The following is a 55,426-nucleotide window of genomic DNA, read 5'->3' as shown; positions in this document are numbered from 1 at the left end:
GCCGCCGCAGTTTGACGGCGCTAAAGCGGAGCAGGCCTGGGAATCGTAACCATTTTTTACGCCGACACAAAGGCAGGCGAAAGCGCCTGCCTTCTTTTTTGTCATTCTCGTTTGAAATCAGGCGGTCGGTAAGAAATAGCAGGGGCAAAAGGTAAGAATAGTAAGGATGAATTATTTCTTTTTCTTATGAGTTGGCAGTTGCGCGGAGCGCCGATCTTTGACGTAGGAGACCAGGCTGTAGACCGCGACTCCCAGCAAAACCACCGCGACGATAAAGAGCAGGATACCTGACATAGATTAACCTAATGTTATGTTTAACATGGAGAAAAAATACCGTGATATCGGGATAATAGCATCGGGATATTTCTTAAAGATGACCCGATGAGTCGGACGAGAATAGACAGCCAGCCGAGCAATGAAATTATTATTTACATGAATAAATGTGAAGAGTAAAGCTCGACGGTGATGAAAAAATGAACGGAGTAACACTCGTTTAAGCGAATTTACAGACCACGGCCCGGCAGGCTGCTACCCTTGGCCCGCTTAAATAGGGGGCGAGAGTAATCAATGGTGAATAAGCATATCGTCGGGCTGGCTGGGCTGCTGCTGATGGCGACGTCAGCAAGCAGCCTGGCCGATTCCGGCCATCAATCTATCCATGAACGCGTTGTCGAACGGATTTTAAAACCCTGCGAAGGAAAAAAAGCCGGAGATAAAGTGGTCATCGTTGACCATCACGGCGGCGAGCATGAGGCTATCTGCACTCTGGCGGCAGTACCGCTGCCGCAGTAATCCTGTTCACTGATTTTGCGACCCTCGGTCATCGCGGAAAGCGTATTTCTTTCCGTACTTTGCGAGCCATTGCCCGGAAAAATGTCATAAATTTGTCACAATCAAGGCGATGATAATCACTGACTGAGGATGAAGGGATGAGAAAAAGTCTACTCGCCGCCGCTGTGGCCGGCGCTGTTTTACTGTCCGCTGGCGTTCAGGCGCAGGAACCGGCCGCACCGGAAGGGTACCAGCTTCAGCAGGTGCTGATCATGAGCCGCCATAACCTGCGCGCGCCGTTGGCGAACAACGGCAGCGTGCTGGAGCAATCCACGCCAAAGTCCTGGCCAGAGTGGGATGTCCCCGGTGGACAGCTGACCACCAAGGGCGGAGTGCTGGAAGTCTACATGGGGCACTATATGCGCGAATGGCTGGCGCAGCAGGGAGTGGTGACCAGCGGCGAATGCCCGCCGGAGAACGCGGTCTACGCCTATGCCAATAGCCTGCAGCGTACCGTCGCCACCGCGCAGTTCTTTATCACCGGCGCGTTCCCCGGCTGCGGCGTGACCGTACATCATCAGGAAAAAATGGGCACCATGGACCCGACGTTTAATCCGGTGATCACCGATGATTCCGCCGCCTTCAGCGAAAAGGCCGTACAGGCGATGGAGAAAGAGCGGCAGGGGATGCAGCTGAGCGAAAGCTATAAGCTGCTGGAGGAGATGACAGACTACCGTAACTCCCCGTCCTGCAAAGAGAAGCAGCAGTGCTCGCTGAGCGACGCGAAAGATACCTTTAGCGCCAAATATCAGCAGGAGCCGGGCGTTTCCGGGCCGCTTAAAGTCGGCAACTCGCTGGTTGACGCCTTTACGCTGCAATATTATGAAGGTTTCCCGAAAGACCAGGTGGCGTGGGGTGAAATTAACAGCGATAAGCAGTGGCAGGTGCTGTCGAAGCTGAAAAACGGCTATCAGGACAGTCTGTTTACTTCGCCAGAAGTGGCGCGCAACGTGGCCAAACCGCTGGTGAAATATATTGATAACGTTCTGGTAGGGGACGCGGCGAAGTCGGCGAAAGTGACGCTGCTGGTGGGGCACGACTCTAATATCGCCTCGCTGCTGACGGCGCTGGATTTTAAACCTTATCAGCTGCACAACCAGTACGAACGTACGCCCATCGGCGGCAAGCTGGTGTTCCAGCGCTGGCATGATAAGAGCGGCAATCGTGATTTGATGAAGATCGAGTATCTGTACCAAAGCACCGAGCAGTTGCGTAATGCCGATGCGCTGACCCTGCAATCGCCGCCGCAGCGGGTAACGCTGGCGCTGAACGGTTGTCCTGTGGATGACAACGGCTTCTGCCCAATGGATACCTTTAAAAAGGCGATGGCCGAGGCGACAAAGTAGCAGAGCATAAAAAACCCGGAGCAATCCGGGTCTTGCTGCCGATGTTTAGCCGGGTGTTGTCGCCTGGACTGGCGCAACGCGCCGCCTCCGGGAAGCTCATGCAATAACTCCCGGAGGCGGTACTGCGTACCTGTCCGGGCTACACGTTCTTGCGTTCGATGGTTTGTTCGCCCCAGAACAGCGAGTCTTTGTCCGTTTTGGCGAAGGCGCGGGGCAGGACTTCATCGCTGCCTTCTTCCCAGATTTTCTCCGCCAGCTTTTCATCATAATTGGCGAGTTCAAAAATTGCCTCGGCAATTTCAGGAGACGTATTGCGCAGACTTGCCCATTCACCCACGCGGTGGGCCTTTGCTTCTTGATTCGGCATGCTTTTCCTCCTGCTGAAGATTAACCGTGTAATTTAACTGCCAGACCTGCAACGTGTTGACCCTGATAGCGGGCAATGGCCAATTCTTCTTCACTTGGCTGACGCGATCCGTCGCCGCCGGCAATGGTGGTGGCGCCGTAAGGCGTGCCGCCGCGAACCTGCGAGACATCAAACAGCTCCTGAGCGCCGTAGCCAATCGGCACAATGATCATCCCGTGGTGGGCAAGGGTGGTCCAGGTGGAGGTGATGGTCTGTTCCTGACCGCCGCCGGTACCGGTTGAGCTGAATACGCTGGCCAGTTTGCCGTACAGCGCGCCGGATGCCCACAGACCGCCAGTTTGATCGAGGAAGGTGCGCATCTGCCCGGACATGTTGCCGAAGCGGGTAGGGGTACCAAAGATGATGGCATCGTACTCAGCCAGCTCCTGCGGTGTGGCAACGGGGGCGTTTTGTGTTTTCCCGCCTGCTTTGGCAAAAACCTCTGCCTGCATGGTTTCCGGCACGCGCTTCACGACCACTTCCACGCCATCGACTTTGTTAGCCCCTTCGGCGACGGCATGCGCCATGGTCTCGATGTGTCCGTACATTGAATAATAAAGCACCAGAATCTTAGCCATTTGCATCACTCCTCGGTTGCGTTATGCGCCAGCCAGACGACTGGCTACCTTTAAAGATAAGATCTCTGGCGAAGAGTGCAAATGTAACAATCATTTGTTTGATTTATAACAAAAATGCAAAAAATAGCGGCTGTTGCAAAAAGATACATCTTTGGCGGCGCTATTTTAGGCTGTCATAAGAGTTGCTTAGCGCAGAATGTGCGCCATAGCGGCGGTTGTTATCAGAAATCTATTTCAGGATATGACTATCTCCCTACAGCCGCTTCTGCATTCGCTAACCTTAACAGTACGCGATCGGAAAATGGGATCGCGGAGGCTAAGGCCTTTTGTTTCACCTAATGCAGCATGATGTCTAACCTAAATGGAGGTCAGTAATGGCAAACCATCGTGGCGGTACCGGCAACTTTGCTGAAGACCGTGAAAGAGCATCAGAAGCAGGTCGTAAAGGTGGCCAGCATAGCGGGGGGAACTTTAAAAACGATCCTCAGCGCGCTTCCGAAGCTGGTAAAAAAGGGGGAAAAAACAGTCACGGCAGCCGCGATAGCTAGCGCCGTCCTGATTGTCTGCCGATAGGGGTTAATCTCCAGAGCAAACCCCATCGCCCTCGCCGCCGACGTGTAGTCGGCGGTTTTTTTTATCCCGATGCATGCAGATGCCGCTAAGCGGAAGTAGCCCCCGGCCTGCGGCTAATGCCTTAGCCGGGCTACGGGTTGGCGCTGTTTTGTCGCCCCGGTAAGCGCAGCGCGACCGGGGATTGCCCGGTACGGGTCTGCTGGCGTTGCACGCTTTCATACCGGGGTGACGTTGGTTTGCCCGGCCTCACGCGGACGGCGGTTAAGTAGAGCGTGGAGCAGAATCGCGCCGAAGGTGGCCGTGCCGATCCCGCCGAGGGTAAAGCCACCGAGCGAAAGCGCAAAATCGCCCGCCCCCAGCACCAGCGTCACTGCCACCATAATCAGATTCGCATTCTGGCTCAGATCCACCCGATTCTGTACCCAAATTCGCGCGCCCGCGACGGCAATCAGGCCAAACACCACGATCGATGCGCCGCCGATCACCGGTCCCGGAATGGTATGGATCAGCGCGCCGAATTTCGGTGAAAACCCAAGCAGCATCGCAATCAGCGCCGCCGCGACGAACACCAGCGTCGAGTACACTTTGGTGACCGCCATCACGCCGATATTCTCCGCATAGGTGGTCACGCCGCTGCCGCCAACCGAGCCGGAGAGCATCGTTGCCAGCCCGTCGCCGACGAACGCGCGGCCCATATACGGGTCCATATTGCGCCCGGTCATCCCGGCAACCGCCTTCAGGTGGCCGAGATTTTCCGCCACCAGAATTACCGCCACCGGAGCGATCAGCATCATTGCCTGGCCGTCAAAGGTCGGGGCGGTCAGCTGCGGCAAACCGAACCACGCCGCCTGCGCAAGCAGGCTAAAATCCAGCGGCTTGCCCAGCCCGAGGCCGTTGGCCAGCAGCGCGTAGAGGGCGCAGGCGATAATCAGCCCGACGAGGATCAGCAGCCGCTGCAGCATCCCGCGGGTAAACACTGCCACCAGGCCGATGCAGAGCACGGTCAGCACCGCCATCCAGCCGTCGAACGGCGTCGCTGATAGGCTGCGAACCGCAATGGGGGCCAGATTAAGACCAATCGCCATCACCACCGCGCCGGTGACCACTGGCGGCATCAGCCGCTCAATCCAGCGGGTACCGAGTTTCATCACTACCAGACCAATCAGGGTATACACCAGTCCGCAGAGGATAATTCCGCCCAACGCGACGCTAAGGTGCGGGTTAAGCCCCTGGCCGTTGAAGCCGGTGACGGCGATGACCACGCCGACAAAGGCGGCGCTGGAACCAAGGTAGCTCGGCACGCGCCCGCCGGTGACCAAAAAGAACAGCAGGGTGCCGACGCCGGACATCAGGATCGACAGATTAGGATCTAACCCCATCAGGATTGGCATCAGAACGGTTGCGCCAAACATCGCCACCGCGTGCTGAACGCCCATCACCACAGTTTGCCCGACCGACAGCCGTTCATCGGGGGCCACGACGCCGGACGCGGCGGAGGGGGAGGTTAACTGCCAGCGAGGAAAATCGAAGAGAGCCATGATGAGATCCTGGGTTTAGGGTTAACAGGCTGGACGCATCAGCGTGTGGTAGCCGCGATCGAACCACATCAGTCCACGCGGTTCCGGATGGCGAACAATCGCCGCCACTTCGCAAAACAGAATGTCGTGCGTCCCGACGCTGACGATCTGGCTGATGCGGCAGTCGAAGCTGACCAGCGCTGCCTCCAGACGCGGGCAGCCGGTCGCGCCGGTTTGCCAGTCGGCGGCGGCGAAGCGCTCCGCCATCGGCGTTTTACCGCCGAAAAGGTTCGAGAGTCCTTCCTGACCGGCCGCCAGGGTATTAACGCACAGCGCCTGATGCTGGCTGAAGATCGGCCATACTGAGGCTGAACGATTCAGGCAGACCAGCAGCGTGGGCGGCGCGTCGGTGACGCTGCAAACCGCGCTGGCGGTAAATCCTGCGCGGCCTGCGGGACCATCGGTGGTGATAATGTTCACCGCCGCCCCGACGTGGGCCATGGCGTCGCGAAAGCTTTGTTTATCGGCAAGAGACATGCGGGCTCCTTATACCAGCTGGCAGGCATCATCAAAGGACAGACGCGGCAGGCGCGCGTACAGTTTACCGGGATCGCCGTAGCCGATATTAATCAGCAGGTTGCTTTTCCAGGCGCCGTCGGCAAAAAACGCCGCATCGACTTTTTCGCGGTCAAAACCCGACATCGGACCGGTATCCAGGCCCAGCGCGCGGCAGGCGAAAATCAGGTATGCCGCCTGCAATGAGCTGTTGCGAAAGGCGGTCTCCTCCGCCATTTGCGAACTGGAGGTAAACCAGCTGCGGGCGTCGCCGTGGGGGAACAGCTCTGGCAGCCGGTCATAGAACGCGCGGTCCCAGGCGACAATAGCGGTGACCGGCGCCTGCAGGGTCTTCGCGATGTTGCCGCTCGACAGGGCCGGGCGCAGCTTCTCTTTACCTTCCGGGGTGCGGACGAAAACGAAGCGCGCCGGGGAGCAGTTGGCGGAGGTCGGCCCCATTTTCAGCAAGTCGTAGAGTTCGCGCAGCTGCGCGTCGCTGACCGGCTTATCCAGCCAGCCGTTGTGGGTTCGGGCCTCGGTGAACAGCGCGGCGCAGGCGGCCGGGCTAATAGCTTCGCTCATAGGTTCTCCTGGGGTACGGGCAGCATCGCGGCCAGCCCGTCGCATAAAATAGGGTTAAAGGTGGCGCTATCGGTGACGTTGCAGGCGTGGCCGCCCCAGGCCATTTCCACCAGCTGGCTGTCGGGGATTGCCGCCTGCAGCAGGCGGGAGCAGGAGGCCGGGACCAGCAGATCGTCAGCGGCGCTGATAACCAGCGTCGGGCAGACGATGGCTGCCGCCCGGCGCGAAAAGTCGGCCTGCTTGAGGGCATTCAGCCTTTTCAGCAGATTCTCTTTGCCCTGGAAATGGCTGATGGCGAGCGCGTCTTCGGCCTCCAGACGCGGCAGGCGAGAAGCCATCCACTCCGCCGGATAGAGGAACAGCGGCTGCGCTTCTACCCACGCCTGCGCGCCACCCGCGTGCAGCAGGCGCTCGCGGACCAGGAAGCAGCGGCGGGTATGCGGGGAGAGCGTCAGCCAGCCGTTCACCAGTACCAGGGCGCTTATCGCTTCGGGATGGTCCAGCGCGAGCTGCAGGCCAATCAGCGCCCCCAGGGCGTGGCCGATCAGCGCAAAGCGCCCAATACCCGCCTCCAGCAGCGCCGCGTAGAGCTCCTGCGCCATCTGCGCCATGCTATAGCTGGCGGGCAACGGGCCGCCGTTTTCGCCGGTGCCGTTGTGGTCATAGCTCACCAGCTGGTAGTGCGCTTCCAGCGCCGAACGCTGCGGCAGCCAGTAGCCGCCCGCGCCGCCGAGCCCGGCGCTCAGAACCACCACCGGCGCGCCGGGATAAGGCGCCGGGGAGATATTCAGCTTCATCATGCCGGTTTCCCGATATGGGCGACGGTGGCGATCTCCACCAGCGCTTCGGGCTTCACCAGCCCGCACTGAATGCAGAAACGCGCCGGTTTGTCGCCGGGGAAGAACTCCGCGTAGACTTCGTTAATCGCGGCGTAGTTTTTCCAGTCGGTGATAAAGATGCTGTTGAAGGTCACATCCGCCATACTGCCCCCCGCCGTCTCGATAACGCTCCTGATGGTTTCCAGCACGTGGCGGGTTTGCGCCTTTGGGTCGCCGATGTAAACCACGTTATTTTGCTTATCGAACGGCAGGGTGCCGGAGACGTAAACCACGCCGTCGGCCAGCGTGCCGGGAACAAACGGTGCGATAGGCGCGGAGGTGCCTGGCGGAATAATCACCTGTTTAGGCATAACGTTTCTCCTCGGTAAATGCGTGCGGCGCGGCGGGCTCAAGGGCATTACAGAAGCTGGCGACATCGCTGACCCAGCCAAAGAAGGTTTCGATATTAAACAGCGCCGCCTGCTGGGCAAACGCCGGACCGGCCTGGTGCGTAGCGTCCTCCAGCACGATGCCGAAATATTCGAGGAAAAAGCCGTCGCGCAGGGTTGATTCCACGCAGACGTTGGTGGCGATGCCGGTAAACACCAGATGGCGGATGCCGCGGCTGCGCAGGATGCTGTCGAGCGCGGTATTAAAGAAGCCGCTGTAGCGCGGTTTCGGCAGCACGATATCGCCGGGCTGCGGCTTAAGCTGATCGACCAGCTGATAGTCCCAGCCGCCTTTCGCCAGCAGCTTGCCCTGCAGCTCCGGGTTCTGGCGCATGGTTTTCAGCGCGTTGGATTTATGAAAATTGGGCGAACCGGGGCCGCCGGCCTCCACGTACTGGTCATCCCAGCCGTTCTGAAACCAGATAACCAGCATCCCGGCGGCGCGCGCGGCGGCCACGGCGAGGTTGATATTGTCGATAACCGGTCGGGTGGTGGAAACATCAAAGCCGGCGAGGTCGAGATAGCCGCCCTGGCTGGCGTAGGCGTTCTGCATATCGACGACGATCAGCGCGCTTTGCAGCGGCGCGAAGGTCAGGGATTCCGGGCGAGCGGGCAGGGTAATCATCAGGCAACCTCTTGAGTCATGGTGGCAATATGGTCGCGGCAGCGCATCAGCGGCTGAATGCGCTGTCCAAAGGCTTCGATACCGATAAGGAAATCATCAAACGTCAGCAGCACGCCGTCGGTGCCGGGAACCGCCGCCACCTCGTCGAGCATTCGGGCGACATTGGCGTAGGAGCCCACAAGAGTGCCCATGTTGATATTGACCGCCGAGGTGGGATCGGCCATCTGGCGCACATTGGTGTCGCTGCCGGAACGGGTGTCTTTCTGGCTCTGTTCGGTCAGCCACGCCAGCGCCTCGTCATCCGCGCCGGCTTTGTAATGCTCCCATTTGGCCCGGGCTGCCTCGTCGGTTTCGTCGGCAATCACCATAAACAGGACGTAGGAGCCGACGTCGCGGCCGGTTTTTTCCGCCGCCTGCATCATCCGGGCGGCGGTGGGGGCAAAGGCGGCAGGGGTGTTCACGCCTTTACCGAAGCAGAAGTTATAGTCAGCGTGTTGGGCGGAGAACGCCATACCGGCATCGCTTTGCCCGGCGCAGATGACCTTCATCGGCTGCGACGGCTGCGGGCTGACCCGGCAGTCATTCATGGTGAAGTAGTCGCCTTTGAAGTCGCTGCGCCCGGTTCCCCACAGGTCGCGCAGGACCTGGACATATTCGGTGAGGTAGTCATAGCGGCTGGCAAAATAGTCATCGCCCGGCCAGATGCCCATCTGCTCGTACTCCGGCTTTTGCCAGCCGGTGACCAGATTGACGCCAAAGCGGCCGCCGGAGATAGAGTCAATGGTTGAGGCCATGCGAGCGACGATCGCCGGGGGCAAGGTCAGGGTGGCGGCGGTGGCGTAGATCTGGATGCGTGAAGTCACGGCGGCCAGTCCGGCCATCAGGGTGAAAGACTCCAGATTATGATCCCAGAATTCGGTTTTGCCGCCGAAGCCGCGCAGTTTGATCATCGATAGCGCGAAATCGAAGCCGTAGTGTTCGGCTTTTTGCACGATAGCCTTATTGAGCTCAAACGTCGGCATGTACTGGGGAGCATGGGTGGAAATCAGCCAGCCGTTATTACCAATCGGAACGAAGACACCAATTTTCATACCTACCTCTCTGCATGTCGTTGAACAAGAAGGCGCGGCGCTGCATCCTGCATCTCCCTCAATCACCTCGCCTGAAAGATAAAGCAAAGGCGATGCCAGTTTTACAAAGGCTAATGTTATTAATGTGTTGCGTTATGGTTGCTGAAAATGGCAGCAATAAAAGTGGACTGAATGGTCAAAATCGGTGCACGAAAAAGCCGCAGTCGTGCGCAATCGGGGTGCACAGAGTCGTGCCGGCGCTGGGCTTTTGCTATGCTGATGGCGGGAAATGAAGGAGATAATGCATGGCACAGGGCGGCGTGAAAAAGATCGGCAAACGTTCACAGGCGGTGAGCGCAAAAAAAGAGGCTATTCTGGCCGCCGCGCTGGACGCGTTCTCGCAGTATGGCATTCACGGCACGCGGCTTGAGCAGGTTGCCGAGCTGGCCGGGGTGTCGAAAACCAATTTGCTCTATTACTACCCCTCGAAAGAAGCACTGTATATCGCGGTGCTGCAGCAGATCCTGGCTATCTGGCTGGCGCCGCTCAAGGCGTTTCGTGAAGACATCAGTCCGCTGGTGGCCATCGGCGAATATATTCGCCTTAAGCTGGAGGTTTCCCGCGATCACCCGCAGGCGTCAAAGCTGTTTTGTCTGGAGATGCTGCAAGGTGCGCCGCTGCTGATGGGCGAGCTGACCGGCGATCTGAAAGCGTTGGTAGATGAGAAGTCGGCGATTATTTCCGGCTGGGTTGAGAGCGGCAGGCTGGCGCCCGTCGACCCGCAGCATCTGATCTTTATGATCTGGGCGACTACGCAGCATTACGCCGATTTCGCCACTCAGGTTGAGGCGGTAACCGGCGCGACGCTGCGCGATGAGGCGTTTTTTCAGCAAACCGTCGATAACGTCCAGCGGATGATTATCGAAGGGATTCGGGTGCGTTAATTGGCGGGCGGCAGCGGGCAGCTCTGATCGCCATCCTCGCACTGCAGCAGCGAAGCGAGATACGACTCGCGCTCGACGGTTTTATCGGACATGCACTGGTTGATCAGCATCGGCTGTACGCTGCCGCCTTCTGCGCCGGAGGCGAGGAATTGACAGTCGGCGTCGCGCAGGGCAATCCACGTCAGCTGCGCTTTTTTCAGCAGTTCCTGCTGTTTTTCAGAGGCGCGCTTCAGCGCTTCCTGATACGTTTCATTTAATTTTTTGTCGTCAGCCTGGTACTGCTCGGCGGTGCACTGGTTCATTTCCGTTTGATTGCTGGCGTTGCTACATTCGTCCGCCAGCGCATGGGTGCTTGCCAGCAGCGCGGCAAAAGCGAGTAAAGTGCGTTTCATTGGTCAACTCCCATAAAAAAAGCTCCCGTCCGGGAGCCTTAATTAACCACAGCCTGCGTCTGGTGTCATTAGCTGACGTTGTGCCGTCTGCTTTCCCGGGGGCGGCGCGGAGCGCCTTGCCCGGGCGACCGGTCTACAGCCGTCTGCGATCCGGTAGGCCGGACAGATGCGCAGCATCGCCGCCGGGAAACGGTTTAGCCAATCGTCATCAGGCTGGCGTTGCCGCCGGCTGCGGCGGTATTGACGCTGAGCGAACGTTCAATATAGAGCCGCTCCAGCAGCAGATTGCTCTCGCCGCGGGCGAAGCCCTGCACCGAAACAATCGCGCCATCGCGCGCCGCTACCTGTTCACACAGCTCACGCAGCTGATCGGAATCGCCGTGGTAGATAACCGCATCGAAAGGCTCGCTCGCCAGGGTTTCCGCTTTGGCAAAGTGGATCCGTTCGCTGACTTCGCGCGGCAGCTTTTTCGCCAGCTCGCGCTGCAGAGGCGCGTCAGGCCACAGCACTTCGCACCCCACGGCGGTCACGCCCGCCAGTTGGGTGAGCGCGTCCTGCTCGTTATCGGCGACGCACAGCACGCGGTCGCGCGGCATAAAGGTCAGGGTGTTGCGCTCACCGGTTGGGCCCGGAAGCAGACGCTGGGTACCGGCCTGCGCCTGTTCGCTGAACTGTTGGCACAGGGCCTGCAGTTCCGGGCGGTCTTTAGCCCACTGCTGTAACGCGAGCAGCGGTTTCTCCAGCAGCGTTTTCAACTGCGCGTCCAGCGGGTACTCCGCATCCTGGCGGGCGAGGGTGATCCCGACTGCGTTCTGCGGCCGGCTGGAGAGCAGTCGGTACAGATACAGCGGGCCGCCGGCTTTTGGACCCGTACCCGACAGGCCCTCGCCGCCGAACGGCTGCACGCCGACCACGGCGCCAACCATATTACGGTTGACGTACAGGTTGCCGACGTTGGCGTTGCCGGTGACCTGCGCGATGGTTTCGTCGATACGGGTATGCACGCCCAGGGTCAGGCCATAACCCGAGGCGTTGATCTGCTCAACCAGCCCGTCCAGCTCGTTGCGGTTATAGCGCACCACGTGGAGCACCGGGCCGAAGACCTCTTTTTTCAGCTCGTCGAAGCTGTCGAGTTCGATCAGCGTCGGTGGAACGAAAGTACCGCTGGTCCACTCGCGCGAATCTTCACTGGTTTCGCGCACCGCCTGGAAGACTTTGCGCCCTTTGGCGCGCAGCGTCTGAATATGGCGCTCAATGTTCTCTTTGGCTTCGGCGTCAATAACCGGCCCGATATCGGTGGTCAGGCGGCCCGGATTGCCCATCCGGCACTCGGCCATCGCGCCGCGCAGCATCGTCAGCGTATGGTCGGCGACATCATCCTGCAGGCAGAGCACGCGCAGCGCAGAGCAGCGCTGTCCCGCGCTGTCGAACGCCGAGGCAAGAACGTCGATCACCACCTGTTCGGTCAGGGCGGAAGAGTCAACGATCATCGCGTTCATGCCGCCGGTTTCGGCGATGAGCGGCGTCGGGCGACCCTGAGCATCCAGGCGGCTGGCGATATTGCGCTGCAGTAGGGTGGCGACTTCGGTTGAGCCGGTGAACATCACGCCGCGAACGCGCTCGTCGGAAGTCAGCGCCGCACCGACGGTTTCTCCGCGGCCCGGCAGCAGTTGAATAACCCCCGGCGGTACGCCCGCTTCCAGCAGGATAGCGACGCCCTGAGCGGCGATCAGCGGCGTCTGTTCCGCGGGTTTCGCCAGAACGGTGTTGCCGGCCGCCAGCGCGGCGGCAATTTGGCCGGTAAAGATTGCCAGCGGGAAGTTCCACGGGCTGATACACACTACCGGGCCGAGCGGACGATGGGTTTCGTTATCAAAATCCGCGCGCACCTGGCCTGCGTAATAGTGCAGGAAATCCACCGCTTCACGCACTTCGGCAATGGCATTGCTGAAGGTTTTTCCCGCCTCGCGCACCAGGATACCCATCAGCGTTGGCATCTGGCCTTCCATCAGTACCGCAGCGCGTTCGAGGATCGCCGCGCGCTCCTGCGGCGGGGTGGCGAACCAGATCGGCGCGTTGTTGACCGCGCTGGTCAGCGCCAGCTGAACTTCAGCCTCGCTGGCTTCGCGCACGTGGCCGACGATATCTTTTGGCTCCGCCGGGTTGATGACTGGCTGCATTTCGCCTTCGGCAACCGGCTGTTCCAGCATCGGCAGCGCCTGCCATTTATGCAGCGCGCTGTTTAAGAGCGAGGAAGAGAGGGAGGCCAGGCGATGCTCGTTGGCCAGATCCAGACCGGCTGAGTTACTGCGCCCCTTGCCGTAGAGATCGCGCGGCAGCGGGATTTTCGGATGCGGCAGGCCAACCTGACCTTCCTGCTGGGCCAGTTTTTCCACGGCGGCGACCGGGTCAGCAACCAGCTCATCCAGCGGCAGGGTGCTGTCGGCGATGCGGTTCACGAACGAGGTGTTAGCGCCGTTTTCCAGCAGGCGACGCACAAGGTAGGCCAGCAGCGTTTCGTGGGTGCCCACCGGCGCATAAATACGGCAGGGACGGTTGAGTTTGCCATCGGCGACTTTGCCGGTCACCTGCTCATACAGCGGTTCGCCCATGCCGTGCAGGCACTGGAACTCATACTGACCGGGGTAGTAGTTTTGTCCGGCGAGCTGATAAATCGCTGCCAGGGTGTGGGCGTTATGCGTTGCGAACTGCGGATAGATCAGGTTCGGCACCGCCAGCAGCTTTTTCGCGCAGGCCAGATAGGAGACATCGGTATAAACCTTGCGGGTATAGACCGGATAGCCTTCGAGCCCGTCCATCTGCGCGCGTTTGATTTCGCTATCCCAGTAGGCGCCTTTTACCAGACGAATCATCAGGCGGCGACGGCTGCGGGTAGCCAGGTCGATCAGGTAGTCAATGACAAACGGGCAGCGTTTCTGATAGGCCTGGATCACAAAGCCAATCCCGTTCCAGCCCGCCAGCTCCGGCTCAAAGCAGAGTTTTTCCAGCAGATCGAGTGAGATCTCCAGGCGATCGGCCTCTTCGGCGTCAATGTTGATACCGATATCGTACTGGCGCGCCAGCAGGGTTAGCGATTTCAGGCGCGGGTAAAGCTCATCCATCGCGCGATCGTACTGGGCGCGGCTATAGCGCGGATGCAGCGCGGAGAGTTTAATCGAAATGCCCGGCCCTTCATAAATACCCCGGCCGTTCGAGGCTTTGCCTATGGCATGAATAGCCTGCTGATAGGAAACCATATAGGCCTGGGCATCGTCGGCGGTCAGCGCTGCTTCGCCCAGCATATCGTAGGAGTAGCGGAAGCCTTTGTCTTCCAGTTTGCGGGCATTGGCCAGCGCTTCGGCGATGGTTTCGCCGGTGACGAACTGCTCGCCCATCAGGCGCATCGCCATATCGACGCCTTTACGAATCAGCGGTTCGCCGCTCTTGCCGATAATACGGTTCAGCGAACGCGACAGGCTGGTTTCGTTATGGGTCGAGACCAGCTTGCCGGTAAACAGTAGCCCCCAGGTGGCGGCATTGACGAACAGCGAGGGGCTGCGGCCGATATGCGATTGCCAGTTGCCGTTGCTGATTTTGTCGCGGATCAGGGCATCGCGGGTGGCTTTGTCGGGAATGCGCAGCAGCGCCTCCGCCAGGCACATCAGGGCCACGCCTTCCTGCGACGAGAGCGAGAACTCCTGCAGCAGGCTCTGCACCATTCCTGCGCGGCCGCTGGCGGTTTTCTGGTTGCGCAGCTTCTCCGCCAGCTGATATGCCAGCTTGTGGGCCTGCTCGCCGAGATTCTGCGGCAGGCGAGCCTGCTCCAGCAGCATCGGCACGGCGTCGGTTTCGGCCCAACGCCAGGCGGCGGTAATTGACGCGCGGGAGACGGACTGCGGCAGGATCTGCTCAGCGAATTCGAGGAACGGCTGCCAGGGCTCATCGCCCGGACTGCCCGTTTCATCGCTTTCGTTAGCCGCGCCGGAAAGTAACGCCGGTAGCTCAGGTAGCGTCTCGTCGTTTTCCAGCTTTTCCAGATAATTGAAAATGGCCTGCTTAATCAGCCAGTGCGGCGTACGGTCAATACGGCTCGCCGCGGATTTAATACGTTCGCGCGTCGCGTCGTCAAGTTTTACACCCATGGTGGTGGTGCCCATGTCAGGAACTCCTGTTATTGGTCATTCGCTTTATCCTTCAACCCGCCTCTTTATTGGCTGCATTAGCGCGCTACGGCCACACGGTTAACGATGTCGCCGGATGCTGATAAATTTGCCGCCCGGACGCCGAGTGATTGATTTGGCGAAGTTCGCTTCTGTGCAGTGATGAGGTTGCGTAGAAATATCTACCATGTTGCAACTTTGTGCAACCTTGTTAATTGAGAATTGTGCTGCAGGCCTGAAATTGCCGTAATTGTTAAATTGAATGGCGTTAATAGCAGCTATTCATTCCCTTTATATTTGGGGTTTTATCTGCGTGACTTAACACTTTTACGTGGTGCAACCGATAAAAACGTGAGAGAGTGCAACCTATTACAAAATGAAGTTTGGTCCCCGATGCATTTAGTGTAAATGCTGTGTTAAATCATTTGTGAAAAAACAAAGCTTCCGTCAGGATACGGTCGCCCAATACAACCAATAGGCCATTGCCCCGTTCCGGTAGTGGATAAAACGACAAATCTGGACGCTGTCGACAAAAAATTCTGGAGATTTTTACATGGCTATTAGCACACCCATGTTGGTGACTTTTATTGTTTATATTTTTGGCATGGTACTCATCGGTTTTATTGCCTGGCGTTCGACAAAGAACTTTGATGATTATATTCTCGGCGGCCGCAGCCTTGGCCCATTCGTCACCGCGCTCTCCGCCGGCGCTTCAGATATGAGCGGTTGGCTGCTGATGGGGCTGCCCGGCGCAATATTTATCTCCGGGATTTCCGAAAGCTGGATTGCCATTGGCCTGACGCTAGGCGCATGGATTAACTGGAAGCTGGTGGCGGGGCGTTTGCGGGTACACACCGAGGTGAATAATAACGCGCTGACGCTGCCGGATTATTTCACCGGCCGTTTTGAAGATAAAAGCCGGGTGCTGCGAATTATCTCGGCGCTGGTGATTCTGTTATTTTTCACCATCTATTGCGCATCCGGTATTGTGGCCGGAGCGCGTCTGTTTGAAAGCACCTTTGGCATGAGCTACGAAACCGCGCTGTGGGCCGGTGCGGCGGCAACCATTATTTATACCTTCGTCGGCGGTTTTCTTGCGGTGAGCTGGACCGATACCGTCCAGGCCAGCCTGATGATATTTGCCCTGATCCTGACGCCGGTCATGGTGATTATTTCGGTCGGCGGCTTTGGCGAATCGCTGGAAGTTATCAAGCAAAAGAGCATTGAGAACGTTGATATGCTGAAAGGGCTGAACTTCGTGGCGATTATTTCGCTGATGGGCTGGGGGCTGGGCTATTTTGGCCAGCCGCATATCCTGGCGCGCTTTATGGCGGCGGACTCGCACCATAGCATCGTACACGCCCGTCGTATCAGCATGACCTGGATGATCCTCTGCCTGGCGGGGGCCGTAGCCGTTGGCTTCTTCGGCATCGCTTACTTCAACAACAACCCGGGCGTGGCGGGCGCAGTTAATCAGAACGCTGAACGCGTCTTTATCGAACTGGCGCAGATTCTGTTCAACCCGTGGATTGCCGGGATTCTGCTGTCGGCGATCCTGGCGGCGGTCATGTCGACCCTGAGCTGCCAGCTGCTGGTTTGCTCAAGCGCCATCACCGAAGATCTGTATAAAGCGTTTTTGCGTAAAAATGCCGGTCAGCAGGAGCTGGTATGGGTTGGCCGCTTTATGGTGCTGGCCGTGGCGCTGGTCTCCATTGCCCTTGCAGCGAACCCGGAGAACCGCGTGCTGGGGCTGGTGAGCTACGCCTGGGCCGGCTTCGGCGCTGCGTTTGGTCCGGTGGTGCTGTTCTCGGTGATGTGGTCGCGAATGACGCGTAACGGCGCGCTGGCCGGGATGATCATCGGCGCCGTCACGGTGATTGTCTGGAAACAGTTCGCCTGGCTGGGCCTGTATGAAATTATCCCGGGCTTTATTTTCGGTAGCATCGGAATTGTGGTCTTCAGCCTGCTGGGTAAAGCGCCTTCCGCAGAGATGCAAAAACGCTTTGCCGAAGCGGACGCCCATTACCACTCCGCGCCGCCGGTGCGCGCGACCGCCGAGTAATGCTCTGTCGCATCATCAAGCCCGTATCATGCGGGCTTTATTGTTTGTGCCTCTTGCTAATCGATTGAAAATACGCTGATATCTGAGCATAAATATCAATGAGGGTAGCAAGATGAGTGTCAAACAGGGTGCGATGGCGTTAGTACTGGCAGGGATTTTAAGCGGCTGCGTAGCGCCCGCCGCGAAGATGGCCCCGGCGGCGGATGCTGATGCCTGCCCGGCGGATAACGCCATGGTGCAAACCACGCTTTATTTTGGCTTAAGCCGTCCGGCCGGGAAGGACATTACCGCCCAGGAGTGGCAGCAGTTCGTTGATCGCGACGTGACGACGCGCTTTCGCGATGGCCTGACGGTCTTTGACGCGCGCGGTCAGTGGCTCGGCAATGACGGAACCGTGGCGCGCGAGCAGAGCAAGGCGCTGATGCTGATCCATGGCAAAGATGCGAAGAGCGAAGAGGGGATTGAGGCGCTGCGCAATACCTATAAATCGCGCTTTGCACAGGAGTCGGTCATGCGCGTTGACCAGCCGGTCTGCGTGCACTTTTAATTTGCATCTGATGAAAGACCCGGGTTGCGGCTAACGCCTTACCCGGGCTACGCAACCTCAGCTCGTACGAGCTGGTAGCCCGGGCAAGGCGCTTTGCGCCGCCCCCGGGATCACAGGCAATAACTGCGGTTACAGTACCAGACCAGCAAAGCTGGCAGAGAGCAGGCTGACCAGCGTTGCGCCATACACCAGCCGCAGGCCAAAGCGGGAAACGATATTCCCCTGCTGCTCGTTCAGACCCTTAATCGCCCCGGCGATGATGCCGATAGAAGCGAAGTTGGCGAAGGAGACCAGGAACACTGATAAGATACCCAGCCCGCGCGGCGTCATGCTGGCAGCGATTTTTTGTAGCTCAATCATGGCGACAAATTCATTGGCCACCAGCTTAGTCGCCATAATACTGCCGGCGTTCAGCGCATCGCTTAGCGGGATACCAATCAGCCACGCCAGCGGATAGAAGACATAGCCGAGTATCTGCTGGAAGCTCAGGCCAAACAGGGTGGCGAAGAGCGCGTTAATGGCGCTAATTAAGGCGATAAAGCCAATCAGCATCGCCAGAATAATCATGGCGACTTTGAATCCGGCCAGAATATATTCACCGAGCATTTCAAAGAAGCTCTGCGATTCATGAAGCTTCTCAAGCTTGATCTCTTCCTCGCTGCCTGGTCGCGTCGGATTAATGATCGACAGCACAATAAAAGTGCTGAACATATTCAGGATCAGCGCGGCAACGACATATTTCGCGTCGAGCATACTCATATAAGCGCCGACAATGGACAGCGAAACCGTCGACATTGCAGTGGCCGACATGGTGAACAGGCGGCGCGAAGAGAGGTCGCCGAGCACGCCCTTATAGGCAATAAAGTTCTCTGATTGCCCGAGGATCAGCGAACTGACCGCGTTGAAAGATTCCAGCTTACCCATACCGTTAACTTTCGATAGCAGGGTACCAATCAGGTGAATAAAAATCGGCAGAATACGCCAGTGCTGAAGAATACCGATGAGCGCGGAGATAAAGACAATGGGGCACAGCACGCCAAGGAAAATAAACGCCAGCCCTTTTTCACTCATGCCGCCAAATACAAAGTTGGTGCCTTCGGCGGCAAAGCCGAGCAGTGATTCAAAAAAGGATGCGATATTTTTCACTAGCCACAGGCCGCTTTCGGCGTGGAGAAAAAAGAAAGCCAGCGCAACTTCAATAATAATTAACTGGATAATATAGCGAATGCGGATTTTTTTACGGTCGTAACTGGCAAGCCAGGCGAGCGCGAGGATAACCGCCAGCGCCAGCAGGAAGTGCAGGAATTGAGTCATGTTGTTCATTTCGCAGTAAATAAGGCCGCCATTTAGCCACAGCTCTTCGGCCGGGTAAATATCCGGCGCAAAAAATCCCCTTATCCTGCAGGGATGGCTTAAGGCAGAGAAATAATTCCGTAGCTCATTATTTGTTAGCGATTAATTTACAAATCGTCATCATTCCCTACACATTTCACTTGTGTTTCTGATTATTGTAATGATAATCACTATCAGAAATATTTACCTAACTTTGCATCAATTGACTGCGGTTCACATTTAAGGGTTTTGGTATGTTTGTCCCATTTCTCATCATGTTACGTGAAGGCCTCGAGGCCGCGCTGATTGTCAGCCTGATTGCCAGCTATCTGAAACGCACCCAGCGCGGGAACTGGATTAGCGTTATGTGGATTGGCGTTTTCCTGGCGGCGGCGCTGTGCCTGGGACTGGGGATCTTTATCAACGAAACGACCGGCGAATTCCCGCAACGCGAGCAGGAGTTATTCGAAGGCATCGTGGCGGTGGTGGCGGTGTGTATTCTGACCTGGATGGTCTTCTGGATGCGCAAAGTGTCGCGCAACGTCAAACAGCAGCTTGAACAGGCGGTTGATAATGCGCTTCAGCGCGGCAACCACCACGGCTGGGCGCTGGTGATGATGGTGTTTTTCGCCGTCGCTCGCGAAGGTCTGGAGTCCGTATTCTTCCTGCTGGCGGCGTTCCAGCAGGATGTGGGTATCTGGCCGCCCATCGGAGCGATGCTTGGGCTGGGAATGGCAATCGTTTTAGGATTCCTGATCTACTGGGGCGGTATCCGCATGAATCTCGGCGTCTTTTTCAAATGGACCAGCCTGTTTATTTTGCTGGTTGCCGCAGGTCTGGCGGCCGGGGCTATTCGCGCTTTCCATGAAGCCGGATTGTGGAACCATTTTCAGGACGTCGCCTTCGATCTCAGCAACGTGATTTCGACGCATACGCTCTTCGGGACGCTGCTGGAGGGGATTTTCGGCTATCAGGAAACGCCGACTATCAGCGAAGTGGCGGTCTACTTTATCTATTTGGTTCCGGCGCTGGTGCTGTTCGCGCTGCCGTCGGGCAATAACACCACCGCATCCCGAGCCGCGTAGTCGGGCATCGCGAATTCAAATAGTTACAACATACTTATCGAAAGGGATGGTCATCATGATGAATCATTTTCGTCGCACTGCGCTGCAGCTTACCGTTGCCGCGCTATTCAGCTCTGCATTTTACGCCCAGGCGGCCGATATTCCGCAGGTAAAAGTTACCGTTACTGACAAACAGTGCGAGCCAATGAACGTCACCGTCAAAGCGGGTAAAACTCAGTTCATCATTCAGAACCACAGCCAGAAAGCGCTGGAATGGGAGATCCTGAAAGGCGTGATGGTGGTTGAAGAGCGCGAGAATATCGCCCCCGGCTTTACGCAAAAGCTGACGGCAAACCTGCAGCCGGGTGAATATGATATGACCTGCGGCCTGCTGACTAACCCGAAAGGCAAACTGACGGTGACCGGAGAGGCGATCCAGGGTGCCGCGAAAGCCGATGCGCTGCTTAGCCTCGGCGAAGCGATTACCGCCTATAAAGCCTGGGTTAGCGCCGAGACTGCGCAACTGGTGAGCAGCACCAAAGCCTTTACCGATGCGGTGAAAGCAGGCGATATCGAGAAAGCAAAAGCGCTGTATGCGCCAACGCGTCAGCACTATGAACGTATCGAGCCGATCGCTGAGCTGTTCTCTGACCTTGATGGCAGCATTGACGCCCGCGAGGATGACTACGAGAAAAAAGCCGAAGATCCAAAATTCACCGGTTTCCACCGGCTGGAAAAAGCGCTGTTTGGCGATAACAGCGTCAAAGGCATGGATAAATACGCCGATCAACTACACGCTGACGTTATTGAGCTGCAAAAACGCATCAGCGAGCTGGCGTTCCCGCCGTCAAAAGTGGTTGGCGGCGCAGCCGGTTTGATTGAAGAAGTGGCGGCCAGCAAAATCAGCGGTGAAGAAGATCGCTACAGCCATACCGACCTGTGGGACTTCCAGGCCAACATTGACGGCGCGCAGAAAATCGTCGACCTGCTGCGTCCTCAACTACAAAAAGAGAACAGCACGCTGCTGGCAAAAGTGGATGCCAACTTCAAGAAAGTTGACGCCATCCTCGGTAAATACCGCACCAAAGAGGGTTTTGAGACCTATGACAAGCTGACGGATGCCGATCGTAACGCGCTGAAAGGCCCGATCACCACCCTTGCGGAAGATCTGGCCCAACTGCGCGGGATCCTCGGTCTGGATTAAGTCGATGGCAGAGCAAAAATACCCTATCAATGAACCGTCGCGTCGGCGGTTACTCAAAGGGATCGGCGCGCTTGGCGGCGCGCTGGCCTTGACCGGTGGCTGCCCGGTGGCGCATGCGGCAAAAGAGAAAAGCTCACCGGGTACGGTCTCCCCCGATGCGCGCATGGAAGCGCAGCCGTTTCATGGTTTGCACCAGGCCGGCGTGCTGACGCCGCAGCAGGCATCGATGATGATCGTCGCATTTGATGTCCTCGCCGGTGATAAAGGGGATCTGGAAAGGCTGTTTCGTCTGCTGACCCAGCGGATCGCCTTTCTGACTAAGGGCGGGCCCGCGCCGGAGACGCCGAACCCGCGGCTGCCGCCGATGGATTCGGGCATTCTTGGGCCGTGGATCGCCCCGGATAACCTGACGATAACCGTTTCGGTGGGGCATTCGCTGTTTGACGAACGCTTCGGTCTGGCCAGCCATGCGCCGAAGAAGCTGCAAAAAATGACCCGTTTTCCTAACGACTCGCTGGATGCGGCGCTCTGTCACGGCGATCTGTTGCTGCAAATTTGCGCCAATACTCAGGATACGGTGATTCACGCGCTGCGGGATGTGATTAAACACACGCCGGATTTACTCAGCGTGCGCTGGAAGCGGGAGGGATTCATCTCCGATAGCGCCGCGCGCAGCAAGGGTAAAGAGACGCCGGTGAATCTGCTGGGCTTTAAAGACGGCACCGCGAATCCATTGAGTTCGGATACTGCGTTAATGGACAAGGTGGTGTGGGTAACCGCCGATCAGGGGGAACCGGCATGGGCGACGGGCGGTAGCTACCAGGCGGCGCGGATTATTCAGTTCCACGTTGAGTTTTGGGACCGCACGCCGCTGAAAGAGCAGCAGACCATTTTTGGCCGCGACAAACTGACCGGAGCGCCGCTGGGGATGGAGCACGAGCATGATGTGCCCGATTACCGTAACGATCCTGACGGCGAAATCATTGCGCTCGACAGTCATATTCGGCTGGCCAACCCGCGCACTCCGGAAACGGCCTCCAGTCTGATGATGCGTCGGGGATACAGTTATTCGCTGGGGGTCACGAATTCCGGCCAGCTGGATATGGGACTGCTGTTTGTCTGCTATCAGCACGATCTGGAAAAAGGCTTCCTGACAGTGCAAAAGCGGCTGAACGGAGAAGCCCTGGAAGAGTACGTGAAGCCGATTGGCGGCGGATACTTTTTTGTTCTGCCGGGGGGCGTTGACCCTCAACATTATCTCGGTCAATCGTTAGTCGAAGCCTGACGTACCTGCCCTCCGGGGCAGGGCGTTTTCTGCTGTTTTTCCATTCATTTTTTGTATTTCCTGCCTTGTTTCATTTTTCTGTAATCTTATAGTCGGAAACTCTCCCGAGCCGCCATGAGAATTATTTGTTGTCTGTATGTGAAAAATAAGTTGCGCTTAGAATTATTTCTGATGTACTTATTACAGACGCGGTAGTTCTCGGCAGCAGTATCGTTTCATTATGGAGATCGCGAATGCCCGATTGCTGTAACGGAAAACGTCAAACCCGATACCGTACTCATCAGCACGGAAGCCCCACTTCCGGCCGCGATTTTCTCCCCGCCAAATCATCCCCCTCTATCACAGAAAATCTGAACCCAGGCAAGGTTATCGGTGCGCGTAGCCGTGACCCTCTGCCAATTCGTCAGGCAAGCAATGGCTTACAAGGAAGCCAAACCTCAATCGTTAGTGCGCATAATCGCGTCGAACGTGGCGCGTGTGATGTAAACCAACAACGCAAGGTGCTATCCATGGGAAGACAAAAAGCAGTGACCAGAGCTCGTCGTGAGGCCAAACGTGTGCTGAGACAGGATTCGCGAAGCCATAAGCAGCGCGAAGAAGAATCGGTCACATCGCTTGTGCAAATGAGTGGCGTAGAAGCCATTGGCATGGCGCGGGATAGCCGCGATCTATCGCCAATTGAAGCGCGCAATGAGGCTCAGGCGCATTATTTGAACGCCATCGACAATAAACAGCTGATCTTTGCCACGGGCGAGGCCGGGTGCGGTAAGACCTGGATTAGCGCGGCGAAAGCTGCTGAAGCCCTGATTCATAAAGATGTGGACAGAATTATTGTTACCCGTCCCGTTCTGCAGGCCGACGAAGACCTCGGCTTCTTACCGGGAGATATCGCCGAGAAGTTTGCTCCCTATTTCCGCCCGGTTTATGACGTGCTGGTGAGGAGGCTGGGGGCTTCCTTTATGCAATACTGCCTGCGCCCGGAAATCGGCAAGGTGGAAATCGCGCCGTTCGCCTATATGCGCGGACGTACATTTGAAAATGCGGTGGTGATTCTGGACGAGGCCCAGAACGTGACCGCGGCGCAAATGAAGATGTTTTTGACCCGCCTCGGGGAGAACGTGACGGTTATCGTCAACGGTGACATCACCCAGTGCGATTTACCTTCAGGCGTGCGGTCGGGTCTGGCCGATGCGCTGGCGCGTTTTGAGGAAGATGAAATGGTGGGGATCGTGCGCTTTACGACGGACGATTGCGTGCGTTCAATGCTTTGCCAGCGCGCGTTGAAAGCCTACTACTGATAGTTTCTTAGTCTGCAAAGCCCGGGAAACCGGGCTTTGTTTTTGCTTAATTACAGCAAGGCCTGCAGTGAAGGGCTAGTCATCGTGGCTTCAAAGGGAATGATATCGGCCTTCGCCACGCCAGATTGCTGAAATGGGTCCAGGCTTAACCGATTTTGCAGCGCAGCCATATCATCGCCTTTAGCCAGAATCACGCCACCGGACCTGGGGATTTTACGCCCCGACGCGAGAAATATTCCCTCAGCATACCCTTGCTTAAGCCATTCCACGTGTGCTGCAAGCTGGGCATCTACTTCTTCAAGCGGTTTAACGTAAGTCAGAACAACAACGGCAATAGTGCTCATATTCCTTCCTGGATAGTGAGTGGTAACGCTTCGGCAGTTTATCATTAGCGTGGATAGTATTTCAGGCTCTTTTATCATCTTTAGCAGGAGTGCGCTATGAATGAAAATAACAGCGGTTTGCTAAACTATATTGAATTGCTAAAGTCGCATGAAGCGGCTTTAAAAAGGAAATTACTCGCCGGCGATAAAAGTAAATCTGACCGGTGGCTATTTATCGGGTTAGTGGGGATGGTTCTGGTTTCCTTTGGCGCAATGGGCGGGTATATGCTGATCAAGCCCTCAGGCCGCTGGCTTATTGATTTGTCGATCGTACTCATAGCACTTTCCTATGTAGTGCTGATTCTCATGCCAATCATTAAAATCTACCAGCAGCGAAACACGATAAAATACTTCTTCACCATGCCGCTCAGCGCCAGCGTAGAACAAAATATTAAAAAAGAGGCCTTAACCGACGAGCGTTTTCTTGCGGATTTTGTACGCTTAGGCAAGCCTACCCTGGAGTTGGGGCTGCTCGAGATAAAGCACGAACGTGAGTTTCTGAGTAAAAGAATCAATCTTATTGTCGGCCCCGTCGATAAACTTGGTATTCTGCCAGGGATAATCTCTATGGTTATTACGTTAGCAAAACCTGTAGCAGGCCATGATTGGGTTATGGGGCTGGCATATGGCTATATCGGTCTGGTCGTTCTCTCTTTGTCGTTTATAAATTTATTGGTGAAGTACGACCGCGTCATATCGTTAACCGAGGTTGCTCTTTCGCGCTGCGATGAAGTGAAGGGCGATGTGCAGGGGTGAGGGCGGTCATAAAATGGCGGTGAATGATATGTTGTGCGAAGGATGGCCGCGCCGTGACTCTATTTCGGCCCGTCGGGGCTTCTCATCCCCCCCGGTGGCGTGCAATAGACGAAAAAAAAGCCCGTACTTACGTACGAGCTCTTCTTAAAATATGGCGGTGAGGGGGGGATTCGAACCCCCGATACGTTGCCGTATACACACTTTCCAGGCGTGCTCCTTCAGCCACTCGGACACCTCACCATATTGTTTTGCTGCTCACCTTGGGTGGGCAACGGGGCGCTACTATAGGGAGTTGCGCTAAAACGGTCAAGCAGTATTTATTCTTTTGCTATCGTTCGGTTAAGCATTGAACACTGCCCCGTCGTAGCGCGGCGGGGCAGGCGTTTTAACGCTGTGAATCAAGCTGTTCGTTATTCTTCACCACGTCCTGCGCTTTGGCATAGCTCTCGATCAGCAGCTGGTATGCCGGGAAGACTTTAGTATAAACCTCAGCCCATTCTGCGGCGTCCGGTCGATTCCATGTGCGCTGCAGTTCGGAAGCGACCGCGGCGGTATCCATCGGCACGACGCCCGCCTGAACGACCCGGGCGAGAGTGATCTCCTGCGCCATCTTGCTATAGGTGCCGGAGGCATCGATGACGGCAAAAACTCTATAGCCGTCGGCGACGGCGGCAATTGCCGGGAACGCCATGCAAACGCTGGTAATCGTCCCGGCAATAATCAATGTTTTACGGCCGGTGGCCTTTACCGCGGCCACAAATTCCGGATTATCCCAGGCGTTGATCTCCCCCTTACGCGCAATATAGTGCGCATGGGGCGCATTCTCATGGATCTCAGGGATTAGCGGCCCGTTCGGTCCCTGCGGCACCGATGCCGTGGTGATCACCGGAATACCGGCTAACGAGGCCATTTTTGCCAGCGCGGCGGCGCGCGCCCGTAGCTCCGGCATCGGCATATCGCCTACGGTCTGGAAGAGACCGCTCTGGTGGTCGATCAGCAGCATGGCGGTATCATTGACATCAATAACAGGACGAGAATCATTAAAGTTAGCTGGGGTAGACATATTCTTCACCTCATTCAGTATCAGATTTGGCCGAAGCGGCCGCTATTAAAATCACGAACCGCTTCTGCGATTTGCGCTTTGGTATTCATCACAAACGGGCCGTAGCCCACGATCGGCTCCTGCAGCGGCTCGCCGGCCATCAGCAGCACTTTGGCGTGACTATTGGCCGCGAGGTGGAACGTTTCACCTTTTTGGCTGAGCACCACCAGCTGACCTTCGCGGGCGTTACCCTCGCCGTTCACCACGATTTCACCTTCCAGCACCACCAGCGCCGTGCTCCAGCCAGCGGGCTGATGCAGGGTTACCTCATGACTCTGGTTTAGCTGCAGGTCCCATACGTTAAGCGGCGAAAAGGTATGCGCCGATCCGACAACATCCTGATAGCGCCCGGCAATCACCCGCATGCGGCCAGCGTTATCCGGCAGCTCGGCGTCAGGGATGGCATCCGCCGTGATGCTTTGATAGCCGGGATGCGTCATCTTGTCTTTAGCCGGAAGATTGACCCACAGCTGAATCATTTTCAGCTCGCCGCCGGAGCGGGTAAATTCCGCCGAGTGGAACTCTTCGTGCAGGATCCCGGCGCCTGCGGTCATCCACTGCACATCGCCCGGTCCAATGACGCCGCCTCTGCCTGTTGAGTCTCGATGTTCAACTTCGCCGGAGTACACCACGGTGACGGTTTCAAATCCGCGATGCGGATGTTCGCCGACGCCGCGTTTCTCGGACCCTGCCGGGAAGTGATGAGGGCCTGCATAGTCAAGTAGCAGGAAGGGGCTTAGCTGTTCGCCGTGCGTCTGATAAGAGAACATTGAGCGAACCGGGAAACCATCGCCTACCCAATGCTGCGCAGGCGCGGTGTAGATTCCGGTAATCTGTTTCATGGCTTTCTCCAGTGCATCTGTTTCTGATGTGAATAAGCTTATATTCACCACTAATACTCCGGTAGATAGCAAAAACGGCCTATACTGTTCCAAAAATGGAACGATGGAGGAAGAATGCAGGATCTCAACGATTTAGCCTGGTTTGTGCAGGTGGTGGATCACGGAGGATTCGCGGCGGCGGGCAGAGCGCTCGATCAGCCTAAATCCAAACTGAGCCGGCGAATCGCCCAGTTAGAAGAACGCCTCGGCGTACGTTTGATTCAACGTACAACCCGTCAGTTTGCGGTAACGGAGGTGGGGCACACCTTCTATCAGCACTGCAAGGCGATGCTGATAGAGGCGGAAGCGGCAGAGCAGGCGGTAGAGACCCTGCGTTCCGAGCCCCGCGGAAGCGTCAAGCTGACCTGTCCGGTGACGCTATTGCATGCGCACGTCGGGCCTATGTTGGCGCGGTTTATGGTGCGCTATCCGGGAGTTAATCTGCAGCTGGAAGCCACAAACCGACGAGTTGATGTCGTTGGAGAGGGCGTTGACATCGCGATCCGCGTACGCCCAAGGCCGATAGAGGATAGCGATCTGGTAATGCGCGTTCTCGCCGATCGTGGTCACCGCCTGGTCGCCAGTCCACAGTTAGTAGAGCAAAAGGGGCAGCCTGTGGCGCCGTCAGAATTAAGCGATTGGCCGGGTTTGAGCCTGGGCGCAGGCAAACATCAGCATAAGTGGCAGTTGACCGGCCCGGAGGGCGCACGGGCGGAAGTCTACTTTACACCCCGGCTGGTCACCACGGATATGTTGGCGCTGCGCGAAGCGGCAATCGCCGGCGTTGGGGTGGTACAGCTTCCTTTATTAATGGTGCGCGATCAGCTGGCGGCTGGCGAGCTGGTGGTTGTCCTCGATGAGTGGCAGCCGCGCAGGGAGGTGATCCATGCGGTGTTTGCCTCACGGCGCGGGTTGCTCCCCTCGGTCAGGGCGCTGGTTGATTTCCTGAGAGAAGAGTATCAGCGGATGGAGGAGGATTAGCATTTGCCTGAATCCACAAGGCGCAGGCTGTCGAACAGAGTCTGAAGCCGCAGAAGGGGGGCCCGGAGGCGGCGCGATGCGCCTGTCCGGGCTACCGGGCGGTGGCGTGCAATAGGCGAAAAAAAAGCCCGTACCTGCGTACGAGCTCTTCTTAAAATATGGCGGTGAGGGGGGATTGACTCGCTGCGCTCGCCGTTACTCGGCTCGTCCCTGGGCCTCGCCCCTGCGGGGCCAGCGTAAACGCTGTTCAAAATTGCTCCCGGCAATTTTGTCGGGGCAGACTCCTCGCAGGCTCGTCATCTGTCCAACTGGCTGACGCCAGTTGTCGACCCCGGTCGGGGCTTCTCATCCCCCCCGGTGGCGTGCAATAGGCAAAAAAAAGCCCGTACCTGCGTACGAGCTCTTCTTAAAATATGGCGGTGAGGGGGGGATTCGAACCCCCGATACGTTGCCGTATACACACTTTCCAGGCGTGCTCCTTCAGCCACTCGGACACCTCACCATATTGTCTTTCCCGTTATTGTCGGGAACGGGCGCTAATTTAGGGAAATACGTATCGCCCGTCAATCAACTTTTTAAAAAAATCGTGCGTTTAGCCAAACTTCAAGCAACTTGCTCCTTAAACGCGCGAGAATCGTTTTTTTTGTCACCATTCTCTTTTTCACACGCTCCCCGAACGAAATTTGCTATGCTGGCAAACCAATAGAAAACAACGAGTAAAACGCGGCGCTAACCTAACCTGCCTGTAGCGTCGGCTATCAGGAGCCTTTATGGATATCATTTTTTATCACCCGACCTTTGACACCCCTTTCTGGATTGCGGAACTGGAAAAACAGCTCCCCGGCGCGCGAGTTCGCGAGTGGAAATCCGGCGATGAACAACCCGCTGACTATGCGCTGGTCTGGCATCCGCCGGTAGAAATGCTGCAAGGCCGCGATTTAAAAGCCGTCTTTGCCCTTGGCGCCGGCGTCGACTCCATCCTGAGCAAACTGCGTGAGCATCCGGAAATGCTGCCGTTGTCGACGCCACTATTCCGTCTGGAAGACACCGGCATGGGGTTACAAATGCAAGAGTATGCGGTGAGCCAGGTGCTGCACTGGTTCCGTCGTTTTGATGACTATCAGGCTTTAAAGCAAGAAGCGCGCTGGCAGCCGCTGGAGGAGTATCAGCGCGAAGACTTTCCCATCGGGATTATGGGGGCGGGCGTACTTGGCGCAAAGGTCGCCGAAGCTCTGCAGTACTGGGGATTCCCGCTACGCATCTGGAGCCGCAGCCGCAAATCCTGGCCGCAGGTCACCAGCTTTGCCGGGGAAAAGGAGCTGAACGCCTTCCTGAACGGAACACGAGTGCTGATTAACCTGTTGCCCAACACGGCGGAAACCGTGGGAATTATTAACAGCTCGCGCCTGGCGCAGCTGCCGGATAATAGCTATGTGCTGAATCTGGCCCGCGGAGTACATGTGGTTGAAGACGATCTGCTGGACGCGCTGAATAGCGGTAAATTGAAAGGCGCGATGCTGGATGTTTTCAGCCGTGAACCGCTGCCCGAAGCGAGCCCGCTGTGGCGCCATCCGCGCGTGGCAATGACGCCCCACGTGGCGGCCGTAACCCGGCCTCTGGAAGCCATTGCTTTTATCGCCAAAACCATCGGTCAAATGGAACGGGGTGAAACGGTCAGCGGGAAGGTCGATCGCCAGCTGGGATACTAAGCGTCAGCCCCGCCTGCGCGGGGTTTTTGCTGCTCTCAGGCGCAGATTCCTGCTATTCTTGCCACAAACAGAGAAGGAGATTGTGATGTATCCTGTTGACCTGCACATGCATACCGTCGCCAGCACCCACGCTTACAGTACCCTGCACGACTACATTGCGGAAGCCAAGCGCAAGGGGATCAAACTCTTTGCCATTACCGATCACGGGCCAGATATGGCCGATGCGCCGCACCACTGGCATTTTATCAATATGCGTATCTGGCCGCGTCTGGTGGATGGCGTTGGTATTCTGCGCGGTATTGAAGCCAACATTAAAAATACCCAGGGCGAAATAGACTGTACCGGCCCGATGCTCAGTTCGCTGGACCTGATTATTGCTGGCTTTCACGAGCCGGTGTTTCCTCCGCAGGATAAAGCCACGAATACTGAGGCCATGATCGCCACCATCGCGAGCGGTACGGTGCATATCATCAGTCATCCGGGGAACCCGAAATTTCCCGTTGATATTCCGGCTATTGCCGCCGCCGCGGCGAAGCACCATGTGGCGCTGGAAATCAATAACTCATCTTTTGTCTCGTCACGCATTGGCAGTGAAGATAATTGCCGTGCCGTCGCGGCGGCCGTACGGGATGCCGGCGGTTGGGTGGCGTTGGGCTCAGATTCTCACACGGCATTCACGCTCGGTGATTTTACTGAATGCCGTAAAATCCTTGATGCCGTAGATTTTCCGCAAGAGCGGATTCTAAACGTGACGCCCCGGCGTCTGCTTAATTTTCTTGAATCGCGTGGGATGCCAGCGATTGCGGAATTTGCTGAACTTTAATTTGAATAACTGGAATAACTGAATGAACGAGTTTTCAATCCTCTGCCGCGTGCTGGGCTCTCTCTATTACCGTCAGCCGCAGGATCCGCTGCTGGTTCCGCTATTTACCCTTATTCGCGAAGGGAAGCTGGCGGCAAGCTGGCCGCTGGAGCAGGATGAACTGCTGGAGCGCCTGCAAAAGAGCTGCGATATGCAGGCTCTGGCTGCTGACTACAACGCGCTGTTTGTCGGTGAAGAGTGCAGCGTAGCGCCATTTCGTCGCGCATGGGTAGAGGGCGCTACGGAAGCTGAAGTTCGAGCTTTCCTCAGCGCGCATGGCGTTCCCACGGGTGAGGGCGCGGCGGATCACTTAGGCTCCTTACTGCTGGCCGCATCCTGGCTGGAAGATCACGCGGCAGAGGATGAAAGCGAAGTTCTGGAAACGCTGTTTGCTGAGTATATTCTCCCCTGGTGCGGCGCATTCCTTGGCAAGGTTGAAGCGCATGCGACTACGCCGTTCTGGCGCACGATGGCTCCGCTAACTCGTGAAGCGCTTTCAGCCATGTGGGATGAACTCCAGGAGGAAGGTGAACAATAAATTGTGATTTAAATCACAATTAAAATGCAACGAGTGATTTCTTAATTCATTTAGTGTGTTCCATATCTCATTTGGCCGGCGCGTTTCTGCTATGATACGCGCCATGAACATACTCTTCGCAATCGCATTAACGACGGGCTTACTCTCTGCAATTTGGGGATGGGTAGCGGTCGCACTGGGTCTGCTGAGCTGGGCGGGATTTCTCGGGTGTACGGCTTACTTTGCCTGTCCGCAAGGTGGGTTAAAAGGGCTGGTTATTTCCACCTGTACGGTAATGAGCGGCGTAGTGTGGGCGCTGGTGATTATTCACGGCAGCGCGCTGGCGCCTCAGCTGGAAATAGTGAGCTATATCATGACCGGTATCGTGGCGTTTATGATGTGCATTCAGGCGCGCCAGCTATTACTCTCTTTTGTGCCGGGCACCTTTATCGGCGCCTGTGCGACCTTTGCCGCCAGCGGCGACTGGCGTTTGGTTTTACCTTCACTGGCGCTGGGGCTGGTCTTTGGCTACGCCATGAAAAATAGCGGCCTGTGGCTGGCGACGCGGGCGGAAAAGAATAAATCCCTGGCTAACGAAAGTCGTTAACCGCGCTTCGCTCATACTGCTTCTCAACCTTCCCTGTATTCATCTGTTAAAAGAGCCCTACGGGCTCTTTTGCTGTTTTTGGCAGAATATCGTCCATAGCCTTCTCCTTTCTTAGTTTATTTTCCTCTATAAATCAGCACGATAAACTGTACTGATAGTCAGTGAATCGATTTTGTAATCATATTTATATAAATGCTGGTTATTTGTTTTTAAAATGTTAATACAATTGGGCTGAGGTAAAAAAATGTAACTCGATGCGCTCATGGATGGCTGTGCTTTTTTTAATAGCTAGACCAACAAGCAGAGGGGTTTTACAATGGAAACAATTAGATACATATCACTTGCGGCCCTGTTTTTTTTACCCACGAGTTTCAGCCCGGCGATTGCCGAACAGACAGTCGCCGGTGTTATTCATTTCTATGGAAGAGTTGTGGAAGCGCCCTGTCAGCTCAATGCTATCAAGAATCAGGTGGTGATGGATTGTCCGAGGGCGGAAACGGTGCGGATCTCTGCCCGTCAGCTGGAGAAAGGGGATGTTCACAATGAAAATATCCGTTCCGCGCAGTTGAGATATATTAACCCACAACGGACTCTCGCTATTCTGGACGTTGATTATCGCTAACCTCCGGCGCCCCCAGGCTTTCGTCCCGGGGGCGATCGTGCCATATTATCCTCGTTTATCTATTTCAAGACGCATGCCGACAGGAGGAGAAATGGCTGTTCAACCTGAGGTAATTCTCGGCGACATTACCACGCTGGCGGTCGACGTTATCGTCAATGCAGCAAACCCTTCGCTGTTAGGCGGAGGAGGCGTAGACGGCGCAATCCACCGCGCAGCAGGCCCGGACCTGCTGGCTGCCTGCAAAGTTGTGCGCCAGCAGCAAGGGGAGTGTCCGCCGGGCCATGCGGTGATAACGACGGCAGGAAACCTGCCCGCCAGCGCGGTCATTCATGCCGTGGGGCCGATCTGGCACGGTGGTGACAGGCAGGAGGCGGAATTACTGGCGGACGCCTATAAAAATAGCCTGCAGCTGGCCTCGGCAAACAATTACCGCTCTATTGCTTTTCCCGCTATCAGCACCGGCGTTTACGGCTACCCTAAACAAGCTGCCGCCGAGATAGCCATTAATACGGTGAATGCATTTCTTACTCGCTACCATCCTCTGGAACGCGTTTGTTTCGTCTGCTTTGATGCCGAAACCGCCAGTATCTATAACCGATTACTGGAGGAGAGTCGGGCACAACTCGGTCGCCATAATAAGTTATGATAGCTTCCTCCGATCGCGGGGATCCATCATGACAGGAGATTTATCGGTGGCTGAAGGGAAGGTTCTACAAAAACAACGGCTTCGCCGGACGGAAATTGTGGTCGCGGCGCAAAAATGCTTTGCTGAAAAGGGCCTGCACGGCGCCTCAGTGGCAGATATCGCGCGGCGGGCTGGTCTGAGCGTCGGCCAGCTTTATCGTGTTTTTGCCAGTAAAGAAGAGATTATCGAAGTCATCGTCAGCGAGATAGTGAACGCCAGAGTTGGCGAGATGGTTGCCGGGAATCATGATTTGGCCCGCATGGCGTCGGTTTTAGCCGGCGCGATCCCGGCGAGCGAGAGTACGAAAAATGATAATTATCTGCTAATGGAGATTAACGCCGAAGCCTCCCGAAATCCGCGCCTGCGAGAAATCATGAACCAGGCCGATCGACGCCTGAAGGAAGAAGGAGGAAAACTTACCCGGCACTACCACCCCGAAATGACCGCTGAACAAATTAGCGTCGCCTGCGAATTTATCGCGATATTAACCGAAGGGGCGGCGTATCGCTGCGACCTGGCGACTGCCCCGACGGTGGATAAAGCGGCGATGGAAATGCTTTATCGCGATGTCTTTAACCTGGTGTTCACGCGAAAATAGCGCTGCTGTGCTCGTATAGCGCAGCAGCATAATTTTTAACCGGCAGAAGTCTGCGGCTTCGCCGTTTTTTGCTGGAATTTTCCGGAAAAAAGAAAGCGCAACAGCGGTATTCGCAGGTGGATTTCATACAGGACCAGCGCAATACCCACCACAAATACCAGTCCGGTAATAAATCCCAGCGTATTGGACTTAATTATCGGCGTGATCCACGCCCCGTAGAGCAGAGTCAATGGATGGTGCACTAAATAGATAAACAGCGATGCGTTGACGAAATAGGTTACCCGCGCGGACTGGAAATTTAGCAGACGGTGGCCAAGCGAAAAGACCACGTTGACCATCCATAGCCCCAGCACCATGGTAATGACGGATTCTGTTTCATACATCCAGCCATCGCCGGAACCGTACTGCTGATTCAGACGATAGGCGATAAAACCCAGTAGCGCTGCGGTATAGCACCAGGGGGAGGGCGTAGTGAACATGAGCTTCAGGCGTGAATTGATAAACGTCTGCGCGCCGAGAATAAAGAAAGGCAGATAAAACAGCGTCTGCATAACGACGAAATTGAACAGACCGTTGCTGAGAATGGGCGGGTAAAGAATAAAAAGGGTGCGGCGAATGACCGCATACAGCACGCCCAGGGCAAGAAAAATCATCGATAGCTGACCTAATGTGACGGTGTCACCGAAGGTTGGCGCAGCGGCAGAACGCTGGCGCGTCAGCCATCTAAACATCACTACGCCCAACGAGGTCAGGACCACCAGGACGAGCAGAAACCACAGGTGGGAAATCAGCTCCCAGGCAAGGGTATTGAATTTGTCATAGCCTGAAAGCGTGTGCCAGTTTTCCGCTTTTCCGTTAACGTACTGCAGCATAATAAACTGCGGCAACGTCAAAAGAGGGATGGCAGTTAACATGGGAATGCCTACCCGCTCAACGCGAACTTTCCACCATTTCTTCAGCGGATAGCGTAGAAAAAGCATGTAGGAAAAATAGCCGGAAATAACAAAGAAGACCTGCATGCGAAAGGCATGGATGAAGTCGTTGAACAACGTCAACCACCACGACGGCTCTGCGCTGTTGACGTGCCAGCTGTGGCTGGAGTAAATAAGCGAGATGTGAAAAGGGATCCCCAACAGCATCAGCCAGGCGCGGATGCTATCGAAAAAATATTCACGCTGTACCGGAGTATTATTCATACAATATCACTACATTCTCAGACAAATCGTCTTATCACTCAACGTGATAACGTTTAAATTCTCTGCAACCCTACATGAACTCTGGTTATCTGTCTCCAGGATAAGCACGCAAAGTGCAATCGGGGCAGTGAACTGCGTATTCCCTGTGCCGCCAGGCCGAACAATGCAGGGATTATGTTGTCGGAATGCCTGAGTTTCCATTAAAATAGATCGGATCGATTTAAGCACACAAAGGGGGAAGTGCTTACTTATATGAAACATAAACCACAGATGATGAAAATGCGTTGGTTAAGCGCAGCCGTAATGTTGTCCCTGTGTACTTCATCTGCATGGGCATTCAGCATTGATGACGTCGCAAAAGAGGCACAAACGTTAGCCGGCAAAGGCTTTGAAGCGCCTAAAAGTAACCTGCCCTCTGCCTTCCGCGATATGAAGTATGCGGACTATCAGCAAATTCAGTTTAATCACGACAAAGCTTATTGGAATAATCTGAAAAGCCCATTCAAGCTCGAGTTTTATCACCAGGGGATGTATTTCGATACGCCGGTCACCATTAATGAAGTGACGGCAACCAGCGTACGTAAAATTAAATATAGCCCGGACTATTTTAATTTTGGCAACGTCCAGCACGACAAAGACACGGTTAAAGACCTCGGCTTTGCGGGCTTCAAAGTCCTGTATCCGATCAACAGCAAAGACAAGAATGATGAAATCGTCAGCATGCTCGGAGCCAGCTATTTCCGCGTGCTTGGCCAGGGTCAGGTATACGGTCTTTCCGCTCGTGGGCTGGCGATTGATACCGCGCTGCCTTCCGGCGAAGAGTTCCCGCGTTTTCGTGAGTTCTGGATTGAGCGTCCAAAAGCGACCGATAAACGCCTGACGATTTACGCCCTGCTTGATTCCCCGCGCGCAACCGGCGCCTACCGTTTCGTGATTATGCCCGGCCGCGACACCGTGGTGGACGTGCAGTCTAAGGTCTATCTGCGCGACAAAGTCGGCAAGCTCGGCGTGGCGCCGTTGACCAGTATGTTCCTGTTTGGGCCACATCAGCCGTCGCCGACCACGAACTATCGTCCGGCGCTGCATGACTCCAACGGCCTGTCCATCCTGGCCGGCAACGGCGAGTGGATCTGGCGTCCGCTGAATAATCCAAAACATCTTGCCGTCAGCAGCTATGCGATGGAAAACCCGCAGGGCTTTGGCCTGCTGCAGCGTGGTCGCCAGTTCTCCCGTTTTGAAGATCTCGATGACCGCTACGATCTGCGCCCCAGCGCATGGATTACGCCGAAAGGTGATTGGGGTAAGGGCAAAATCGAACTGGTCGAAATCCCGACCAATGATGAAACCAACGATAACATCGTCACCTACTGGACGCCCGATCAGCTGCCCGAACCCGGCAAAGAGATGAATTTCAAATACACCATCACTTTTAGCCGCGATGAAGACAAGCTGCACGCGCCGGATAACGCTTACGTTATGCAGACCCGCCGTTCTACCGGCGACGTCAAGCAATCGAACCTGATTCGCCAGCCTGATGGCACCATTGCCTTTATTGTCGATTTCACCGGCGCCGAGATGAAAAAGCTGCCCGCAGATACGCCAGTGACTGCCCAGGCCAGCATCGGCGATAACGCTGAAATCGTTGAAAACACCGTGCGTTATAACCCAGTGACTAAAGGCTGGCGTATGATCCTGCGCGTCAAAGTGAAAGATCCTAAGAAAACCACGGATATGCGCGCTGCGCTGGTCAATACCGACCAGACGCTGAGCGAAACCTGGAGCTATCAGCTGCCTGCCAATGAATAAGATAACGAAGTACATCGATGCATTGCCGCTGTCGGATGCAGAAAAGCGCGCGTTACCTGACGCGAGTCTGCAGGCCGTACATCAAGCACTGGACGCTGAACATCACGTTTATAAACGGGAAGATGACTCCCCGCTGGGGTCGGTGAAAGCCCGACTGGAGCATAGCTGGCCAGATTCACTGGCCGGTAATCAGCTGGTGAAGGATGATGAAGGGCGCACGCAGCTGAACGCCATGCCGAAAGCAAAACGTTCCTCTATGTTCCCGGACCCATGGCGTACTAACCCGGTCGGGCGCTTCTGGGATCGTCTGCGCGGACGCGATGTGACTCCGCGCTATCTCTCTCGCCTCAGTCAGGAGGAACAGGCGAGCGAGCAGAAATGGCGTACCGTCGGCTCTATTCGTCGCTATATTCTTCTGCTGCTCACCCTGGCGCAGACCGTCGTGGCAACCTGGTACATGAAAACCATTTTGCCTTACCAGGGCTGGGCGCTGATTAACCCGGCGGACATGGTGGGACAGAACCTGTGGATCTCCTTTATGCAGCTACTGCCGTATGTGCTGCAGTCCGGGATCCTGATTCTTTTCGCCGTGCTTTTTTGTTGGGTTTCTGCGGGTTTCTGGACTGCGCTGATGGGCTTCCTGCAGCTACTTATCGGCCGCGATAAGTACAGTATCTCCGCGTCAACGGTCGGGAATGAGCCGTTAAATCCGGAGCATCGCACCGCGCTTATCATGCCTATCTGTAACGAAGACGTTGACCGCGTATTCGCGGGCCTGCGCGCGACCTGGGAGTCGGTAAAAGCCAGCGGTAATGCCGAGCACTTTGATGTCTATATCCTGAGCGATAGCTACAACCCGGACATCTGCGTGGCGGAGCAAAAAGCGTGGATGGAGCTGATTGCCGAAGTGCAGGGCGAAGGGCAGATCTTCTACCGTCGCCGCCGTCGCCGCGTGAAGCGTAAAAGCGGTAACATTGATGACTTCTGCCGTCGGTGGGGGAGCCAGTACAGCTATATGGTGGTGCTGGATGCCGACTCCGTAATGAGCGGTGAATGTCTGAGCGGCCTGGTGCGCCTGATGGAAGCGAACCCGAATGCCGGGATCATTCAGTCTTCACCCCGCGCGTCGGGTATGGATACGCTTTATGCGCGCTGCCAGCAGTTTGCTACCCGCGTCTACGGCCCGCTGTTTACCGCCGGTTTGCACTTCTGGCAGTTGGGGGAATCCCACTACTGGGGTCACAACGCGATTATCCGGGTGAAACCGTTTATTGAGCACTGCGCGCTGGCGCCGCTGCCGGGCGAGGGCAACTTCGCCGGGTCAATTCTGTCGCACGACTTCGTGGAAGCGGCGCTGATGCGTCGCGCCGGGTGGGGCGTATGGATTGCTTACGATCTTCCCGGCTCTTATGAAGAGCTGCCGCCAAACCTGCTGGACGAGCTGAAGCGCGATCGCCGCTGGTGTCAGGGTAACCTGATGAACTTCCGCCTGTTCCTGGTTAAAGGGATGCATCCGGTTCACCGTGCAGTGTTCCTGACCGGCGTGATGTCATACCTGTCGGCACCGCTGTGGTTTATGTTCCTTGCGCTCTCTACCGCTCTGCAGGTAGTGCATGCCTTGACCGAACCGCAGTACTTCCTGCAGCCGCGGCAGCTGTTCCCGGTCTGGCCGCAGTGGCGCCCGGAGCTGGCTATAGCCCTGTTTGCTTCGACCATGGTGCTGCTGTTCCTGCCGAAGCTGCTGAGCATTATTCTGGTTTGGTGTAAAGGGCCTAAAGAGTACGGTGGCTTTATCCGCGTCACGCTCTCTCTGCTGCTGGAGGTGCTGTTTTCGGTGCTGCTGGCGCCGGTACGTATGCTGTTCCATACCGTCTTTGTGGTCAGCGCGTTTCTCGGCTGGGAAGTGGTGTGGAACTCGCCGCAGCGTGACGATGACTCTACCCCATGGGGTGAAGCGTTTATGCGTCACGGATCGCAGATGCTGTTGGGTCTGGTCTGGGCGGTGGGCATGGCATGGCTGGATCTGCGTTTCCTGTTCTGGCTGGCGCCGATCGTGGTCTCGCTGATTCTGTCGCCGTTCGTGTCGGCTATTTCCAGCCGCGCCACCATTGGCCTGCGCACTAAGCGCTGGAAGCTGTTCCTGATCCCGGAAGAGTACTCTCCGCCGCAGGTGCTAAAAGATACTGACGCTTACCTGACGCTGAACCGCCAGCGTTCTCTGGACGATGGCTTTATGCATGCGGTATTCAACCCGTCGTTTAACGCGCTGGCAACAGCGATGGCTACCGCGCGCCACCGTCACGGGCATATTTTGGATATCGCTCGCGAACGTCACGTTGAACAGGCGCTGAACGAGACGCCGGATAAACTTAACCGCGATCGTCGTCTGGTCTTGCTGAGCGACCCGGTGACCATGTCGCGTATGCATTATCGCGTGTGGGCCGCTCCGGAGAAATACTCTTCGTGGGTGGCAGCTTATCAGCAGCTGACGCTGAATCCGCTGGCGTTAAAAACCAAGTAAGCCGTACCTTAAGGAAAATACCGGCAATAGTGCCGGTATTTTTTTGACCTGAGAATAGAGGTTGTTGATGAGAGTTTTGCTGGTTATCGCAATGACGCTGCTGCTGAGCGGCTGCGGGAGTATTATCAGTCGCACGGTGCCAGGGCAGGGCCATGGAAATCAGTACTATCCCGGCGTGCAATGGGATGTTCGTGATTCCTCATGGCGCTATATCACGATCCTCGATCTGCCCTTTTCGCTGGTGTTCGATACGCTTCTGCTGCCGCTTGATGCCAGCCATGGGCCTTACAACTAATTAGCGTTCATCCCATTCATCGGCCGCAGCCTGGCCCTCTTCGGTATCGAGCGAGGGTTCAAGCTGAAATTCACCTTCATCCCATTCATGCAGCGTGTTCTCTTCCAGCCACTCCTGGCGCAGCTCAATCTCATCATAATCACCGTCAAAGACGCTTTGCGCAGCCTGGCCGCTGAGTACTGGCAGGCATTCTCCCTGCTGATCTTCGTCGGCAAAAAATTCTGCCTGCCAGGCAATATCACCGTCCTGAAGTACGTACTTCTGGATATTTAACTGCTCAATGCTGGCGCTTTCTTCGTCGCTGTCCGGATTATTAGCCAGAAACTCCTCGCGGGCTGCATCGATTGCTTCTTCGAGCGTGGCATAGAACATCGAATCCTTTGGCATGGCTAACCTCCTAAGAAGAATAGAAATGAATACGATTCAATCTATAGAAGGCGGTTGGCAATGCGTCAAGGCGGTAGCATTAATTTACCGAATGATTGCCGGAACCCGGATTGTCCGTAGCCCGCTGACGACGAACGCGGCCAAGGGTCAGAGTTGAGTAAACCGCGTTAAACAGCACCACAAATGCGGTCACCAGAAAGACCGCCCGAAAACCGTAGTTGGCGGAAACCGACGCGCCGATCAGCGGTCCAGTGACGTTGCCGATATCGCGAAACGACTGGTTATAGCTGAATATTCTGCCCGAGATTTGGCTGGTCGAGTTATACACCAGCAGCGTCTGTACCGCCGGCAGCAGCGCGCCGTCAGCGGCGCCTAGCAAGAAGCGCAGGATCCCCAATTGCAGCGGCGTCTGGACGAACGACATAGGAATCAGGAGCAGGACTGAAATCACCAGCGCGACGATCAGGATCTTCTCCGGACCAATACGATCGCCGAGCTTCCCGAGGCGAGGGGCGCTAAGCAGGGCGGCAATACCGGGGACTGAAGCTATCATACCGCTGATAAACGCAATATTACTTACGTTGCCGGCAAGATCGCGCACGTAAAGCGTCAGAATCGGAGCGATGGAACCGGTAGCGACCTGGATAATCAGTGATGTAACAAACAGGCTCAGCACCAGCTTTGGACTTTTAAGCGACGAAAAGACGTCTTTCGCGCTGAGCATCTCTTTTTTGCTGACCGCGACAAAATTCTCGCGGATGAGAAACAGGGTAAATAAGAAACAAATAAACAGTACGCTTGCTGTCATAAAGAAGACGGTGCGTAACCCCCAGTGGTCGGCCAGGAAGCCGCCAGCCAGGGGCCCCAGCAGCGCGCCGCTAACGGCCCCCGTAGAGAGGGTCCCCAGCGCCCAGCCGCTCTTATGGCGGGGGATTTGCGTTGCGATCAGCGCATTGGCGTTGGGAATAAATCCGCCGAGCAGGCCTAACAGCGCGCGCAGGATCAGAAATTGCCAGATATTCTGCGCCAGCCCCATGAGCAGCATGACGATAGCCATACCGAGGGCTGAGCGCAGCAGCATTATTTTGCGCCCTTTGCGGTCCGCGAGTCCGCCCCAGAAGGGAGAAGCTACGGCTGAAAATAAAAAGGTAATGCTGAAAACCAGCCCTGACCACATATTCAGGGCACTGTGGCCGGTGACGCCGAGCTGTTCAACGTACAAAGGGAGAAATGGCATCACCAGGCTAAAGGCCGCCCCGGTTAAAAAGCAGCCGAGCCAGGTGACGGTGAGATTACGTTTCCAGTTAATAGGGGTATCAGCAGACGACATAGGATTCCACTGGCCTGCAGCGCAGGTCAAATAATTGAAAATATGAGCATGCTAATTATGCGCCTGAGAAATGACTGCCGCAATGCAGGAGAGCTTTTAAAGCTAAAGGAGGGGACTAAACAAGGCGACATATCCCGCATCCGTGTTCAGATGCGGGATAACCAGGCGGAAAATGGAAAAGATTTAATAACGAGAAGGAACGCCTTCCGGACGCGTTTTAAAGCGGCGGTGCATCCACATATACTGCTCCGGCGCCATTAATATGCATTTCTCAACAACTTTATTCATCCACAGAGCGGTCGTCTCCGCATCGTCCAGCGGCGGATCGCACTCTGGCGGCAGGATGATCAGCTCATAACCTTTACCGTCGGGTTTACGGCGCGGAACGAAGGGGACGATGCAGGCTTTTGACATCTTTGCCAGCATCCAGGTGCCGGAGGTCGTCGCGGCCTGGTCAACAGCGAAAAACGGCACAAACACGCTGGCGGCGGGGCCATAGTCGTGGTCCGGCGCGTACCAGATCACTTCTCCCTTTTTCAATGCGCGGATCATACCCTTGAGATCTTTACGATCGATCATGTCTTTGTTGGAGCGCAGCCGTCCCCAGGTCTGTAGCCAGTCGATAACCGGGTTATCATTAGGGCGATAAACTCCGATACCCGGCTCATTGATGCCGAACATGCGGGCGCCCATTTCCAGGGTCAGAAAATGAATGCCAATAAGCAAAATGCCGCGCTTTTGCGCCTGTACATCGCGGATATGCTCTACGCCGATGGAGTCCGTCCAGCGCGCAATACGCTTCGTCGGCCAGAACCAGGCCATACCGGTTTCCATCAGCCCCATACCGACGGATTCAAAGTTTGCCACGACCATCCGGTGACGCTCTTGCTCGCTTTTATCAGGAAAACAAAGCTCCAGATTGCGATGGGCTATTTTTGCCCGGCGCTTCATTAGCCGCATGGCGATACGCCCAAGACCAGTACCGAGGCGATAAATCAGCGGATAAGGCAGCTGAACTACCAACCACAGCAGGCCGATCCCTAACCAAAGCAACCAGTAACGCGGGTGCAGCAACGCTGCGGAAAATTTAGGTAAATGGGTCATCTCATACCTGTTTAATTAAGCAACGTGTTCTATTATCGCATTTTTTTATGCCTCAGCCAAAATACCGGCCTCAGATGGCATTTAATGTTAATGCAAGCAAATATGGGTGAGAAAAATGTAGCGCAAAATGTAGGGATGTAAATTAAGCGTGTTTGCTATATGATGCCCGCCGTTTATTTTACTCATTGACTATGCCGAGCAGGTACACCATGCCAGTGTTACATAACCGCATTTCAAATGAGACGTTAAAAGCGCAAATGTTGGCTGAAACCGAGCCGCGCACGACGATCTCGTTTTATAAATATTTCTCTATTATTGACCCAAAAGCCACGCGCGATGCGCTGTGGATTGCGCTGACTAAGCTTAATGTCTTTGGCCGAATTTACCTGGCTCATGAAGGGATTAACGCGCAAATCAGCGTCCCGCAAAGCCGGGTCGATGCGCTGCGCGAATTCTTATACGGTTTTGACCCCGCCCTCAATGGGCTCCGCCTGAATATCGCTCTGGACGATGACGGTAAATCATTTTGGGTTCTGCGCCTCAAGGTTCGCGATCGGATCGTGGCGGATGGAATTGACGATCCGACATTTGATGCCACGGACGTGGGGGATTATCTGAAAGCCGCAGAGGTTAACGCGATGCTGGACGATCCCAATGCGGTCTTTATTGATATGCGCAATCACTACGAGTATGAGGTTGGCCATTTCGAGAACGCACTGGAGATCCCGGCGGATACTTTTCGCGACCAGCTACCAAAAGCCGTGGAGATGATGCAGGAACATAAAGATAAGAATATCGTGATGTACTGCACCGGCGGTATCCGTTGTGAAAAAGCCAGCGCCTGGATGAAGCACAACGGATTTACTAAAGTCTCGCATATTGAGGGCGGGATTATCGAGTATGCGAGACGCGCCCGCGAGCAGGGGCTGCCGGTACGCTTTGTCGGTAAAAACTTTGTCTTCGATGAGCGGATGGGGGAGCGTATCTCAGATGACGTTATCGCCCATTGCCATCAGTGCGGCGCTCCGTGCGATAGCCACACCAATTGCCTGAATGATGGTTGCCATCTGCTGTTTATCCAGTGTCCTTCCTGCGCGGAGAAATTCGCCGGCTGCTGTAGCGAAGCCTGCATGGAAGAACATAAGCTGCCGGAAGAGGAGCAGAGAAAACTGCGTGCCGGACGGGAAAATGGCAATAAGATCTTTAATAAATCCCGCGGTCGTCTGAATACTAAGCTGGGGATCCCCGATCCTGAGCCGTCAGAAAAACCATAACCAGATAAGATCGATAAACGCCAGCAGCAGCCACAGCGCCAGGTAGATCATAAAATGTTCGCGGACGTTGTTAACCAGTAATTCAAACAGGCGACGCATCATCTCTCTCAGTTATTAACGGCCTCAAACGAGGCCGTTTCTTTTAGCGTAGTTGTGACGTTGGGCAGCGGGCAGTTATTTATTAAACCGCGCCAGTGAAAACGCAGATAGATCAAATCCAAAGGGTTCTTCAAGCGCGAACCGTGTGGCCAGTTCGCCTAAAACCGGAGCAAATTTAAAGCCGTGACCGCTCAGGCCGGTGATCAGCAGCGTATCCGGCTGGCCGGGTAGCATATCAATAATAAAGTCTTCGTCAGCAGTATTGTCATAGGTGCAGGATGCGCCGTGCAGGCAGCCGCCGATACCGGGCAACACGTTACGCAAGAAGCTAAAAGATTCTGAACCGTCCGTAGCAACAGAGCCAAACGGCTTGCGCTCCTCCGGAGTGGAAATAAGCTGCCCGCCGTTATGCTTACCGATTTTTAATTCGTTATCTTCTGCCGGGAAACCGTAAAACTGATCGCCATTGGCTAACTCGCCGGTAAACGCCGGGAAGTTATTTTTGCTGCTGTAGCGACCATCGGCCTGAAACCAGGCGAAAATTTTACGTACCGGTTGGACTGGGAGTTCTGGCAACAGACGCGTAACCCAGGTACCGGCGCTGACAAGGAGTTTTTTGCCGCTGTACTCGCCATCCAGCGTCTCAACGGTTACGCCGTCCGGTTGGTGGTGAATAGCAGAAACCGGGCAGTTGAACAATTGCGCGGCTCCCGCTTCGCGTGCCAGACGGATCCAGGTTTCAACGGCCAGTTCGCTGCGCAGTATCCCGGATGCGGGTTCAAATATCGCCCGGTAATCGTCAGGAATACGAATTTCCGGCCAGCGAGTCATCACTGTCTGCGCATCCATTTCTTCAATATTGAGCTGGAACTCGCGCGCGCTGCTGGCCACGTTGCGCAGAAAGTCGGAGTCGGCAGGCCCGAGGTTAATCACCCCTGTACGCTCAAAAACGGCTTCCCCACTGGCGGCGGCAAATTCATCCCATAGCTTCTGCGCGCGTAGTATCAGAGGGACGTATCTTTCGCCTTCGCCGTAAGCATGACGTATCAGGCGGGTGCTGCCGTGATGGCTACCTTCCTGATGCGGAGGCTGATGGGCATCAATCATCAGTACGTTAAGCCCTGCCAGGCGAGCATAATAGCCTGCGGCAGCGCCGACGGAGCCGCTACCGATAATGATAAGATCGTATTGCATGGTGAGTTCCGGGTTATTGCTTTATTAGCAGGGTAATTAACAACCTGCTGATATACAAGCCCGAAAATAGTTCAGGCACCCGAAGGTGCCTGTTAGGTGAATATTAAGACATTTTTGCTAAATCTTAATGCCTTCGATACTCATTTTCCTGGTATTCGCCTGATTCAATCTTCGCAATACCTGCTTCCAGAATAGAAATAAACTGACGTGCGACGTCCGTCGTTAGCCATAGCGTCTGGCCAATCTCTGCGTCTCTACTGCTTTCTTGAGCGGGGTTTTGGTAGTGCAGGCGCAACATCAGCGCATCGTAACTATCTACGGTGCTGATGTCCCATCCAACGAGGGGATGGGTCTGGATGACTTCATTATTCTTTTCCATCATAACCCCTTATTCATATGTTAAAAGACAACAGTTCTCGAGGTTTAATGCGTGTTTTTTGAAGCAAGTTAATTATATCAGCAGTCAAGAATAAACTCGAGAAATTAAATGAAAAAGAGATACATACGCTGCTGGTTGCTGTTTTTTTACGCAAACACAATTCAGTTATACGTTATTTTTGAAGGTGCTAAGCAAAAGCAATAGGGGGAAGTCTGAGTATCAAAAAAATAAAAAAGCCGGGGCGACCCGGCAAAAAGTTGCACAATGAGGGAGCAAATTTAATTGACTAGTCGCGGACAAACCAGTCGTCAGCGCTTTCCCAGGTTTCTTGCAGGATTTCGCTAATCCGGTCTTTGTCTTCTTTCAGGCCGCCGATAACCGACAGATTGTTATTAGCCGCGTAGCGAACCGTCACCTGGCTTGACGTCAAGGGGAACTGCTGTTCGATACGGCGGGAGAGTTCATTGTTCAGCGCATCTAAAGCGCCGTTGGGTAAGGCTGTCGATTTGGCGATAGAGACTTCGATACGCATAATTGCCCCCTGTGTAATGTACTGTTTATTTATACAGTATGGTTGTCGCATTTACAACAGGGGGAGAGGTATTTATTTCTTCATGCTCCAGCGCACGGTTTCTCCTGCCAGGAACGGCACCAGCGCGTCGCCAGGCAGAGCGATACTCTCTACCACCAGGCTCTCTTCGCGCACCAGCTCAACGTAGCCTTCATTGACCGGCAGACCATAGAAGCGAGGGCCGTTAAGCGAACAAAAGGCTTCAAAGTGCTGTAGGGCGTTCATCTCCTCGAACACCGTGGCGTAGCTGCCCAGGGCGGTCGGGGCGTTAAAACAGCCTGCACATCCGCAGCTGGCTTCCTTACGATGGCGGGCATGCGGAGCGGAATCAGTACCGAGGAAGGCGCGGTCAAAACCGCTGGCCACCAGTTCGCGCAGCGCCTGCTGGTGAATATTGCGTTTAAGGATCGGCAGGCAATATAGATGGGGACGCACGCCGCCAACCAGCATATGATTGCGGTTAAACATCAGATGCTGCGGGGTGATGGTCGCCGCCAGCAGCTCATTGCCGTCGCGTACGTATTCAGTGGCATCTTTGGTGGTGATGTGTTCGAACACCACTTTCAGACCCGGCAGGCGCCGACGCAGCGGCTCCATGACGGTTTCAATGAACCGCGCTTCTCTGTCAAAAATATCGATGTCCGCGTGAGTGACCTCACCGTGCACCAGCAGGGGCATTCCCAGCTTTTCCATGCGCTCCAGTACCGGCATGATTGCATCAGTGCTGGTGACGCCGTGGCTGGAGTTGGTGGTCGCATTGGCCGGATAAAGTTTGGCAGCGGTGAAAACGCCCTCGTTGAATCCGCGTTCCAGCTCAGCAGGGTCGAGCGTATCCGTCAGATAACAGGTCATCAGCGGCGTAAAATCGTGGCCCGCCGGAATTGCCGCTATGATGCGCTGGCGATAGGCAAGGGCGGCTTCGACGGTGGTGACAGGGGGTACCAGATTCGGCATCACGATCGCCCGGCCATAAAACTCACTGGTGTAAGGCACGACGGTTTTTAACATATCGTCATCGCGCAGATGGATATGCCAGTCGTCAGGGCGGCGGATTTTCAATACCTGGGATTGTGCTGTCATGGAAGGCTCCGGCTAAATAGGGTCAGTCATCAGGGCTGTTTTTGCCGGGCACTAAGGATAAGCGTAAACGTTTTCCTTTGCATCAACTTCCGTAAAAAAACGGGCGCTTCTGCGCCCGAACCGTTAGTTAATGAACGGGATAATAATCTCACCCGGCTTAACCTCAATCCCTTTAGCATACTTTTTCGCCAACGCTTCGCCCGCGCTGGCGTCTTCGCGCAGGACGTAGGCAGGCTGCTGATTGAAGTAGCTACGCAGCGACTGATTCAGGTAAGGAATGAGCGTCTGTACCACGGACTGCAGTTTTTCAGGTTGAACCTTTGCGTCCACCACCTCCATCTCCTGCAGGAAAATGGCGCCTTTCTCTTTGTTGAAGGTCGGCAGCGCTTTTAGCTTCAGGTCAATGGTCGCTTTCTGGTTCCCGAATAGTGAATTCAGATCTAAATTAGCAACGCCGCTTAGCGTCACTTTATTGGGTTCTTCACGACCAATCGCGCTGGTCAGGTTTTGTAGTTCAATATGAGCATCCGCAACGCCGGGCAGGCCAATATCCTTGGCGAAGTGGTTACGTTTCTGCAGCGCCTGGTTGATCTCCTGCTCACTCACGGAATATTGCGTAAGCTGATTACAGCCGCTCAGCAGGCCGCTGACGATAAGCGCGGCCGCGATAAACATCTTTTTCATTGGATTCCTTAATGTCATGCCATGGGTTCATCCTGACACAAAGCAGCATGACCCGCCAGCGCAGGAGGTGCTAGCGGAAAAGACTTAAAAAGCGGGGGGAGGCAGCGAAGGACAATACCTTCCGCTGCCCTGAGCTTAAATAGCCATTGAGGAAAGCAGATTGATTTGCGTCTGTTTAGCCATATTGTCGCGATAGGCGGCCACGCGGCTCGGCCAGTTCACCCCGGCAACCAGCGTCAGATTCCGCAGGAGTGGGAAGAGATGAATATCATCTTCAGACAGCTCCCCGTTGACGGCGTTTGGCTGGACGATAAGTTTATCCAACGCGCGCAGATCGTCGCTGATGTTCTTAACCAGACCGGTAGAATGGGCGAGGTGATCGGCAAAGCTACCGATAGCCGCTTCCTTCTTATTCACAAAATAAGCGCGCGCTTCTGGGGTTGAGAATTCATCAAATGCGGATTTGGCGAAACGCGGGATCAACAGACGATTCGCGTAGACGTTGACCTTGCGCAGCCAGGTTTCAATAGCCGGGTTACGCGCTCCGGTCAGTAGCGGTTTTCCATCAAGTTTATCGACATAGTGCACGATATCCATGCTTTCTGGCATATAGCGACTATCGTCTTTTTGCAGGATGGGCGCCATTTTCTGGCCGATCATGCGGGTTGGGGTTGATTCATCATCGTTCAGGAGCGTGATCAGTTCGACAGGGATATTTTTCAGGCCGAAAATCATGCGGGCTTTCAGGCAGAACGGGCAGTGATCGTAGATATATAACTTCACGTTTCTCCTCCATTGTTGCTGAACTTCCTCAATTCAGTATGGAGGAGAAACGACGGTCCGGCAAATCAGGTGCGCGGCTCGAGCATACCGGACGTTGAACGTTTTGGACTGAACTGCCACCACAGAGCAACAAACGTCGCAAGACCGATCGCGCCCAGCATCAGCCACGGCAGCTCCGGCTGACCCGTCGCCTTACCGGCATCGAACAGCCAGCCGCCGCCTGCGTAGCCGAAAGCGCCGCCGAAGGCTAATCCCAGACGGCTAAAGCCCATATAGCTGCCGCGCGCTCTGGCATCCGCCAGCGAAGCGCCAAGCGTCTCGCGCGCAGGCTCGGCGATGATGGACCCGATATAAAACACGCAGATCAGCGTGAACAGCTGCTGCAGATTGCTGCTCAGGCCAATCGGCATCATTGCCAGCGTCATAATCAGCAGTCCGGTCATCAGCCGATGCTCAAGGCGAAACCGTTTTTCGCTCCAGCGGGCAATCGGATAAAGCAGCGTCAGTGAAATGGTGGCTTCGATGGCATACATCCATTTTACCGCCGCCGGAGAACCCGCAATATCGTTAACCATAATCGGCAGCATTAACATGACCTGTACTGCCAGCATGTAATATCCGGTTAGCGTCAAGACGTAGGTGACAAATCGTTTGTCACCCAGCACGCGGCCCAGCCCTTCACGAACCGGCGTTTTGACCGTTGACAGCTTCCAGGCCGGGAGATACCAGGCATTGAACGCCGCGCAGGCGATAAACAGGGCCGCTCCAGCGCTGCACACCAGACGAAAATCATACTGCAGCAGCCAGCTACCCAGCAGCGCGCCGATCACCGCCCCGGCGCTGTCCTGCATCATCAGAATGGAGAAGAAACGCCCGCGCTGGTGTGGGCGAACCAGCTTAACCACCAGCGCCGCCCGCGGGGGATCGAACAGCGTACCGCCGAGACCGGAGAGTATGCAGGATAACCACAGGACCCATGGTTCATGGGCGACGGCCATCGCGGCGAAACCGGCAGCGCGCATCAGCATTCCGGTGACGATCATCGGTTTGGCACCAAAACGGTCGGCAATCGCACCGCCGAATATCCCTAAACCTTGCTGCACCAGTTGACGCAGCCCGAGCGCAATGCCGACCATTAACGCGGCCCACCCCATCTGATCGACAAAGCGAATAGAGATGAGCGGGAACACGACGAAAAAGCCGAGTACGACCAGCATGTTATCAACTAACAGGAAATATTTACCCAGGCTCCTTGCCTGCGATACGCGGGACATTTCCCCTCCCGGGAAAAATAAGAATAAGCTCTGATATTTTGCGGGGTTAATGGCTATTTTCCCAGCTAACTTGCGACAATATTTTTTTATCAAAATGCAAGAACGATAGAGGCTATTCATCGAAAAGCGGAGATGGTGCAGAAAATGGTATGTTGCTGTTTTCACACATCCCTGCAGGAAAGGTATAGTAAAGTCAGCAAGTATTGCGTCAGGGGAACAGGAGAGGGGAATGTTTGGCTATCGCAGTAACGTACCGAAGGTGCGTTTGACGACGGATCGGCTGGTGGTGCGGCTGGTACACGATCGTGACGCCTGGCGTCTGGCCGATTACTACGCGGAAAATAAAGGGTTCTTAAAACCCTGGGAACCAGTGCGCGACGACAGCCACTGTTATCCTTCCGGCTGGCAGGCGCGTTTATCGATGATTTCGGAGTTTCACAAGCAGGGGTCGGCATTCTATTTTGCGCTGCTGGATCCTGAAGAAAAAGAGATTATCGGCGTGGCGAATTTTTCGAACGTGGTGCGCGGATCGTTTCATGCCTGCTATCTCGGTTACTCTATCGGAGAGAAATGGCAAGGGCAGGGGCTAATGTTTGAAGCGCTGACGTCGGCAATTCGCTATATGCAGCGCACGCAACATATCCATCGCATAATGGCAAATTATATGCCGCATAATCAGCGTAGCGGCGATTTGCTGGCGCGTCTGGGTTTTGAAAAAGAGGGTTACGCCAAAGATTACCTGCTCATTGATGGGCAGTGGCGCGATCACGTACTGACGGCGTTGACGACACCGGACTGGACCCCGGGTCGCTAAGGAGACATCATGAAATATCAGTTAACCGCGCATGAGGCGCGAGTCATTGGCTGTCTGCTGGAAAAGCAGGTCACCACGCCGGAGCAGTACCCCCTGTCGGTCAACGCGGTGGTGACCGCCTGTAATCAGAAAACGAACCGTGAACCGGTGATGTCGCTCAGCGAAAATGACGTGCAGGATCTCCTCGATACGTTAGTTAAGCGTCATTTTTTGCGTACGGTAAGCGGTTTCGGCAATCGGGTGACCAAATATGAACAGCGCTTCTGCAACTCTGAATTTGGCGACCTGAAATTAACTCCAGCGGAAGTGGCAATTATTACCACCTTGCTGCTGCGCGGGGCGCAGACGCCCGGAGAACTGCGCGGGCGGGCGCAGAGAATGCATGAATTCAGCGATATGGCAGAGGTGGAAAACGTCCTCGAAAATTTGGCTACGCGAGATGACGGCCCCTATGTTGCGCGTCTGCCGCGGGAACCCGGGAAGCGTGAAAGCCGCTATATGCACCTGTTCTGCGATGATATGGATTCGCTGATTACCGCCGTTGAAGCCGTTTCGCCGGCGGGTGACGATCTCCAGGCTCGCGTTGAGGCGCTGGAAGCGGACGTCGCTGAACTTAAAGCGCGTCTGGATTCACTGCTGCCTCATTCAGGAGATTAAGCATGTCGGCGAAACTACGCATCGGCGTCGTTGGTTTAGGTAGCATTGCGCAAAAGGCCTGGCTGCCGGTGCTGGGAGCGGCGGATGGCTGGACGCTACAGGCGGCGTGGTCGCCGGGAAAAGAGAAAGCGCTGCGCATCTGTAAAACGTGGCGTATCCCCTATGCGGATACTCTGGAACAGCTGGCGGCGCAGTGTGATGCTGTATTCGTCCATACTTCAACGGTTTCACATTATGAAGTGGTTAGTCGGTTACTCAATGCCGGAGTTCATGTCTGCGTTGATAAACCGCTGGCCGACAAGCTTAGCGATGCGGAGACGTTGGTTGAGCTGGCGGCCCGCCGCCGTCTTACTCTTATGGTCGGATTTAATCGCCGCTTCTCCCCTCTCTATCGCGAACTTAAAGCTCAGCTTGGTAACGCGGCTTCGCTGCGGATGGATAAACACCGTAGCGACAGCGTGGGCCACGATCTGCGCTTTACGCTGCTGGATGACTATCTGCATGTCGTCGACACCGCGCTATGGCTGGCGGGCGATAAAGCCCGTTTAAACGGCGGTACGCTGCTCACGACGGCCCAGGGTGAAATGCTTTATGCTGAACATCATTTCAGCTGCGGGATGATCCAAATGACCACCAGTATGCACCGCCGCGCTGGAAGCCAGCGGGAGTGGGTGCAGGCGGTAACCGACGGTGGATTATATGAAGTCCGTGATATGCGGGAGTGGCAGGAGGAGCGGGGGCGCGGCGTGATCCAGCGTCCGGTCCCCGGCTGGCAGACCACCCTTGAGCAACGAGGATTCACCGGCTGCGCCCGGCATTTTATCGAATGCGTGCAAAATCAGACGGTTCCTGAAACCTCCGGCGAACAGGCGCTGCTTGCTCAGCGTATCGTGGAGAAACTCTGGCGCGAGGCGATGAGCGAATAACCCGTTGTAACAACTGGCAGTAGTAATTCATTATGAACCCGGTAGACTATCGCCACTTTCGAGCGCCCGCCTGAGCGGGCGTTTTACTCCAGGGTTGTGGAATAACACGTTAATGAATCTTTTAAAATCACTGGCGGCCGTCAGTTCGATGACCATGTTTTCGCGCGTGCTGGGCTTTGCGCGCGATGCGATTGTGGCGCGTATTTTTGGCGCAGGGATGGCCACCGACGCCTTCTTCGTTGCTTTCAAACTTCCGAATCTTTTACGGCGTATTTTTGCTGAAGGCGCGTTCTCACAGGCTTTTGTGCCGATTCTGGCGGAATATAAAAGCAAGCAGGGTGAAGAGGCGACCCGGGTTTTCGTCGCCTATGTTTCGGGGCTGCTGACGCTGGTGCTGGCGCTGGTGACCATCGCTGGTATGCTGGCGGCACCGTGGGTGATCACCATCACCGCGCCGGGATTTGCCAATACGCCCGAAAAGTTCGCCCTGACCACTCAGCTCTTGCGCATCACTTTTCCCTATATTCTGTTGATCTCCCTGGCTTCACTCGTGGGCGCCATCCTGAATACCTGGAACCGCTTTTCGGTGCCTGCTTTTGCTCCGACTTTCCTGAACGTCAGCATGATTGGTTTTGCGCTGTTTGCCGCGCCCTACTTTAATCCGCCGATGCTGGCCATGGCGTGGGCGGTGACGGTTGGCGGTATTTTGCAGCTTGCCTGGCAGCTGCCGCATTTGAAGAAAATCGGCATGCTGGTGCTGCCGCGAATCAACCTCAAAGATGCCGGCGCGGTGCGGGTGGTGAAACAGATGGGGCCGGCGATCCTCGGCGTCTCGGTTAGCCAGATTTCCCTGATTATCAATACCATTTTTGCCTCGTTCCTCGTCTCCGGCTCGGTGTCATGGATGTACTATGCCGATCGCCTGATGGAGTTTCCGTCCGGCGTGCTGGGCGTGGCGCTGGGGACCATTCTGCTGCCTTCTCTGTCCAAAAGCTTTGCCAGCGGCAATCACGACGAATACTGCCGTTTGATGGATTGGGGATTGCGCCTGTGCTTTCTGCTTGCGCTACCGAGCGCCGTGGCGTTAGGGATACTGGCCAAGCCGCTGACGGTCGCGTTATTCCAGTACGGAAAATTTACCGCCTTTGATGCCGCGATGACCCAGCGCGCGCTGGTCGCTTATTCCGTTGGCCTGATGGGACTCATTGTGGTTAAGGTACTGGCTCCCGGGTTCTATTCGCGTCAGGACATTAAAACGCCGGTGAAAATTGCCATCGTCACGCTGATCATGACGCAGGTTATGAACCTCGCCTTTATTGGTCCGCTAAAGCATGCCGGTCTGTCGTTGTCGATTGGCCTGGCGGCCTGCCTTAACGCCGGGCTGCTCTACTGGCAGCTGAGGAAACAGAAAATATTCACCCCTCAGCCCGGCTGGTTCCTGTTCCTGCTGCGCCTGGTGATTGCCGTCATCGTGATGTCTGCGGCGCTGTTGGGTGTGATGTACCTGATGCCGGAGTGGTCGCAGGGGACGATGCTGTTCCGCCTGCTGCGTTTGATGGTAGTCGTGGTAGCGGGTGTCGTCGCCTATTTCGCGACGCTGTTGCTGCTGGGCTTCCGCGTCAAAGAGTTTGCTCGCCGCACGGTCTGAGTTCTCTTCCTGACACAAAAGCCGCCCTGTATTGCCTGCAGGGCGGCTTTTTTTTATCTGACGGTTCGTTGCGCCGAAACGACCCTCGCGCTTTCTATCAGGCGGATGCCGAGGGCGATAGCGCCGGTAATGACGGCGAGAGTCATTACACCGCTCCAGCCTGCTATCACATACAGTTTGCTTCCCAGCACTGAGCCGAGCGACATTCCGATAAACACGCCGGTAAACAACAGCGCATTGAGACGACCGCGCGCCTGAGGCTCCAGACCATACACCAGGTTCTGGTGCGCCACGAGGCTGGATTGCAGTCCAAGGTCAAAACCGACGGCCGAGATGGCAATCAGGAGCAGCTGGCCATGCGGCGGTAGCGCAGGCAGCAGAAACATCAGGGCAAAAGAAACGGTAACCAGCGCCGCGCCCATTTGCGTGACTTTTTCGGCTCCGAATTTATCGGCCAGGCCGCCAGCCAGCGGGGCGGCGAGCGCCCCGGCAGCGCCTGCAATACCAAAGCCGCCGGCTACCGCGCTGCCCATCTGATAGTGCGCCAGTAACATGACCGCCAGGGTGGACCAGAATGCGCTGAAGGCGATAGAGAGGAACCCCTGGGCGAATGCGGCGCGACGCAGTGCCGGATAGCGTTTCCACAGGTGGGCCATCGATTTCATCAGCTGCGGATAAGTCAGGTTTGAGTGAATTTCAAAGCGCGGCAGCACGCGCCACATCAGCAGACCAATCAGTGCAATACTGACCGCAGCGGCCTGATACATCACCCGCCAGCCGAATAGCGCACCCACCAGCCCGCTCACCGTCCGTGACAGCAGGATCCCCAGCAGCAGGCCAGTCATGACCGTACCCACCATTTTCCCTTGTTTACCCGCAGGAGCCAGAATCGCGGCAGCTGGTACGATATCCTGCGCCATTGTCGCAGCCATCCCGATCAGCAAACTAACCATCAACAGAGTGGTGAGCTGACCGGTAAGGCTGCAGAGCAGCAACAGGACCGCCAGCGCGGCGCTTTTCATCAGGATCAGCTTTCTGCGATCGTGACGGTCGCCAAGCGGTAGAAGGAAAAGTATACCCAGCGCATAGCCCGCCTGAGTCAGGGTCGGAACCAGACCCATACCCTCAACGCTCAAATGCAGGTTTGCTCCCATTAGCGGCAGCAGCGGCTGCGCGTAATAGATAGCGGCAACGCTGAAGCCTGCGCCGAGCGCAAGGATAAATATTACCCAGCCGGCTGCGCGGGAGGTGAGTGGTGTCGGTGTCATGATTGATTCCTCTTAGAAGCGATGGCGCTATTTTTCCCGTAATGAGGCTGGCGCGGTAGATAGCCCGGTGGTAAAACGGTTATACGCTAAACGTATAGGCAGAATAAAAATGAAGAAGCAGGAGCGTATAGATCGTATCGAATTGATGCGTACGTTCATTCGGATTGTCGAAGCCGGGTCTCTCTCCGCTGCGGCGGTCCAGATGAACACGACCCAGGCGACGGTAAGTCGACGACTCCAGTCGCTGGAAGGGCTGCTCGGCGCAAAGCTGATCCTGCGTACCACCCATGCGATGAAGCTGACCGATGACGGCGAGCGCTGTTACCAGCATGCCCGACAGATCGTCGATGCGTGGCTGGCGCTGGAAGACGACCTGCGCATCACCGATGACCGTCCGGTGGGGATATTAAGGGTACGGGCGCCGCATGCGTTTGGTCAGCAGCAGCTGCTGGGGCCGCTGGTGGACTTTCTGCAGCGCTATCCCCAGCTCTCGGTCGAATGGATGCTGAATGATAAAACCGTGGATTTCCTGAGCGATGGCATCGACTGCGCGATTCGCGTGGGGGCTGAGGTGGATCCGGCTACGGTGTCGGTCCTGCTGGCCGAGGTGCCGCGCAGCGTAGTGGCATCGCCGTCGCTGCTGGCGAACTATCCGCCGTTAACCGCGCCGCAGGAGATGTCGCTGCTGCCCTGGATAGCCATCAGCACGTTCTATCAGCATGAGGTGATGCTGCAATCAGAGGTGGATGAGCAGCTTATAACCTTTAGCATTGCTCCGTGCCTGAGTACCGACAG

Annotated in this window: 58 protein-coding genes and 2 tRNA genes (2 of these 60 only partly in view); 29 read left to right on the top strand and 31 right to left on the bottom strand. The window is 55.7% G+C overall.

The features are described 5' to 3' along the window. Positions 1-49, top strand: the final stretch of a protein-coding gene (locus ABLV11_RS12685) for an APC family permease (protein WP_004100961.1). The gene continues 1,343 nt to the left of window position 1, outside the view; only the last 49 of its 1,392 coding nucleotides appear in the window; its start codon lies off the left edge, out of view; it ends in the stop codon at positions 47-49. Positions 50-171: 122 nt separating this feature from the next. On the opposite strand, the gene ABLV11_RS12680 is transcribed toward ABLV11_RS12685, so the two are convergent. Continuing rightward, entirely contained in the window at positions 172-294 is a 123-nt protein-coding gene (locus ABLV11_RS12680) for a small membrane protein (RefSeq protein WP_004100963.1), read from the bottom strand. A gap of 273 nt (positions 295-567) precedes the next feature. Here ABLV11_RS12680 and ABLV11_RS12675 point away from each other — a divergent pair, with 273 nt between their 5' ends. Both ABLV11_RS12675 and agp read left to right on the top strand, forming a co-directional pair. Then, entirely contained in the window at positions 568-792 is a 225-nt protein-coding gene (locus ABLV11_RS12675) for a hypothetical protein (RefSeq protein ID WP_004112069.1), read from the top strand. 137 nt (positions 793-929) lie between these two features. Beyond that, entirely contained in the window at positions 930-2,177 is a 1,248-nt protein-coding gene (agp, locus tag ABLV11_RS12670) for a bifunctional glucose-1-phosphatase/inositol phosphatase (protein WP_004100966.1), read from the top strand. Between the two features lie 139 nt (positions 2,178-2,316). On the opposite strand, the gene ABLV11_RS12665 is transcribed toward agp, so the two are convergent. After that, a complete protein-coding gene (locus ABLV11_RS12665; protein WP_004100967.1) occupies positions 2,317-2,544 on the bottom strand; it encodes a YccJ family protein in 228 nt (75 codons plus the stop codon). Positions 2,545-2,564: 20 nt separating this feature from the next. After that, a complete protein-coding gene (wrbA, locus tag ABLV11_RS12660) occupies positions 2,565-3,161 on the bottom strand; it encodes an NAD(P)H:quinone oxidoreductase (protein ID WP_004100968.1) in 597 nt (198 codons plus the stop codon). A gap of 374 nt (positions 3,162-3,535) precedes the next feature. Between wrbA and ABLV11_RS12655 the strand changes: the two genes are divergently transcribed. Continuing rightward, positions 3,536-3,709, top strand: coding sequence for a general stress protein (locus ABLV11_RS12655; protein ID WP_004100969.1), 174 nt, complete (start codon positions 3,536-3,538; stop codon positions 3,707-3,709). A 240-nt stretch (positions 3,710-3,949) separates the two neighbouring features. On the opposite strand, the gene rutG is transcribed toward ABLV11_RS12655, so the two are convergent. From rutG to rutA, 7 genes are read right to left on the bottom strand one after another with little or no spacing between them, the layout of a single operon-like run. Next, positions 3,950-5,272 carry a pyrimidine utilization transport protein G gene (gene rutG, locus ABLV11_RS12650; protein ID WP_348855327.1) on the bottom strand — a complete coding sequence of 441 codons (1,323 nt, stop codon included), beginning with the start codon at positions 5,270-5,272 and terminating at the stop codon, positions 3,950-3,952. Between the two features lie 21 nt (positions 5,273-5,293). Continuing rightward, on the bottom strand, positions 5,294-5,788 hold the full coding sequence (gene rutF / locus ABLV11_RS12645; protein WP_004100971.1) for an NADH-dependent FMN reductase RutF: 495 nt from the start codon (positions 5,786-5,788) through the stop codon (positions 5,294-5,296). Between the two features lie 9 nt (positions 5,789-5,797). Next, positions 5,798-6,388, bottom strand: coding sequence for a malonic semialdehyde reductase (locus ABLV11_RS12640; protein ID WP_004112075.1), 591 nt, complete (start codon positions 6,386-6,388; stop codon positions 5,798-5,800). After that, positions 6,385-7,188: a pyrimidine utilization protein D gene (gene rutD, locus ABLV11_RS12635; protein WP_064373044.1), complete on the bottom strand. Its 804-nt coding sequence runs from the start codon at positions 7,186-7,188 to the stop codon at positions 6,385-6,387. Before rutD ends, ABLV11_RS12640 begins: the two co-directional genes overlap by 4 nt. Beyond that, positions 7,185-7,577: a pyrimidine utilization protein C gene (gene rutC, locus ABLV11_RS12630; RefSeq protein ID WP_004112085.1), complete on the bottom strand. Its 393-nt coding sequence runs from the start codon at positions 7,575-7,577 to the stop codon at positions 7,185-7,187. Before rutC ends, rutD begins: the two co-directional genes overlap by 4 nt. Next, the gene (gene rutB / locus ABLV11_RS12625; RefSeq protein WP_004100975.1) at positions 7,570-8,280 is read right to left on the bottom strand and encodes a pyrimidine utilization protein B; all 711 of its coding nucleotides are present in this window, start codon (positions 8,278-8,280) and stop codon (positions 7,570-7,572) included. Before rutB ends, rutC begins: the two co-directional genes overlap by 8 nt. Next, positions 8,280-9,371: a pyrimidine utilization protein A gene (rutA, locus tag ABLV11_RS12620; protein WP_004100980.1), complete on the bottom strand. Its 1,092-nt coding sequence runs from the start codon at positions 9,369-9,371 to the stop codon at positions 8,280-8,282. Before rutA ends, rutB begins: the two co-directional genes overlap by 1 nt. 284 nt (positions 9,372-9,655) lie before the next feature. On the opposite strand from rutA, the gene rutR reads away from it, so the two are divergent. Then, positions 9,656-10,294 (top strand): HTH-type transcriptional regulator RutR, encoded by a 639-nt coding sequence (rutR, locus tag ABLV11_RS12615; protein WP_004100981.1) that lies wholly within the window; start codon positions 9,656-9,658, stop codon positions 10,292-10,294. Here rutR and ABLV11_RS12610 read toward each other — a convergent pair. Continuing rightward, on the bottom strand, positions 10,291-10,686 hold the full coding sequence (locus tag ABLV11_RS12610; protein ID WP_004100983.1) for a lysozyme inhibitor LprI family protein: 396 nt from the start codon (positions 10,684-10,686) through the stop codon (positions 10,291-10,293). The two genes, rutR and ABLV11_RS12610, sit on opposite strands and share 4 nt — an antisense overlap. 194 nt (positions 10,687-10,880) lie before the next feature. Further along, positions 10,881-14,843 (bottom strand): trifunctional transcriptional regulator/proline dehydrogenase/L-glutamate gamma-semialdehyde dehydrogenase, encoded by a 3,963-nt coding sequence (putA, locus tag ABLV11_RS12605; protein WP_348855325.1) that lies wholly within the window; start codon positions 14,841-14,843, stop codon positions 10,881-10,883. A 556-nt stretch (positions 14,844-15,399) separates the two neighbouring features. Here putA and putP point away from each other — a divergent pair. Together putP and ABLV11_RS12595 are read left to right on the top strand one after the other, a co-directional pair. Next, positions 15,400-16,908 (top strand): sodium/proline symporter PutP, encoded by a 1,509-nt coding sequence (gene putP / locus ABLV11_RS12600; RefSeq protein ID WP_004100988.1) that lies wholly within the window; start codon positions 15,400-15,402, stop codon positions 16,906-16,908. Positions 16,909-17,020: 112 nt separating this feature from the next. Further along, positions 17,021-17,455 (top strand): DUF3574 domain-containing protein, encoded by a 435-nt coding sequence (locus tag ABLV11_RS12595; protein WP_004112099.1) that lies wholly within the window; start codon positions 17,021-17,023, stop codon positions 17,453-17,455. A gap of 129 nt (positions 17,456-17,584) precedes the next feature. On the opposite strand, the gene ABLV11_RS12590 is transcribed toward ABLV11_RS12595, so the two are convergent. Next, positions 17,585-18,769 carry a nucleoside transporter C-terminal domain-containing protein gene (locus ABLV11_RS12590; protein ID WP_126488901.1) on the bottom strand — a complete coding sequence of 395 codons (1,185 nt, stop codon included), beginning with the start codon at positions 18,767-18,769 and terminating at the stop codon, positions 17,585-17,587. A gap of 272 nt (positions 18,770-19,041) precedes the next feature. Here ABLV11_RS12590 and efeU point away from each other — a divergent pair, with 272 nt between their 5' ends. The 4 genes from efeU (at position 19,042) to phoH (ending at position 23,638) form a co-directional block, all read left to right on the top strand. After that, complete coding sequence (efeU, locus tag ABLV11_RS12585) at positions 19,042-19,872, top strand: iron uptake transporter permease EfeU (protein ID WP_004112105.1); 831 nt, start codon at positions 19,042-19,044, stop codon at positions 19,870-19,872. A 55-nt stretch (positions 19,873-19,927) separates the two neighbouring features. Further along, on the top strand, positions 19,928-21,055 hold the full coding sequence (gene efeO / locus ABLV11_RS12580) for an iron uptake system protein EfeO (protein WP_023320698.1): 1,128 nt from the start codon (positions 19,928-19,930) through the stop codon (positions 21,053-21,055). A 4-nt stretch (positions 21,056-21,059) separates the two neighbouring features. After that, on the top strand, positions 21,060-22,340 hold the full coding sequence (efeB, locus tag ABLV11_RS12575) for an iron uptake transporter deferrochelatase/peroxidase subunit (RefSeq protein WP_126488902.1): 1,281 nt from the start codon (positions 21,060-21,062) through the stop codon (positions 22,338-22,340). Positions 22,341-22,849: 509 nt separating this feature from the next. Continuing rightward, positions 22,850-23,638 carry a phosphate starvation-inducible protein PhoH gene (gene phoH / locus ABLV11_RS12570; protein WP_017146145.1) on the top strand — a complete coding sequence of 263 codons (789 nt, stop codon included), beginning with the start codon at positions 22,850-22,852 and terminating at the stop codon, positions 23,636-23,638. A 50-nt stretch (positions 23,639-23,688) separates the two neighbouring features. Here the strand turns inward: phoH and ABLV11_RS12565 are convergent, their stop codons facing one another. Continuing rightward, positions 23,689-23,982, bottom strand: coding sequence for a YciI family protein (locus tag ABLV11_RS12565; RefSeq protein WP_004101004.1), 294 nt, complete (start codon positions 23,980-23,982; stop codon positions 23,689-23,691). Between the two features lie 96 nt (positions 23,983-24,078). On the opposite strand from ABLV11_RS12565, the gene ABLV11_RS12560 reads away from it, so the two are divergent. Then, the gene (locus ABLV11_RS12560; RefSeq protein ID WP_126488904.1) at positions 24,079-24,777 is read left to right on the top strand and encodes a hypothetical protein; all 699 of its coding nucleotides are present in this window, start codon (positions 24,079-24,081) and stop codon (positions 24,775-24,777) included. A 152-nt stretch (positions 24,778-24,929) separates the two neighbouring features. Here the strand turns inward: ABLV11_RS12560 and ABLV11_RS12555 are convergent. The 3 genes from ABLV11_RS12555 to ABLV11_RS12545 all read right to left on the bottom strand — a co-directional run bounded on the left by ABLV11_RS12555 (position 24,930) and on the right by ABLV11_RS12545 (position 26,721). Beyond that, positions 24,930-25,017: transfer RNA gene (locus tag ABLV11_RS12555), tRNA-Ser, on the bottom strand. 145 nt (positions 25,018-25,162) lie between these two features. Next, the gene (locus ABLV11_RS12550) at positions 25,163-25,840 is read right to left on the bottom strand and encodes an isochorismatase family protein (protein ID WP_126488905.1); all 678 of its coding nucleotides are present in this window, start codon (positions 25,838-25,840) and stop codon (positions 25,163-25,165) included. Positions 25,841-25,860: 20 nt separating this feature from the next. Next, entirely contained in the window at positions 25,861-26,721 is an 861-nt protein-coding gene (locus ABLV11_RS12545) for a pirin family protein (RefSeq protein ID WP_126488906.1), read from the bottom strand. 114 nt (positions 26,722-26,835) lie between these two features. Here ABLV11_RS12545 and ABLV11_RS12540 point away from each other — a divergent pair, with 114 nt between their 5' ends. Further along, positions 26,836-27,741, top strand: a complete 906-nt coding sequence (locus ABLV11_RS12540) for a LysR family transcriptional regulator (RefSeq protein ID WP_126488907.1) — start codon at positions 26,836-26,838, stop codon at positions 27,739-27,741. 414 nt (positions 27,742-28,155) lie between these two features. Here ABLV11_RS12540 and ABLV11_RS12535 read toward each other — a convergent pair. Beyond that, positions 28,156-28,243 (bottom strand) — tRNA-Ser (locus ABLV11_RS12535). A 268-nt stretch (positions 28,244-28,511) separates the two neighbouring features. On the opposite strand from ABLV11_RS12535, the gene ghrA reads away from it, so the two are divergent. The 7 genes from ghrA to ABLV11_RS12500 all read left to right on the top strand — a co-directional run bounded on the left by ghrA (position 28,512) and on the right by ABLV11_RS12500 (position 33,341). Beyond that, entirely contained in the window at positions 28,512-29,450 is a 939-nt protein-coding gene (ghrA, locus tag ABLV11_RS12530) for a glyoxylate/hydroxypyruvate reductase GhrA (RefSeq protein WP_032728057.1), read from the top strand. 85 nt (positions 29,451-29,535) lie between these two features. Then, the gene (locus tag ABLV11_RS12525) at positions 29,536-30,273 is read left to right on the top strand and encodes a phosphatase (protein ID WP_070557387.1); all 738 of its coding nucleotides are present in this window, start codon (positions 29,536-29,538) and stop codon (positions 30,271-30,273) included. A 22-nt stretch (positions 30,274-30,295) separates the two neighbouring features. Next, a complete protein-coding gene (locus ABLV11_RS12520; protein WP_004101018.1) occupies positions 30,296-30,850 on the top strand; it encodes a molecular chaperone in 555 nt (184 codons plus the stop codon). Between the two features lie 103 nt (positions 30,851-30,953). Beyond that, complete coding sequence (locus tag ABLV11_RS12515; protein WP_064345266.1) at positions 30,954-31,436, top strand: DUF1097 domain-containing protein; 483 nt, start codon at positions 30,954-30,956, stop codon at positions 31,434-31,436. 316 nt (positions 31,437-31,752) lie between these two features. After that, a complete protein-coding gene (locus tag ABLV11_RS12510) occupies positions 31,753-32,058 on the top strand; it encodes a type 1 fimbrial protein (RefSeq protein ID WP_126488909.1) in 306 nt (101 codons plus the stop codon). A gap of 91 nt (positions 32,059-32,149) precedes the next feature. Then, positions 32,150-32,704, top strand: a complete 555-nt coding sequence (gene ymdB, locus ABLV11_RS12505) for an O-acetyl-ADP-ribose deacetylase (protein WP_004101023.1) — start codon at positions 32,150-32,152, stop codon at positions 32,702-32,704. A gap of 46 nt (positions 32,705-32,750) precedes the next feature. Beyond that, positions 32,751-33,341: a TetR/AcrR family transcriptional regulator gene (locus tag ABLV11_RS12500; RefSeq protein WP_016807604.1), complete on the top strand. Its 591-nt coding sequence runs from the start codon at positions 32,751-32,753 to the stop codon at positions 33,339-33,341. Between the two features lie 35 nt (positions 33,342-33,376). Here ABLV11_RS12500 and mdoC read toward each other — a convergent pair whose 3' ends face one another. Continuing rightward, complete coding sequence (gene mdoC, locus ABLV11_RS12495; RefSeq protein WP_004112140.1) at positions 33,377-34,537, bottom strand: glucans biosynthesis protein MdoC; 1,161 nt, start codon at positions 34,535-34,537, stop codon at positions 33,377-33,379. Positions 34,538-34,789: 252 nt separating this feature from the next. Between mdoC and mdoG the strand changes: the two genes are divergently transcribed. From mdoG to ABLV11_RS12480, 3 genes are all read left to right on the top strand, one after another. Beyond that, positions 34,790-36,343, top strand: coding sequence for a glucans biosynthesis protein MdoG (gene mdoG, locus ABLV11_RS12490; RefSeq protein WP_004101027.1), 1,554 nt, complete (start codon positions 34,790-34,792; stop codon positions 36,341-36,343). Next, positions 36,336-38,864, top strand: a complete 2,529-nt coding sequence (gene mdoH / locus ABLV11_RS12485) for a glucans biosynthesis glucosyltransferase MdoH (protein ID WP_004101028.1) — start codon at positions 36,336-36,338, stop codon at positions 38,862-38,864. Before mdoG ends, mdoH begins: the two co-directional genes overlap by 8 nt. A gap of 67 nt (positions 38,865-38,931) precedes the next feature. Continuing rightward, entirely contained in the window at positions 38,932-39,159 is a 228-nt protein-coding gene (locus ABLV11_RS12480) for a YceK/YidQ family lipoprotein (RefSeq protein ID WP_004112143.1), read from the top strand. Here ABLV11_RS12480 and ABLV11_RS12475 read toward each other — a convergent pair whose 3' ends face one another. The 3 genes from ABLV11_RS12475 to ABLV11_RS12465 all read right to left on the bottom strand — a co-directional run bounded on the left by ABLV11_RS12475 (position 39,160) and on the right by ABLV11_RS12465 (position 41,980). Beyond that, positions 39,160-39,546, bottom strand: coding sequence for a MysB family protein (locus tag ABLV11_RS12475; RefSeq protein WP_004101030.1), 387 nt, complete (start codon positions 39,544-39,546; stop codon positions 39,160-39,162). It abuts the gene before it with no gap. Positions 39,547-39,625: 79 nt separating this feature from the next. After that, positions 39,626-40,876: a multidrug efflux MFS transporter MdtG gene (mdtG, locus tag ABLV11_RS12470; RefSeq protein ID WP_004101031.1), complete on the bottom strand. Its 1,251-nt coding sequence runs from the start codon at positions 40,874-40,876 to the stop codon at positions 39,626-39,628. A gap of 183 nt (positions 40,877-41,059) precedes the next feature. Then, positions 41,060-41,980 (bottom strand): LpxL/LpxP family Kdo(2)-lipid IV(A) lauroyl/palmitoleoyl acyltransferase, encoded by a 921-nt coding sequence (locus ABLV11_RS12465; RefSeq protein WP_004101033.1) that lies wholly within the window; start codon positions 41,978-41,980, stop codon positions 41,060-41,062. A 209-nt stretch (positions 41,981-42,189) separates the two neighbouring features. Here ABLV11_RS12465 and ABLV11_RS12460 point away from each other — a divergent pair, with 209 nt between their 5' ends. Next, positions 42,190-43,254, top strand: coding sequence for a rhodanese-related sulfurtransferase (locus ABLV11_RS12460; RefSeq protein WP_004101035.1), 1,065 nt, complete (start codon positions 42,190-42,192; stop codon positions 43,252-43,254). Here the strand turns inward: ABLV11_RS12460 and ABLV11_RS12455 are convergent. From ABLV11_RS12455 to mdtH, 8 genes are all read right to left on the bottom strand, one after another. After that, positions 43,240-43,353 carry a YceO family protein gene (locus ABLV11_RS12455; RefSeq protein ID WP_004101037.1) on the bottom strand — a complete coding sequence of 38 codons (114 nt, stop codon included), beginning with the start codon at positions 43,351-43,353 and terminating at the stop codon, positions 43,240-43,242. The two genes, ABLV11_RS12460 and ABLV11_RS12455, sit on opposite strands and share 15 nt — an antisense overlap. Before the next feature lie 75 nt (positions 43,354-43,428). Further along, positions 43,429-44,547 (bottom strand): N-methyl-L-tryptophan oxidase, encoded by a 1,119-nt coding sequence (solA, locus tag ABLV11_RS12450; protein WP_049593275.1) that lies wholly within the window; start codon positions 44,545-44,547, stop codon positions 43,429-43,431. 124 nt (positions 44,548-44,671) lie between these two features. Continuing rightward, complete coding sequence (gene bssS, locus ABLV11_RS12445) at positions 44,672-44,926, bottom strand: biofilm formation regulator BssS (protein WP_004101039.1); 255 nt, start codon at positions 44,924-44,926, stop codon at positions 44,672-44,674. Between the two features lie 286 nt (positions 44,927-45,212). Further along, entirely contained in the window at positions 45,213-45,458 is a 246-nt protein-coding gene (gene dinI, locus ABLV11_RS12440) for a DNA damage-inducible protein I (protein WP_105890060.1), read from the bottom strand. Positions 45,459-45,530: 72 nt separating this feature from the next. Beyond that, positions 45,531-46,577, bottom strand: a complete 1,047-nt coding sequence (gene pyrC / locus ABLV11_RS12435; RefSeq protein WP_126488911.1) for a dihydroorotase — start codon at positions 46,575-46,577, stop codon at positions 45,531-45,533. 123 nt (positions 46,578-46,700) lie between these two features. Further along, entirely contained in the window at positions 46,701-47,261 is a 561-nt protein-coding gene (locus ABLV11_RS12430; RefSeq protein ID WP_348855323.1) for a lipoprotein, read from the bottom strand. Between the two features lie 135 nt (positions 47,262-47,396). Continuing rightward, positions 47,397-48,044 (bottom strand): glutaredoxin 2, encoded by a 648-nt coding sequence (gene grxB / locus ABLV11_RS12425; protein ID WP_004101046.1) that lies wholly within the window; start codon positions 48,042-48,044, stop codon positions 47,397-47,399. 65 nt (positions 48,045-48,109) lie between these two features. Continuing rightward, positions 48,110-49,318 carry a multidrug efflux MFS transporter MdtH gene (gene mdtH, locus ABLV11_RS12420; protein WP_126488912.1) on the bottom strand — a complete coding sequence of 403 codons (1,209 nt, stop codon included), beginning with the start codon at positions 49,316-49,318 and terminating at the stop codon, positions 48,110-48,112. Between the two features lie 229 nt (positions 49,319-49,547). Between mdtH and rimJ the strand changes: the two genes are divergently transcribed. From rimJ to murJ, 4 genes are all read left to right on the top strand, one after another. Next, positions 49,548-50,132, top strand: a complete 585-nt coding sequence (gene rimJ, locus ABLV11_RS12415; protein WP_004101049.1) for a ribosomal protein S5-alanine N-acetyltransferase — start codon at positions 49,548-49,550, stop codon at positions 50,130-50,132. A gap of 9 nt (positions 50,133-50,141) precedes the next feature. Further along, the gene (locus tag ABLV11_RS12410; RefSeq protein ID WP_126488913.1) at positions 50,142-50,789 is read left to right on the top strand and encodes a YceH family protein; all 648 of its coding nucleotides are present in this window, start codon (positions 50,142-50,144) and stop codon (positions 50,787-50,789) included. A gap of 2 nt (positions 50,790-50,791) precedes the next feature. Then, on the top strand, positions 50,792-51,715 hold the full coding sequence (locus tag ABLV11_RS12405) for a Gfo/Idh/MocA family oxidoreductase (RefSeq protein WP_126488914.1): 924 nt from the start codon (positions 50,792-50,794) through the stop codon (positions 51,713-51,715). 112 nt (positions 51,716-51,827) lie between these two features. Continuing rightward, on the top strand, positions 51,828-53,363 hold the full coding sequence (murJ, locus tag ABLV11_RS12400; RefSeq protein WP_126488915.1) for a murein biosynthesis integral membrane protein MurJ: 1,536 nt from the start codon (positions 51,828-51,830) through the stop codon (positions 53,361-53,363). A gap of 53 nt (positions 53,364-53,416) precedes the next feature. On the opposite strand, the gene ABLV11_RS12395 is transcribed toward murJ, so the two are convergent. After that, a complete protein-coding gene (locus ABLV11_RS12395; RefSeq protein WP_126488916.1) occupies positions 53,417-54,631 on the bottom strand; it encodes an MFS transporter in 1,215 nt (404 codons plus the stop codon). Between the two features lie 109 nt (positions 54,632-54,740). Between ABLV11_RS12395 and ABLV11_RS12390 the strand changes: the two genes are divergently transcribed. Then, a protein-coding gene (locus tag ABLV11_RS12390) for a LysR family transcriptional regulator (RefSeq protein ID WP_126488917.1) crosses the window boundary here: on the top strand, positions 54,741-55,426 show its 5' portion. Its footprint extends 250 nt past the window's final position; only the first 686 of its 936 coding nucleotides appear in the window; the start codon lies at positions 54,741-54,743; its stop codon lies beyond the right edge, outside the window.

This window comes from Klebsiella sp. GW_Kp181, from assembly GCF_040062315.1.
Taxonomy (GTDB): domain Bacteria; phylum Pseudomonadota; class Gammaproteobacteria; order Enterobacterales; family Enterobacteriaceae; genus Klebsiella; species Klebsiella oxytoca.
This window is presented reverse-complemented; position numbering and strand designations above follow the sequence as displayed.

Excerpts from the sequence above, each read along its gene's own strand:
- mdoC (WP_004112140.1), bottom strand. The coding sequence starts at position 34,537 with ATGAATAATACTCCGGTACAGCGTGAATATTTTTTCGATAGCATCCGC.
- rutB (WP_004100975.1), bottom strand. The coding sequence starts at position 8,280 with ATGATTACCCTGCCCGCTCGCCCGGAATCCCTGACCTTCGCGCCGCTG.
- ABLV11_RS12460 (WP_004101035.1), top strand. The coding sequence starts at position 42,190 with ATGCCAGTGTTACATAACCGCATTTCAAATGAGACGTTAAAAGCGCAA.
- ABLV11_RS12545 (WP_126488906.1), bottom strand. The coding sequence starts at position 26,721 with ATGAAACAGATTACCGGAATCTACACCGCGCCTGCGCAGCATTGGGTA.
- ABLV11_RS12475 (WP_004101030.1), bottom strand. The coding sequence starts at position 39,546 with ATGCCAAAGGATTCGATGTTCTATGCCACGCTCGAAGAAGCAATCGAT.
- rimJ (WP_004101049.1), top strand. The coding sequence starts at position 49,548 with ATGTTTGGCTATCGCAGTAACGTACCGAAGGTGCGTTTGACGACGGAT.
- putA (WP_348855325.1), bottom strand. The coding sequence starts at position 14,843 with ATGGGCACCACCACCATGGGTGTAAAACTTGACGACGCGACGCGCGAA.
- ABLV11_RS12665 (WP_004100967.1), bottom strand. The coding sequence starts at position 2,544 with ATGCCGAATCAAGAAGCAAAGGCCCACCGCGTGGGTGAATGGGCAAGT.
- phoH (WP_017146145.1), top strand. The coding sequence starts at position 22,850 with ATGGGAAGACAAAAAGCAGTGACCAGAGCTCGTCGTGAGGCCAAACGT.
- solA (WP_049593275.1), bottom strand. The coding sequence starts at position 44,547 with ATGCAATACGATCTTATCATTATCGGTAGCGGCTCCGTCGGCGCTGCC.
- ABLV11_RS12465 (WP_004101033.1), bottom strand. The coding sequence starts at position 41,980 with ATGACCCATTTACCTAAATTTTCCGCAGCGTTGCTGCACCCGCGTTAC.
- ABLV11_RS12675 (WP_004112069.1), top strand. The coding sequence starts at position 568 with ATGGTGAATAAGCATATCGTCGGGCTGGCTGGGCTGCTGCTGATGGCG.
- efeU (WP_004112105.1), top strand. The coding sequence starts at position 19,042 with ATGTTTGTCCCATTTCTCATCATGTTACGTGAAGGCCTCGAGGCCGCG.
- wrbA (WP_004100968.1), bottom strand. The coding sequence starts at position 3,161 with ATGGCTAAGATTCTGGTGCTTTATTATTCAATGTACGGACACATCGAG.
- ABLV11_RS12520 (WP_004101018.1), top strand. The coding sequence starts at position 30,296 with ATGAACGAGTTTTCAATCCTCTGCCGCGTGCTGGGCTCTCTCTATTAC.
- ABLV11_RS12510 (WP_126488909.1), top strand. The coding sequence starts at position 31,753 with ATGGAAACAATTAGATACATATCACTTGCGGCCCTGTTTTTTTTACCC.
- mdoG (WP_004101027.1), top strand. The coding sequence starts at position 34,790 with ATGAAACATAAACCACAGATGATGAAAATGCGTTGGTTAAGCGCAGCC.
- ABLV11_RS12640 (WP_004112075.1), bottom strand. The coding sequence starts at position 6,388 with ATGAGCGAAGCTATTAGCCCGGCCGCCTGCGCCGCGCTGTTCACCGAG.
- ABLV11_RS12515 (WP_064345266.1), top strand. The coding sequence starts at position 30,954 with ATGAACATACTCTTCGCAATCGCATTAACGACGGGCTTACTCTCTGCA.
- putP (WP_004100988.1), top strand. The coding sequence starts at position 15,400 with ATGGCTATTAGCACACCCATGTTGGTGACTTTTATTGTTTATATTTTT.
- ABLV11_RS12590 (WP_126488901.1), bottom strand. The coding sequence starts at position 18,769 with ATGACTCAATTCCTGCACTTCCTGCTGGCGCTGGCGGTTATCCTCGCG.
- murJ (WP_126488915.1), top strand. The coding sequence starts at position 51,828 with ATGAATCTTTTAAAATCACTGGCGGCCGTCAGTTCGATGACCATGTTT.
- pyrC (WP_126488911.1), bottom strand. The coding sequence starts at position 46,577 with ATGACAGCACAATCCCAGGTATTGAAAATCCGCCGCCCTGACGACTGG.
- ABLV11_RS12455 (WP_004101037.1), bottom strand. The coding sequence starts at position 43,353 with ATGCGTCGCCTGTTTGAATTACTGGTTAACAACGTCCGCGAACATTTT.
- efeO (WP_023320698.1), top strand. The coding sequence starts at position 19,928 with ATGATGAATCATTTTCGTCGCACTGCGCTGCAGCTTACCGTTGCCGCG.
- ABLV11_RS12410 (WP_126488913.1), top strand. The coding sequence starts at position 50,142 with ATGAAATATCAGTTAACCGCGCATGAGGCGCGAGTCATTGGCTGTCTG.
- ABLV11_RS12480 (WP_004112143.1), top strand. The coding sequence starts at position 38,932 with ATGAGAGTTTTGCTGGTTATCGCAATGACGCTGCTGCTGAGCGGCTGC.
- efeB (WP_126488902.1), top strand. The coding sequence starts at position 21,060 with ATGGCAGAGCAAAAATACCCTATCAATGAACCGTCGCGTCGGCGGTTA.
- ABLV11_RS12550 (WP_126488905.1), bottom strand. The coding sequence starts at position 25,840 with ATGTCTACCCCAGCTAACTTTAATGATTCTCGTCCTGTTATTGATGTC.
- rutF (WP_004100971.1), bottom strand. The coding sequence starts at position 5,788 with ATGTCTCTTGCCGATAAACAAAGCTTTCGCGACGCCATGGCCCACGTC.
- mdtH (WP_126488912.1), bottom strand. The coding sequence starts at position 49,318 with ATGTCCCGCGTATCGCAGGCAAGGAGCCTGGGTAAATATTTCCTGTTA.
- dinI (WP_105890060.1), bottom strand. The coding sequence starts at position 45,458 with ATGCGTATCGAAGTCTCTATCGCCAAATCGACAGCCTTACCCAACGGC.
- rutR (WP_004100981.1), top strand. The coding sequence starts at position 9,656 with ATGGCACAGGGCGGCGTGAAAAAGATCGGCAAACGTTCACAGGCGGTG.
- ABLV11_RS12610 (WP_004100983.1), bottom strand. The coding sequence starts at position 10,686 with ATGAAACGCACTTTACTCGCTTTTGCCGCGCTGCTGGCAAGCACCCAT.
- mdoH (WP_004101028.1), top strand. The coding sequence starts at position 36,336 with ATGAATAAGATAACGAAGTACATCGATGCATTGCCGCTGTCGGATGCA.
- ymdB (WP_004101023.1), top strand. The coding sequence starts at position 32,150 with ATGGCTGTTCAACCTGAGGTAATTCTCGGCGACATTACCACGCTGGCG.
- rutG (WP_348855327.1), bottom strand. The coding sequence starts at position 5,272 with ATGGCTCTCTTCGATTTTCCTCGCTGGCAGTTAACCTCCCCCTCCGCC.
- ABLV11_RS12405 (WP_126488914.1), top strand. The coding sequence starts at position 50,792 with ATGTCGGCGAAACTACGCATCGGCGTCGTTGGTTTAGGTAGCATTGCG.
- ABLV11_RS12430 (WP_348855323.1), bottom strand. The coding sequence starts at position 47,261 with ATGAAAAAGATGTTTATCGCGGCCGCGCTTATCGTCAGCGGCCTGCTG.
- rutC (WP_004112085.1), bottom strand. The coding sequence starts at position 7,577 with ATGCCTAAACAGGTGATTATTCCGCCAGGCACCTCCGCGCCTATCGCA.
- ABLV11_RS12395 (WP_126488916.1), bottom strand. The coding sequence starts at position 54,631 with ATGACACCGACACCACTCACCTCCCGCGCAGCCGGCTGGGTAATATTT.
- ghrA (WP_032728057.1), top strand. The coding sequence starts at position 28,512 with ATGGATATCATTTTTTATCACCCGACCTTTGACACCCCTTTCTGGATT.
- mdtG (WP_004101031.1), bottom strand. The coding sequence starts at position 40,876 with ATGTCGTCTGCTGATACCCCTATTAACTGGAAACGTAATCTCACCGTC.
- ABLV11_RS12595 (WP_004112099.1), top strand. The coding sequence starts at position 17,021 with ATGAGTGTCAAACAGGGTGCGATGGCGTTAGTACTGGCAGGGATTTTA.
- agp (WP_004100966.1), top strand. The coding sequence starts at position 930 with ATGAGAAAAAGTCTACTCGCCGCCGCTGTGGCCGGCGCTGTTTTACTG.
- rutD (WP_064373044.1), bottom strand. The coding sequence starts at position 7,188 with ATGATGAAGCTGAATATCTCCCCGGCGCCTTATCCCGGCGCGCCGGTG.
- ABLV11_RS12565 (WP_004101004.1), bottom strand. The coding sequence starts at position 23,982 with ATGAGCACTATTGCCGTTGTTGTTCTGACTTACGTTAAACCGCTTGAA.
- ABLV11_RS12540 (WP_126488907.1), top strand. The coding sequence starts at position 26,836 with ATGCAGGATCTCAACGATTTAGCCTGGTTTGTGCAGGTGGTGGATCAC.
- ABLV11_RS12525 (WP_070557387.1), top strand. The coding sequence starts at position 29,536 with ATGTATCCTGTTGACCTGCACATGCATACCGTCGCCAGCACCCACGCT.
- ABLV11_RS12560 (WP_126488904.1), top strand. The coding sequence starts at position 24,079 with ATGAATGAAAATAACAGCGGTTTGCTAAACTATATTGAATTGCTAAAG.
- bssS (WP_004101039.1), bottom strand. The coding sequence starts at position 44,926 with ATGGAAAAGAATAATGAAGTCATCCAGACCCATCCCCTCGTTGGATGG.
- rutA (WP_004100980.1), bottom strand. The coding sequence starts at position 9,371 with ATGAAAATTGGTGTCTTCGTTCCGATTGGTAATAACGGCTGGCTGATT.
- ABLV11_RS12680 (WP_004100963.1), bottom strand. The coding sequence starts at position 294 with ATGTCAGGTATCCTGCTCTTTATCGTCGCGGTGGTTTTGCTGGGAGTC.
- ABLV11_RS12655 (WP_004100969.1), top strand. The coding sequence starts at position 3,536 with ATGGCAAACCATCGTGGCGGTACCGGCAACTTTGCTGAAGACCGTGAA.